The organism is Acetobacter sp. DmW_125128, assembly GCF_008704325.1.
GTDB classification, from domain to species: domain Bacteria; phylum Pseudomonadota; class Alphaproteobacteria; order Acetobacterales; family Acetobacteraceae; genus Acetobacter; species Acetobacter oryzifermentans.
The window spans coordinates 1-49,360 of sequence record NZ_VHOP01000041.1 but is presented as its reverse complement, the minus strand read 5'-3'; the positions used below and the strand labels follow the sequence as shown (position 1 = coordinate 49,360).

Annotated in this window: 50 protein-coding genes and 2 pseudogenes; 30 read left to right on the top strand and 22 right to left on the bottom strand. The window is 51.5% G+C overall.

Annotated elements, in window-relative coordinates; genetic code table 11:
- Positions 1-77: 77 nt before the first annotated feature.
- Positions 78-893: pseudogene (locus FKW19_RS12175) on the top strand (IS256 family transposase); the annotation flags it as partial.
- 159 nt (positions 894-1,052) lie between these two features.
- On the opposite strand, the gene FKW19_RS12170 reads toward FKW19_RS12175, so the two are convergent.
- Genes FKW19_RS12170 through FKW19_RS12160 form a run of 3 tightly spaced genes read right to left on the bottom strand, consistent with a single transcriptional unit; the run spans position 1,053 to position 2,216 of the window.
- Positions 1,053-1,559, bottom strand: a complete 507-nt coding sequence (locus FKW19_RS12170; protein ID WP_116100382.1) for a hypothetical protein — start codon at positions 1,557-1,559, stop codon at positions 1,053-1,055.
- A 25-nt stretch (positions 1,560-1,584) separates the two neighbouring features.
- Positions 1,585-1,965: a transcriptional regulator gene (locus FKW19_RS12165; protein WP_116100383.1), complete on the bottom strand. Its 381-nt coding sequence runs from the start codon at positions 1,963-1,965 to the stop codon at positions 1,585-1,587.
- On the bottom strand, positions 1,953-2,216 hold the full coding sequence (locus FKW19_RS12160; RefSeq protein WP_231862534.1) for a DUF6516 family protein: 264 nt from the start codon (positions 2,214-2,216) through the stop codon (positions 1,953-1,955). Before FKW19_RS12160 ends, FKW19_RS12165 begins: the two co-directional genes overlap by 13 nt.
- A gap of 677 nt (positions 2,217-2,893) precedes the next feature.
- On the opposite strand from FKW19_RS12160, the gene FKW19_RS12155 reads away from it, so the two are divergent.
- On the top strand, positions 2,894-3,136 hold the full coding sequence (locus tag FKW19_RS12155) for a type II toxin-antitoxin system Phd/YefM family antitoxin (RefSeq protein WP_063355034.1): 243 nt from the start codon (positions 2,894-2,896) through the stop codon (positions 3,134-3,136).
- Complete coding sequence (locus FKW19_RS12150) at positions 3,133-3,558, top strand: type II toxin-antitoxin system VapC family toxin (RefSeq protein ID WP_116100384.1); 426 nt, start codon at positions 3,133-3,135, stop codon at positions 3,556-3,558. Before FKW19_RS12155 ends, FKW19_RS12150 begins: the two co-directional genes overlap by 4 nt.
- A gap of 521 nt (positions 3,559-4,079) precedes the next feature.
- Here FKW19_RS12150 and FKW19_RS12145 read toward each other — a convergent pair.
- Both FKW19_RS12145 and FKW19_RS12140 read right to left on the bottom strand, forming a co-directional pair.
- Positions 4,080-5,159: an IS5 family transposase gene (locus tag FKW19_RS12145; protein WP_116100385.1), complete on the bottom strand. Its 1,080-nt coding sequence runs from the start codon at positions 5,157-5,159 to the stop codon at positions 4,080-4,082.
- A gap of 169 nt (positions 5,160-5,328) precedes the next feature.
- Positions 5,329-5,781, bottom strand: a complete 453-nt coding sequence (locus FKW19_RS12140) for an Rrf2 family transcriptional regulator (protein WP_099540562.1) — start codon at positions 5,779-5,781, stop codon at positions 5,329-5,331.
- 103 nt (positions 5,782-5,884) lie between these two features.
- Here FKW19_RS12140 and FKW19_RS12135 point away from each other — a divergent pair, with 103 nt between their 5' ends.
- A complete protein-coding gene (locus FKW19_RS12135) occupies positions 5,885-6,367 on the top strand; it encodes a DUF2938 family protein (RefSeq protein WP_003618947.1) in 483 nt (160 codons plus the stop codon).
- Positions 6,368-6,386: 19 nt separating this feature from the next.
- Here the strand turns inward: FKW19_RS12135 and FKW19_RS12130 are convergent, their stop codons facing one another.
- Complete coding sequence (locus FKW19_RS12130; RefSeq protein WP_116100386.1) at positions 6,387-7,301, bottom strand: helix-turn-helix domain-containing protein; 915 nt, start codon at positions 7,299-7,301, stop codon at positions 6,387-6,389.
- A gap of 149 nt (positions 7,302-7,450) precedes the next feature.
- On the opposite strand from FKW19_RS12130, the gene FKW19_RS12125 reads away from it, so the two are divergent.
- The gene (locus tag FKW19_RS12125; RefSeq protein WP_116100387.1) at positions 7,451-8,197 is read left to right on the top strand and encodes an SDR family oxidoreductase; all 747 of its coding nucleotides are present in this window, start codon (positions 7,451-7,453) and stop codon (positions 8,195-8,197) included.
- 40 nt (positions 8,198-8,237) lie between these two features.
- Here FKW19_RS12125 and FKW19_RS12120 read toward each other — a convergent pair whose 3' ends face one another.
- Positions 8,238-9,149 carry a LysR family transcriptional regulator gene (locus FKW19_RS12120; protein WP_116100388.1) on the bottom strand — a complete coding sequence of 304 codons (912 nt, stop codon included), beginning with the start codon at positions 9,147-9,149 and terminating at the stop codon, positions 8,238-8,240.
- Between the two features lie 115 nt (positions 9,150-9,264).
- On the opposite strand from FKW19_RS12120, the gene FKW19_RS12115 reads away from it, so the two are divergent.
- The 6 genes from FKW19_RS12115 to FKW19_RS12095 all read left to right on the top strand — a co-directional run bounded on the left by FKW19_RS12115 (position 9,265) and on the right by FKW19_RS12095 (position 12,444).
- Positions 9,265-9,597 carry a YciI family protein gene (locus FKW19_RS12115; RefSeq protein WP_003626994.1) on the top strand — a complete coding sequence of 111 codons (333 nt, stop codon included), beginning with the start codon at positions 9,265-9,267 and terminating at the stop codon, positions 9,595-9,597.
- 52 nt (positions 9,598-9,649) lie between these two features.
- A complete protein-coding gene (locus FKW19_RS15775; RefSeq protein ID WP_238331200.1) occupies positions 9,650-9,955 on the top strand; it encodes a hypothetical protein in 306 nt (101 codons plus the stop codon).
- The gene (locus FKW19_RS12110; RefSeq protein ID WP_238331201.1) at positions 9,955-10,536 is read left to right on the top strand and encodes an MBL fold metallo-hydrolase; all 582 of its coding nucleotides are present in this window, start codon (positions 9,955-9,957) and stop codon (positions 10,534-10,536) included. Before FKW19_RS15775 ends, FKW19_RS12110 begins: the two co-directional genes overlap by 1 nt.
- A 393-nt stretch (positions 10,537-10,929) precedes the next feature.
- Positions 10,930-11,175 (top strand): type II toxin-antitoxin system CcdA family antitoxin, encoded by a 246-nt coding sequence (locus FKW19_RS12105; RefSeq protein ID WP_099540567.1) that lies wholly within the window; start codon positions 10,930-10,932, stop codon positions 11,173-11,175.
- A complete protein-coding gene (locus tag FKW19_RS12100) occupies positions 11,176-11,481 on the top strand; it encodes a CcdB family protein (protein WP_099540568.1) in 306 nt (101 codons plus the stop codon).
- A gap of 177 nt (positions 11,482-11,658) precedes the next feature.
- Positions 11,659-12,444 (top strand): hypothetical protein, encoded by a 786-nt coding sequence (locus tag FKW19_RS12095; RefSeq protein ID WP_238331202.1) that lies wholly within the window; start codon positions 11,659-11,661, stop codon positions 12,442-12,444.
- A 210-nt stretch (positions 12,445-12,654) separates the two neighbouring features.
- Here FKW19_RS12095 and FKW19_RS12090 read toward each other — a convergent pair whose 3' ends face one another.
- From FKW19_RS12090 to frmR, 7 genes are all read right to left on the bottom strand, one after another.
- Positions 12,655-13,368, bottom strand: a complete 714-nt coding sequence (locus FKW19_RS12090) for an HNH endonuclease (RefSeq protein ID WP_099540569.1) — start codon at positions 13,366-13,368, stop codon at positions 12,655-12,657.
- A gap of 316 nt (positions 13,369-13,684) precedes the next feature.
- The gene (locus FKW19_RS12085; protein WP_035379786.1) at positions 13,685-13,981 is read right to left on the bottom strand and encodes a DNA-binding transcriptional regulator; all 297 of its coding nucleotides are present in this window, start codon (positions 13,979-13,981) and stop codon (positions 13,685-13,687) included.
- Positions 13,978-14,319, bottom strand: coding sequence for a type II toxin-antitoxin system RelE/ParE family toxin (locus tag FKW19_RS12080; RefSeq protein WP_086642061.1), 342 nt, complete (start codon positions 14,317-14,319; stop codon positions 13,978-13,980). Before FKW19_RS12080 ends, FKW19_RS12085 begins: the two co-directional genes overlap by 4 nt.
- A 496-nt stretch (positions 14,320-14,815) precedes the next feature.
- Positions 14,816-15,643 (bottom strand): S-formylglutathione hydrolase, encoded by an 828-nt coding sequence (fghA, locus tag FKW19_RS12075; RefSeq protein ID WP_116100389.1) that lies wholly within the window; start codon positions 15,641-15,643, stop codon positions 14,816-14,818.
- A 24-nt stretch (positions 15,644-15,667) separates the two neighbouring features.
- Positions 15,668-16,069: a VOC family protein gene (locus tag FKW19_RS12070; protein WP_075595236.1), complete on the bottom strand. Its 402-nt coding sequence runs from the start codon at positions 16,067-16,069 to the stop codon at positions 15,668-15,670.
- 59 nt (positions 16,070-16,128) lie between these two features.
- Positions 16,129-17,238 carry an S-(hydroxymethyl)glutathione dehydrogenase/class III alcohol dehydrogenase gene (locus FKW19_RS12065; protein ID WP_116100390.1) on the bottom strand — a complete coding sequence of 370 codons (1,110 nt, stop codon included), beginning with the start codon at positions 17,236-17,238 and terminating at the stop codon, positions 16,129-16,131.
- A gap of 40 nt (positions 17,239-17,278) precedes the next feature.
- The gene (frmR, locus tag FKW19_RS12060; RefSeq protein ID WP_116100391.1) at positions 17,279-17,554 is read right to left on the bottom strand and encodes a formaldehyde-responsive transcriptional repressor FrmR; all 276 of its coding nucleotides are present in this window, start codon (positions 17,552-17,554) and stop codon (positions 17,279-17,281) included.
- Between the two features lie 523 nt (positions 17,555-18,077).
- On the opposite strand from frmR, the gene FKW19_RS12055 reads away from it, so the two are divergent.
- Positions 18,078-18,335, top strand: a complete 258-nt coding sequence (locus tag FKW19_RS12055) for a hypothetical protein (RefSeq protein WP_143225527.1) — start codon at positions 18,078-18,080, stop codon at positions 18,333-18,335.
- Positions 18,336-18,420: 85 nt separating this feature from the next.
- Here the strand turns inward: FKW19_RS12055 and FKW19_RS12050 are convergent, their stop codons facing one another.
- Positions 18,421-18,999 carry a hypothetical protein gene (locus FKW19_RS12050; RefSeq protein WP_116100392.1) on the bottom strand — a complete coding sequence of 193 codons (579 nt, stop codon included), beginning with the start codon at positions 18,997-18,999 and terminating at the stop codon, positions 18,421-18,423.
- A 307-nt stretch (positions 19,000-19,306) separates the two neighbouring features.
- Here FKW19_RS12050 and FKW19_RS12045 point away from each other — a divergent pair.
- The 4 genes and pseudogenes from FKW19_RS12045 (at position 19,307) to FKW19_RS12030 (ending at position 23,944) form a co-directional block, all read left to right on the top strand.
- Positions 19,307-20,149: pseudogene (locus FKW19_RS12045) on the top strand (aminoglycoside phosphotransferase family protein).
- Between the two features lie 143 nt (positions 20,150-20,292).
- The gene (locus tag FKW19_RS12040) at positions 20,293-20,886 is read left to right on the top strand and encodes a hypothetical protein (RefSeq protein ID WP_116100393.1); all 594 of its coding nucleotides are present in this window, start codon (positions 20,293-20,295) and stop codon (positions 20,884-20,886) included.
- A gap of 285 nt (positions 20,887-21,171) precedes the next feature.
- Complete coding sequence (locus FKW19_RS12035) at positions 21,172-22,680, top strand: tyrosine-type recombinase/integrase (RefSeq protein WP_116100394.1); 1,509 nt, start codon at positions 21,172-21,174, stop codon at positions 22,678-22,680.
- Positions 22,681-23,023: 343 nt separating this feature from the next.
- The gene (locus FKW19_RS12030) at positions 23,024-23,944 is read left to right on the top strand and encodes a replication protein RepA (RefSeq protein ID WP_099540574.1); all 921 of its coding nucleotides are present in this window, start codon (positions 23,024-23,026) and stop codon (positions 23,942-23,944) included.
- A gap of 37 nt (positions 23,945-23,981) precedes the next feature.
- On the opposite strand, the gene FKW19_RS12025 is transcribed toward FKW19_RS12030, so the two are convergent.
- Positions 23,982-24,722 (bottom strand): hypothetical protein, encoded by a 741-nt coding sequence (locus tag FKW19_RS12025; protein ID WP_116100395.1) that lies wholly within the window; start codon positions 24,720-24,722, stop codon positions 23,982-23,984.
- Positions 24,719-25,366: a ParA family protein gene (locus FKW19_RS12020; RefSeq protein WP_162870759.1), complete on the bottom strand. Its 648-nt coding sequence runs from the start codon at positions 25,364-25,366 to the stop codon at positions 24,719-24,721. The genes FKW19_RS12025 and FKW19_RS12020 overlap by 4 nt, the downstream gene beginning before the upstream one ends.
- A 485-nt stretch (positions 25,367-25,851) precedes the next feature.
- Here FKW19_RS12020 and FKW19_RS12015 point away from each other — a divergent pair, with 485 nt between their 5' ends.
- Positions 25,852-30,978, top strand: coding sequence for a DEAD/DEAH box helicase family protein (locus FKW19_RS12015; RefSeq protein WP_116100396.1), 5,127 nt, complete (start codon positions 25,852-25,854; stop codon positions 30,976-30,978).
- Between the two features lie 187 nt (positions 30,979-31,165).
- Positions 31,166-33,070, top strand: a complete 1,905-nt coding sequence (locus tag FKW19_RS12010; protein WP_116100397.1) for a ParB N-terminal domain-containing protein — start codon at positions 31,166-31,168, stop codon at positions 33,068-33,070.
- Between the two features lie 64 nt (positions 33,071-33,134).
- Here the strand turns inward: FKW19_RS12010 and FKW19_RS12005 are convergent, their stop codons facing one another.
- Entirely contained in the window at positions 33,135-33,413 is a 279-nt protein-coding gene (locus tag FKW19_RS12005) for a DNA-binding transcriptional regulator (protein ID WP_116100398.1), read from the bottom strand.
- The gene (locus tag FKW19_RS12000; protein WP_003625670.1) at positions 33,382-33,654 is read right to left on the bottom strand and encodes a BrnT family toxin; all 273 of its coding nucleotides are present in this window, start codon (positions 33,652-33,654) and stop codon (positions 33,382-33,384) included. The genes FKW19_RS12005 and FKW19_RS12000 overlap by 32 nt, the downstream gene beginning before the upstream one ends.
- Before the next feature lie 416 nt (positions 33,655-34,070).
- On the opposite strand from FKW19_RS12000, the gene FKW19_RS11995 reads away from it, so the two are divergent.
- The 11 genes from FKW19_RS11995 (at position 34,071) to FKW19_RS11945 (ending at position 44,026) form a co-directional block, all read left to right on the top strand.
- Positions 34,071-34,472 (top strand): DUF6876 family protein, encoded by a 402-nt coding sequence (locus FKW19_RS11995; protein ID WP_035379820.1) that lies wholly within the window; start codon positions 34,071-34,073, stop codon positions 34,470-34,472.
- A gap of 104 nt (positions 34,473-34,576) precedes the next feature.
- Positions 34,577-34,915: a hypothetical protein gene (locus FKW19_RS15770; RefSeq protein ID WP_238331301.1), complete on the top strand. Its 339-nt coding sequence runs from the start codon at positions 34,577-34,579 to the stop codon at positions 34,913-34,915.
- A gap of 754 nt (positions 34,916-35,669) precedes the next feature.
- The gene (locus FKW19_RS15455; protein ID WP_156105411.1) at positions 35,670-35,831 is read left to right on the top strand and encodes a hypothetical protein; all 162 of its coding nucleotides are present in this window, start codon (positions 35,670-35,672) and stop codon (positions 35,829-35,831) included.
- Between the two features lie 22 nt (positions 35,832-35,853).
- Positions 35,854-36,759 carry an ArdC family protein gene (locus FKW19_RS11980; protein ID WP_116100400.1) on the top strand — a complete coding sequence of 302 codons (906 nt, stop codon included), beginning with the start codon at positions 35,854-35,856 and terminating at the stop codon, positions 36,757-36,759.
- A gap of 24 nt (positions 36,760-36,783) precedes the next feature.
- Positions 36,784-37,194: a hypothetical protein gene (locus FKW19_RS15765; RefSeq protein WP_238331300.1), complete on the top strand. Its 411-nt coding sequence runs from the start codon at positions 36,784-36,786 to the stop codon at positions 37,192-37,194.
- A gap of 651 nt (positions 37,195-37,845) precedes the next feature.
- Positions 37,846-38,013: a single-stranded DNA-binding protein gene (locus FKW19_RS16095; protein WP_116100402.1), complete on the top strand. Its 168-nt coding sequence runs from the start codon at positions 37,846-37,848 to the stop codon at positions 38,011-38,013.
- Positions 38,014-38,699: 686 nt separating this feature from the next.
- Complete coding sequence (locus FKW19_RS11965; protein ID WP_162870760.1) at positions 38,700-39,878, top strand: DUF3991 and TOPRIM domain-containing protein; 1,179 nt, start codon at positions 38,700-38,702, stop codon at positions 39,876-39,878.
- A 4-nt stretch (positions 39,879-39,882) separates the two neighbouring features.
- Positions 39,883-40,572, top strand: a complete 690-nt coding sequence (locus FKW19_RS11960) for a hypothetical protein (protein ID WP_150150560.1) — start codon at positions 39,883-39,885, stop codon at positions 40,570-40,572.
- On the top strand, positions 40,569-42,626 hold the full coding sequence (locus tag FKW19_RS11955; RefSeq protein WP_116100404.1) for an ATP-dependent helicase: 2,058 nt from the start codon (positions 40,569-40,571) through the stop codon (positions 42,624-42,626). Before FKW19_RS11960 ends, FKW19_RS11955 begins: the two co-directional genes overlap by 4 nt.
- 208 nt (positions 42,627-42,834) lie before the next feature.
- On the top strand, positions 42,835-43,482 hold the full coding sequence (locus FKW19_RS11950) for a DNA/RNA non-specific endonuclease (protein WP_116100405.1): 648 nt from the start codon (positions 42,835-42,837) through the stop codon (positions 43,480-43,482).
- 310 nt (positions 43,483-43,792) lie between these two features.
- Complete coding sequence (locus tag FKW19_RS11945) at positions 43,793-44,026, top strand: hypothetical protein (RefSeq protein WP_116100406.1); 234 nt, start codon at positions 43,793-43,795, stop codon at positions 44,024-44,026.
- A gap of 307 nt (positions 44,027-44,333) precedes the next feature.
- Here the strand turns inward: FKW19_RS11945 and FKW19_RS11935 are convergent, their stop codons facing one another.
- The gene (locus FKW19_RS11935) at positions 44,334-44,747 is read right to left on the bottom strand and encodes a PIN domain-containing protein (protein WP_116100408.1); all 414 of its coding nucleotides are present in this window, start codon (positions 44,745-44,747) and stop codon (positions 44,334-44,336) included.
- The gene (locus FKW19_RS11930; protein WP_061498081.1) at positions 44,747-44,944 is read right to left on the bottom strand and encodes an AbrB/MazE/SpoVT family DNA-binding domain-containing protein; all 198 of its coding nucleotides are present in this window, start codon (positions 44,942-44,944) and stop codon (positions 44,747-44,749) included. Before FKW19_RS11930 ends, FKW19_RS11935 begins: the two co-directional genes overlap by 1 nt.
- Positions 44,945-45,141: 197 nt before the next feature.
- On the opposite strand from FKW19_RS11930, the gene FKW19_RS11925 reads away from it, so the two are divergent.
- On the top strand, positions 45,142-45,915 hold the full coding sequence (locus tag FKW19_RS11925) for a hypothetical protein (RefSeq protein ID WP_150150613.1): 774 nt from the start codon (positions 45,142-45,144) through the stop codon (positions 45,913-45,915).
- A 49-nt stretch (positions 45,916-45,964) separates the two neighbouring features.
- Here the strand turns inward: FKW19_RS11925 and FKW19_RS11920 are convergent, their stop codons facing one another.
- Positions 45,965-49,150 carry a type I restriction endonuclease subunit R gene (locus FKW19_RS11920; RefSeq protein ID WP_116100410.1) on the bottom strand — a complete coding sequence of 1,062 codons (3,186 nt, stop codon included), beginning with the start codon at positions 49,148-49,150 and terminating at the stop codon, positions 45,965-45,967.
- Positions 49,151-49,360: the final 210 nt, after the last annotated feature.

Genomic DNA, 49,360 nt, shown 5'->3' with positions numbered 1-49,360 from the left:
AGGCGGAAAACGCTTCGATTTGTTGCTCATGAATTCTTCTTACCTCTCGGGTCGTTCTGTCTCCACAAAACCCGGGGCAATTCACTCCCGACCTGATCAGCCGCGTCACTGATGCCGTTCTGGACGAGGTCCGGGAATGGCAAGGCCGGGCGTTGGATCGGATGTACCCCATCGTGATCTTCGACGCCCTTCGGGTCAAAATCCGCGATGCGGACAGCCGGACCGTTAAAAACAAGGCCGTTTACGTTGCCCTCGGTATCACCCGCGAGGGGGTGCGCGAGGTTCTGGGGCTCTGGATCGCCGAGAATGAAGGCGCCAAATTCTGGCTTTCCGTGATGAACGAGTTGAAGAACCGGGGTGTCCATGATCTCCTGATCGCGGTCGTGGACGGGTTGAAAGGCTTCCCCGAGGCCATTACCGCCGCCTTTCCCGAAGCGATGGTTCAGACCTGCATTGTCCACCTGGTCCGCCACAGCCTGAACTTCTGCTCATGGAAGGATCGCAAGGCCGTGGCTGCTGACCTGCGCCGGATCTACGGGGCCGCGACCGCTGACATGGCAGCCGCAGAACTCGATGGGTTCGAGGAGAAATGGGTCGGGAAATACGCGTCAATCACCCCGGCATGGCGCCGGGCATGGACCGAGGTGATCCCGTTTTTTGCCTTCGATCCGGCGATCCGCAAGATCATATACACTACCAACGCCATCGAGAGCCTGAACCGGGTGATCCGCAAATCGATCAAGACGCGCGGTTCGTTCCCGACTGACGATGCCGCAACAAAGCGGATCTACCTGGCGATCCGCAGCTTCGAGAAAGACGGCCGGAATGTGCGGGAATGGTTTACGGCCCGCAACCAGTTCGCCATAATGTTCGGCGAGCGTTTCGCCGCTTGAGTATCTGAAAACCCATGGACCAGGTCAGATACACAGAATTTCAGACACTCCCCATCTGTTTGTGCCTTTCCGTTTGTAAAGGCAAATTAATAAAGGCTGCGTCCCTGTCGTTCCCATGGAAAACGACAGGGACCGTCCTGATCAGAGACCATTGTGAGACTATCTCTGATAATTATACAGCCTATAGCCCACATGTAGCGCCAAAATCCCGAAAACTGCGTAAATAGGGGATTTCATGAAGGCATCAGACGCCCACCAGCTCAGATCGCCCCATACTGGGTCATGCAGAAATTTTGAATCCAGACTGGTGATCTGGCCGATGACCGGCGGGGTAAACGTGGTTTGGATCTTCCAGAAAGCAAAGCCTTGCGCAAACACATTCCACAACCATGCGAATGAAATGCTTCCAAAAAAGGGAGCATAAATGCGGTGAGTACAGACCAACCTCAATCGGTCGAGGATTGGTGTGTCACCATCCAAATCGACCATAAACAGCATCATGCTGATGCTCATGACGCACATCGCAACCTGCAGCGGCCATTCCCACACCAAAGACCATTCCAGATCGCTGGTAAATACACACCATGCTGCAATCAGAGCACTGATAACGGCAGGAATATTCCATACGAGAAGTCTTTTTTCGCTCCATGACAAGTCATAAGACATCCTAAACCTCATCAATCCTTATAATTTAAGCTACGGCTTTCAATTCATAGTCCACATGGAATCCATCGTAAGGGAATACGACTTTATCTCCGATTTTTTCAAGCAGACCTGCTGCCAACAAGACTTGAATATCACCATGAGTAGCTTTCACGTCCCGTCCAATGAGCTTACTCAGACCTCTTATCGACATGGGCTTTCGGCCTGACATCACCTGCAACAACTCCTGACGACGTGGTGTCAGTGTTCTCCACATGAGATCAAGCGTTATGAATGTATGACGGGGCTCCTGTTTTTTACCTTCAAACGCTGCAGCCAGTCGTTTGCCCACTTCATCCAAATCATCGAAACCAATCAGAAGAATTTCTTTCTTCTTCTGGCTACGCAGAACGTCTTTCATTTCAACCATTCTCTCACATCCTCCAAAAAATCATCTTTTAAGGTCTGCAAATCTTGAAATGTGTAAGAAACTTCTACGGCTCCTATGTGCTTATGGTCTCCTTTTCCTGACTCATTGTCATATCGCAGAACGCATTTGCCATCCGATATCAGAGCCAGACGATACTTGTAGTGGTGCAAACTGCCTCTCAAGGGAGAAGGAACCTCCCAGACCACCAATTCGATAAACACCCGTTCTGAAAGGGTGATTTTCTCTTTCATGATGGAACGGGCTTTCGTCATGGAAAGGATTATAATTTAGGATGTTGTCGTTGTCCACAACAACAACGATTCGCTTGGAGCGAGGGCACCACTGATATAACACCAACCATAAGATCGATTTACTCTATATAACCTATAGCTTCAAACTACGTATTTTTATGAAAAACAGCCCCCTTCCCCATACCTACTTGCGTTAATACCATTTATCGCAAGTAGGTGGGCTCCCGGAAAAAGGGAGGTTTGTCGAAAGCCAGAAGATAATGATAATCCGTCGCTGACTGCCGTTTTTGTCGCCGAAAAAACCACTTAATCGCGATAAAAATGCAGAAGATAATGATAAAAATCCACTGATTGATGATAAATAGACACAAGAGGCTACAAGCCAAACGGTGCGGTGACGATCCGTCGCCCCGTATTCTCACCTTGGGGTGCAAGCCAGACCATATAATTGTCTGCCGTGAGTGGTTCATTCGCCTCAAACAGAGGCTCAAATTAGATTGACTGCAATTAAGGGCCCAAATGGCGCCAGATTCTCCTCACAGTAAACGACTTTTTTCAACAGAATTCTTTGTAAGAGGACATTCACTCGGTAAGTCGGCTGATCTCGGCTGAATTTTGATACACTGAAAAGAATGTTCATGCTATAAAGTGACCAGTTTAGTAGTCAGGAGTGTGATATGCAGACTGTGAATTTGGTAGATGCAAAAGCCCACCTCAGTCGCCTGATTGATCAGGCAATGCAGGGCGAGCCTGTTCGCATTATGCGTCGAGGAAAGGTTATTGCACAGATCAACAAGATTACACGCGAGCGTAGACCTATAAACTTGAATGCTTTACGCGCTCTAACGGCAAACATGACACCCCAGACAGTACCAGCAAGAGATATGATGCGGGATATGCGCGACGAGGCACGATATTGAACGTCTATATCGACACATCCGTGCTGGTTGCGGCGCTGACCAACGAAGCCGAGACAGAGCGGATGCAGTCGTGGCTTGCCAGACAAGCTCCACAAGATTTGTTTATCAGTGACTGGGTTGCTACTGAATTCTCTTCAGCACTTTCAATCAAGCTACGGACAGCACAGATCACAGTGACCGATCGTGCAAATGCTTTAGCCCTATTCACCCGCCTTTCCGCTGAAAGCTTCGAACTTCTGCCTGTAACCACCCAGCAGTTCAAAACGGCAGCTCGTTTCTCAGATCAATATACTTTGGGGCTGCGAGCAGGTGATGCTTTACATCTCGCAGTCTGCGCAGATCATGGAGCGACGTTATGCACTCTGGATCGACGCCTCGCTGAGGCAGGACCTCATGTCGGTCTTAGGACAGAATTACTGTAATTTGTTTGTTATTGGAGAAGTCTGTTGGAAAAGTCAGGTCGAGGTGCCCGGTTAGAATTTCATATGCAATCAGGAATGAAAATTCTCCACGATTACAGCATTCTAAATGTTGCAATATCGGACCTGATTGCTGCATAGAAGCTCTGTCGCGATCTTTTTAACAGAATTAAAGCAGGCATGCCACTCCCCGCCCCATCGCCGACATAAACGCTATAAAATAAGAGCTCAAATTTCACTTGCTGTTTTTATCACTAATCAGTGGTTTTTTCTCGGCCAAATAGAATATTATCCATATTAAATGGATTCATAACTCACTGATAAAACAGCATTCGAATTAACATTATCTTCTCGTTTTCGACAAGGTTTGTCGAAATTCCTTAATTAGGTGGAGGGATCGAAGAACCGTTGGTTGATGCGCCTGGCTCTTGATTTTGAGCTTTTGGCGATTTGATTTACGGTTCTTGAAGTAACATTCGCTCTGCGTTTTGAGCAGATCGGGAACTGCCTTCCCTGCTGGATAACTACGCGCTCGCGTTCAACCTTTCGAGGAAGAGGAAGCGGCGCATGTTGTAGACGATATTGGCCAGCCCGATCCTCATTGTGGCCCGGGTGATACCGACAGTTCGGATGAATAGTCCGGTCTGTGACTTCTGGTCAGCAAAGACATGCTCGACGCGGGATCGGATCACGGACTTTCCTGCATTCGATCTCTGGATATGTCGTGGCATGGGCTTGAAATGAGGCTTTTTCCTGTGAACCTTCGAGACAAAGCCATGCTTTTCCATGGAATCCTCATTGGCTTTTGAGCGATAGGCCGTGTCAGCCCAAACGCTTGAGGCCGTATTGGTTTTATCCAGCAGCCCCTCTCTCAATCGCGCACCATCACTGGCGGCGGCATCCGTCGTCTTCCATTTCCGGATGAACCGAAACTTCCGGTCGATGGAGACGTGGGATTTGTAGCCAAAGAACGGGATGGCGAGATCCGTTGCGGGGATCGTCCCATCGTCCTGCCGCTTCGCCTTCGTGAACTTTAATGTCCAGCGTGCATGGCGGTCCTTGTGGGACAGCTTTGCGGGTTTGTCCTGCCAGTCTTCGGGGATACGCCCTGCCCGGAGATCCGTTTTCTCAGCGTTGGTATTGCGCTGCTTTGGAGCGGCCACAAGTGTGGCATCCAGGATCTGGCCCGACATCGGGAGATAGCCGGCGTTGCGCAGGGTCGCATCAAATCGGTCAAACAGTCTTTCAATGGCACACGCCTGTGTCAGACGCTCGCGAAACAGCCACACCGTTTTGGCATCAGGCACACGGTCCGACAGCCCCAATCCCAGAAAGCGCATGAAGGAGAGACGGTCGTTGATCAGGTATTCCGTCCGTTCATCAGACAAATTGTTCAACGTCTGGATCACCAGGATCTTGAACATCAGCACCGCATCAAATGGAGGACGACCCCCTTTACTTCCATCCGAATACGCCACAGCCTTCTCCAGATCAGGGCGGAACACCTCAAAATCCACAGTCTGGGAAAAGGCTTCGAGCTGATCCCCCAGCCCGCTCAGACGCGCCAGCCGCTCTTCAACATCAAAGAAACCGGTCTGCTTCATCTTCCACCATCCCCAATCAACGCCGAAGAAATGGAATCACACAAAATAGCTCAGAGCCAAGAGGTTTTTCGAACCCTCCACGTCATGTAGCTTAAACCACTCACTGTTTGCGACATCTGAATTCCGGGAGGCACAAGGTCAGCATCAATCCTGGCCATCAGTCCTTGGTCTACTTGCAGAGCGTGGCCGGAGCATGGCGCGCTGCTAGCCTCTGATGGAAGTCGGCATGAAGCGCTGCAAGTGTAATCTGGCCAAAACGCGCGAGAAGTTGGGCCGTAGCATCCGCAAGGACGCCACTCATTGCATCGTTAACGGCTTCCTCAACAAGGCATTCAGTCTTTTCACTCCGGTTCCCTATGGCGAATAATCTTGGGGCATCAAGAGCCTCGTAAATATCTCGCAGCGTTACCCGATCCAACTGGCATGAAAGCGTCCACCCCCCGCCATGTCCTTTCTCGGAGTGCACATATCCATGCTCACGCAGACCGCCCATAAGACGTCGCACAACCACGGGGTTGGTGTTAAGGGCGCGAGCTAGGGCTTCTGACGTCATGGGACCACCTGCTTCTGCCATATGCAGGAGTACGTGGAGCACACAGGATAATCTGTTATCTTGTCTCATGTAACTTCATGTGTTGCTAGAGTGCGATTTCGTCAGTATATCATGAAACTCGAAAAGTGACATGAAAGTGTGCGCGAACACTCTTACTTCGAGGACATGCTGTATGAATTTGCTCGAAATTCTGACAGTCGGCGTCGTGGCGACTGCTGCATCCGATATCTGGCAACAAGCCCAGAAACCATTGACTGGAATTCCTGCAGCCAACTGGTCTGTCACCGGCCGCTGGGTCATAGGGTGGCGTGACGGCAGGATCTATGACCCAATGATTGGAAAAAGACCCTCCCTGAAAGGAGAGGCCACTGTTGGCTGGGCATTTCATTATCTGATTGGTGCTGTTTATGCCGCACTGTACCTCAGTTTTGTGGTGGTTATAGCAAAGACAGTCCCCACACTGCTAAATGGTCTACTCTTCGGACTTGTTACCCTTTTAGCCCCTTTTCTGTTTATGAAACCTGCTCTGGGCGGCGGTTTTTTCGGGCTTAGGGCTCCCAATCCTGGAAAAGGACTATTTCTCAGTATAAGCGCTCATGCTGTCTTTGGAATGGGACTGTATTTAGGTGAACTTTTTTACCAAGGTTTTTTCTGAAACCTTATTCAGAGAGTGATTACAGTTTTCTATAGTGACGAGGACTGACACCTGTCACTCTGCGGAAGACCTGAGCAAAGTGACTTGGACTGTCGTATCCGATCCCCAAGGCAATCTCGATAATGGAAAGATTGGTCTTACGAAGCATTTCTGATGCTTTCTGGACGCGGTGCTGCATGAACCAACCAGAGGGGGTTTGTCCCGTGGTTGTACGGAATGAGCGACTGAAGTGAAAACGGCTCATGCCGCACAAAGCAGCAAGACAATCCAAATCAAATGGCTCAGCCAGATGTGCTTCCATATGATCAAGAACTCTACGCAGTTTCCATGTGGGCAAGAGAGTGGATCGTAGCTTTATCTTAGCTCTGGCATCAGCATACTGTCTTAAAAGATGAACTGTCAGACTTTCCAGAAGGCCATTTACAAATAAGGAATTTGTAATAACGGAAGATTGCATTTCAGCTATCAGACCACTCAAAATGCCTGATATGAAAGCATCCTCCCCGCCCGAAACATCCCGCATTCGAATACGGGATGAAGTCAGATTTAATGACTTGGCAGCTCGATCGACAAGCTCAAGTCCAAGATAGAGATGCAACACTTCAAAACAAGTGTTTCCCTTGCCCTGCCACCGCATCAGATAGGGTGTGTCCGTCTGCGTGAGGTAAAATGTTCCTGCTCTTGCCTTGCTCTGTTCCCAAGGCCCTGTCAGTTCACGCTCTTCAATATTTGCTTCTCCGCGGATAACCCAAACAAGCAGGGGTTCTGCGACGGCAGGTACAAGAATTTCGTCTTCTTGTACCGGGCGAGTGAATATCTGGACGTCAACATCCTTCCAGACATCCCCTTCACTTTGCGCGACTTTCTTCCCGGGGAGAAGTTGCTCCAGTGTCAAACTGGCAGCACGCCGAGAAGGAAGGCAGGACAAAACCATCTGCTACACTCTCTCATTTCCATGCGCGACTATCTATAGCGCAAAATCGCGATAGTTTCAGCAAGAAGCCAAGAGAGATATCTTCTGGCATAAATTACACCTCCTTCGACAAACAAGGGCGATTGAAGGCTCGTTGTGTGGAGAAGGTTATGAACATTGCAGGAAAAATTGCTCTGGTGACCGGAGCATCCAGTGGCATTGGTGCGGCAACAGCGCGCAAACTTGCAGCAGAAGGAATGACAGTCGGCCTGGCGGCACGTCGTCATGATCGCCTGAATGCACTTGTCAGTGAGATTACCAAGGCTGGCGGTCGAGCTATTCCTCTGGTGACGGACGTTACTGACCTTGTCTCGTGTCAAGAAGCGACAAAGAGCTTGATTGCCCAATTTGGAAGGATTGATGTTCTGGTCAACAATGCGGGCCTAATGCCCCTATCTAGCGTTGACAGCCTGAAAGTGGACGAATGGCAGCAGATGGTGGATGTAAATATATCGGGTGTTCTTAATGCAACGGCAGCCGTTCTTCCGCAGATGATCGCACAGCATTCGGGCCATATTTTTAACATGTCCTCGATTGCAGGCCGGAAGGTCTTTACGGGTCTCGCCGTTTATTGTGCCACCAAGGCTGCGGTGACAGCGTTTTCAGACGGCCTAAGAATGGAGATCGGACCAAAGCATAATATCCGCGTTACCTGCATTCAGCCGGGAGCCGTAAAATCGGAGCTTTACGACCACATTACAGATGCTGATTACCGCAAACAGATGGATGATCTTGCAGCGTCCATGACCTTTCTCGAGGGCGAGGACATAGCAGACAGTATCCTTTTTGCTCTGAAATCACCTGCACGTATGGATGTTGCAGAACTGTTTGTTCTTCCGACTGAACAGGGATGGTGAACAGGAACTGATTACCAACTGAGCTTAGGAGTCAGGCACCCTACCGTCGAAAAGAGGCTTCAGGCTGGAAAGCCTCTTGAAGCTCGGTCACAAAGACCCGCAGCTTTGGCGTCATAACTGGACCTGCGTTATAAAGCAGGTGCATGGGCCTGGCCGGAACTGTCCACCTCGGCATAAGCTGGACAAGCCGTTTGCTTTTAATATCTGGAAGCAGGGCCTGCTCATATCCCAGCAGAATGCCGTCGCCAGCAAGTGCTGCAGAATGCAGAACACTTGAATCATTACTGATTATCCGCCCGGAGACGGTGACAGGCCGCGTAACGCTTCCTTGAGAAAAGTGCCAGGTTGTTACAGGGCCGCCGGAATTTTCATACACGAGACACTCGTGGCGCATCAGATCATCGGGCTGCCCTGGAAAACCATGTTTTTCTAGATAGTTTTGAGCCGCGCAGATGACCCGACGATAGGCCGTCAGAGGACGACTGACCGCTGCAAGGTCAGTCTCCAGTTCACCAATTCGGATCACAGCCTCATGACCATCCATTGTGGGATGAACCAGTTGGTCTGACAGGGACAAATGGACTTGAATTTCTGGATATCTTTTCTGAAAGTTGTGAACAAATGGCAGCAATACTGTTCGCCCGAAGGTGACGGGAACACTAACAGATAATGTGCCGCGCGGTGTGCCAAGCGTATTGGCTGCCAGACTGTCAGCTCGTTCAGCAGCCTGCAGAACAAGCCGACATTGCTCGCAATAGAGCCGGCCTGTTTCGGTCAGACTTTGCCGACGTGTCGTTCGATGCAACAGGCGAGCACCAAGGTGATGCTCCAGAGCCTCTATATGCTTGGCGACCATCTGCGGCGACAAAGTCAGATGCTGGGAGGCCGCAGCAAAGGACCCCAATTCCACGACCTTGATAAAAATCTTCATGCTGGTTAACCGGTCAAGCATTCATCCTCCTCAGTTGTGACTGATGTCTCGTATCGACAATTTATCCAGCGGAAAAGAAGAATATGCTGAAGGCTTCGAGTGATTGGCAAGTCCAGTTCTGGTGGAGACTTTCGAAATGCCTGTTTATCTTGTGCGCATGGACCACCCTGACGGCGAGGGATGGGGACAGCATGTCGCAGCACACGTGTTGTATCTCAGGCGCCTTATTCAGGAAGGCAGCCTGCTGGCGTCCGGTCCGTTGAAAGGGACCCCATTGCGCTCCGGCTTTCTGATTATGAAAGGCGCCAATCGGCAAGAGATCGACGCGATGATTGCCGGTGATCCCTTTGCATCCGAAGGTTTGATTTGTGATCTGCGGATTGAAGAATGGGACCCACTATTCGGGTGCCTGTCAAATCATGCAACAGGCAAACTCCCGCAAGAATTGAAGTCTCTTTTCCCTTCATGACGACAGCGCTGTGTTTTTTGAGAAATAAAAACGAAAAGAGAGCCTTGGGATTATGAACGATCTTCAGTGGTATGCTGTAGGGGATGCCCGCATACTAAAAATGCAGGATCTTACGCTGGCAGCACTCACTCCAGAACAGTTGCTTCCTGGCTGGGATGATGCAACGGCACTTCAGGCCTATTCTGATCTACCTGAAACGCTGGATGCTTCAGAAACGAAAGTCCTTTTGAGCGTTCATAGCTGGCTCATCAAGGATCGCGGTCGGAACATTCTTGTGGATACGGGGCCGGGAATAGCAAGGCTCGACCTGCTGCTCTGTTTTTCGATCACTTGCAGACCGTGTGGCTTGAAAATCTGATGCGCGCTGGCGTCCGACCAGAAGATATCGATTTTGTTCTTCTCACCCATCTGCATGTTGATCACGTGGGGTGGAACACACGCCTGCAAAATGGCATCTGGGTTCCGACCTTCCCGAATGCCCGATATGTCTTTTCTAGAGCCGAATATGATTTTTTCAGCAATCCGGCTCATGATAGCGTCCGCAATAAAACCAGTTTCATGACACGCATTGATAGCGTTGATCCGATTATCTCGGCGGGTCTTGCAGATCAGATTGACGTGGACGGATCGGATGTTCTCGAAGGAATTTCCTTTCATCCCACACCGGGGCATACACCACATCACGCATTTATTGTGCTGAAATCAGGTATGGAGCGTGCGCTCTTCACGGGTGATGTCATGCATCACCCCATTCAGGTATGTATTCCGGAGTGGAGTGCCGTTTTTGATGCAGATCCTCAGATAGCCATCATATCGCGCAAATGGGCTTTGAATTATGCTGCCGAACACACCGCAGCAGTATTCACATCGCATTTTCCGATGACATCCGCTGGAAAAGTGATGACATACGACCATGGAAGGGGTTGGTCTTTCCTCTAGGGCTGCCATTATGTCCGCTGTTCACCTCGTTCAATTCCATTGCGGACATTCCGCTTTCCCCTCCATTGTCGACATAAACGCTAAAGAGATAAACTCTCAAATTTCACTTGCTGTTTTTATCACTAATCAGTGAATTTTTCTCGGCTAAATAGAATATTATCCGTATTAAATGGATTTATAACTCACTGATAAAAAAATATTCTAATTATCATGCCGCATGGAAACTCCATCAACTAAGCGGACAGCCCCAGACATTCCGGTGTCGCTCAGGTCAGACGTCAAAAGAATTGCTTGAGCTCTTGGAAAGTGTCCATATGTCGGGATAAGAGTATGCATATGGAGATGCGCATAAATATGTGCTAAACTTCGGTTTCCAGGACATGGAGTAAAGCTATGGTTCGCCCGCATTCCGCCAGCCCAACACGTCGTCCGACTAATGTGACGTTGCCGTCTCAGTTACTCGAAGAAGCCAAATCGCTTGATCTCAACATATCGCAGGCCTGCGAGCAGGGGGTGAAGTCAGCGATCGCTTCAATCCGTGCTCAACAATGGCTCGCAGAGAATCGCTCATCCCTTGAAGCATCCAGACAATATGTCGAAGAGAATGGTCTTCCACTCGCAGATTATAAGAACTTCTGAATGGCCCGTTTTGATGTGTATCGTTTGGCCAGACGAGGTGAAGCGCGTTTTGTTGTAGATGTACAGGCAGATCTACTTGATGAATTGGGCACCCGCATCGTGGTGCCACTTTTAGCACAGAAAGTGGCACCCAAGCCAGCAAAGAGACTGAATCCTGTTTTCACAATAGATGACCAATCGTTCGTTATGATGACGCAGTTTATGGCTGCTGTACCTGAACGTGATCTGAAGAAAGGCGTGACTTCATTGTCTCTTTATCAGGATGAAATAACCCAGGCTATCGATCTGCTTTTAACTGGTTTCTGAGAGACAGCTTCAGTCGATTTCCGCCTTCTTCTAAGACATAAGAACTCCCCGCCATGCTCCCGTAAGCAGACTTCGATCGATTTGAAATCTACAGGCCTTTTGGAGCGCGCCGCCTAACAGTCAGTTCTGCTCGACATAGATGACCACTTTTTTTTGTTGACGGGTTAGATTTTCATCGTGGATCATAGCCCGCGTCAGATAAGAGAACTTGCGAATGCTTTTATTGTGCCATTAACCGATCGCTTAATAGCCTCGATATCGCTGGTGTTCGCTATGATTGCCGCGATTGCAGGTGGGTTCAGTGCCTTCTATGCATGGCGTGCGGTAGGCGAGGCTCACACCCAAGCAGTGGCATCTGTGGAACAAACTGCTATCGCGAGGGAGGCATTATTTTCTCAAAATCGACCATGGCTGAAGATAGTATCAATCACCGATACTTCCATATCCAAATACTCGGATGAAATAGCTTCTGTTGTTAAATTCAACGCTCACCCAGTATACAAGAACCTAGGGTCCGGATTGGCTCAGGACGTACAATTCATTGCAGGGATATACGTGATAGGAGCTGGTCCAAACCCAAAAGAACTCTGCCGAAACTACGCAAAACATCTTCATTCAGATGGAGATATAGTGTTTCCTCAAGAAACCAGTAATGACGGAGGATATAATACTTTTCAATTTACGTTTGAAGATCTTGAAAAAGAAGCAAATAAAGTGTTGACGATAGAACCGAGATCGGAATTATACCTCGGCGTAACAGGCTGCCTACTGTATCGCGGCCATGGAAACAGCTCTGTTCTCATTTCTGGCTTCAACGGCACAATTGATCTGGATAAGGACGCTAGCTCTAAACTCAATATTCCCGAATCAAAATACTTATCTCCTTATTCGGCTCTATTCCAAGGTCCCCGAAACCCTGAGCTGAAAGTGCATGTGCATCACATGAACTACTGGGCCGAATGATCATCTTCGTGTTTGTATTTTGAGACCGAGCCTGATCTGCCGGAGATGTCTGCTTCGGCTGGCTCCTGGCGAAAACCCGACACTCCGCTTTCCCCCCAGATCTACTCAGTGGTACAGAAGCAGACAGGCAGCAATGCCTGCATTTCGGCTATTCAAAGCCCCTCAGTTATTTTTCCAAACCGGTTGTTCAAATGGCCAGCGTATTAAGCATCAAACAAATCCATGTAATCGGCGGTGATTGTCCAGAAACGGATGATGTGCTGGACTTACATGACTGAGTCTCATCCCTGAGGTAATTCCTATCAAAGCCGCTTGTTCACGAGGAAGGCGATACTCGTCTATTAAGATGCTTCCGTCGTTCGCAAAGCTGATCAGGCCCTGGTCAAATGCGGCATCCAGATGCGCGGCCAACAACAAACCATTGTACGGGTTGAGCCGGTTAATATTGCTCGAATCTCGCCATGGCTGGATATGCGAGGCACGCAACAACGCACGCGTGGCGCAGCCAGTGACCGCACAGCACTTCCAATGCTCATCCAATGATGCCCTGAACATACCTTGGCCGCGCCGTGCAGCGATTACCGCCTGCCGTTCGGTCTCCTGTTCTGGCAGATCGGTGGCTTCAGCAATGTCCTGCTCGGCATTATTTTGATTTTGCGGATGCCGCCAGCCCATTAGAACAAGTAGCTCTTTCAGAGCATAAACGTCCTCGACATTGACAGCGATGCCCATAGCCTTGGAGCTCGCCCCAATGCGGAATGCACTCATGTTGTCGTTCTTGTACTCTCGATTGGGTTCTGACTTACCCACACGAGTTTCATCAAAACCAAGAATTTGGCCGACATCAAGATGAACGACAAGCGGCTGCTTCTTTACTGGCTTGGGCTCGTCTGCAAGACGCTTGCGGTCAACTTTTAGATACACCCTTTAGTTTCTTAACGTTGAATGACTGAAACCAAAGGCATGCGTTTTTTCTTCGTTAAACTCGAAGCCGAAGTATATCAGAAGGTCTTTTATTTCAAACGTATTCAGCATGATTTATTATAGTCTCTGGGGCTATAGTTCGGTGGGCGGAACTGACAATAAATTTTTCGGTTTCTCTGATCGATTTTAGTAGAAGATTTCAAAAGGTTATAGTCTCAATCAGAGGTTATCTTTGCGATTTATTCACCCGAAACCGGACCTCCCGCCCCCCCCCCCGAAGCAGCTGCTTCAATCAGCGTCTAGGGTCCCAGTTTTATCAGCGAGCGGCAGAGAGCAGTTCGCTGACCAACGATGGACGCTTATCTAACATCGCCAGCAAGACCTGAGCTGGTCCGGTTGGCTGACGACGACCATGTTCCCAGTTCAGAAGGGTTCCCTTGGCGACACCGATGCTCCTGGCGAACTGCGCCTGGGACAGTCCCGTTCGGGTTCTGATGGCAGCAACGTCCACAGACGGCACACGCACCTTATGGGTAATGCTGTTTTGTGCTTGAGCTTCCGAATATGCGAGAGCCTCATTCAGCCCCTGCAGAATGCTGTCATAAGTGCTCATGATGGTTCTCCATATTTCGCAATCAGTGTCTTACTCAAGTCTACTAGAGCGGCCTGTTCGGATCGGGTTAGATTGTCTTTTTCGTTTTTGGCAAAAACAGTCAGCAGGAACAGAGGCATATGTCTTCCGCCAAAGACATAAAGAGTTCTGTAACCTCCCCTCTTCCCGCTACCTTCACGTGCAAAACGAATCTTTCGCAGGCCGCCGCCCAGAGAAACCCCAGACTCTGGCATTGCCGCGAGCATGTTAATCAGAGCCATACGATCGTCGTCTGACATCAGGGCTTTTGCCCGTTTTATGAATTCAGGCAGTTCGACAACGGTCTGCAGCTTTGACATTATCGGCAAATTATACGTCAACAGCACATACGTCAATGACGTATAAATCAGAATGTTGAGGCTTATAGCGGTTGTTCAGACAAACAGCAGCCCAGGAATTTTGCTGTATATCCAAAGTCAACGGTTTTCTGCCACAAAATCTACGTCCGTTTCTCCCCTTTATTGCAAGTAGGTGGGCGCACGGAAAAAGGAAGGTTTGTCGAAATTCCTCAATTAGGAGAATCCTCGTTTTCGCGCCGTTCAACCCCGCGAAAATGCCCTTATTCGGGTTAAAACGAGTCCTCTAATTAGGTTAAAATAAGCCCGTTCTTAGTCGGGCTTATTTCACGCCGAGGACTCACTCCATGTCGGCTCTGAGGGGCAAACGGAATGTCTGCTTCCGGACAAAAGATGCAGAAAGCCGCCAGTTAATTCCACAGTTTCCAAGACGCCCCTAACAGATTTCGTCTCCACCCGAAGCCAGAAAAGCGCGGATCCAAAAAATCTGACAATCTGTTCATCCTAGTTTACTCACGAAATGTCTGAGATGATCTGCAATGAAACTGGCTATAAAATAATAACTGTGATCGTAATCAGGACGAAGATTCAGAATGAGTTCCTGCCCTGCGTTCTGTGCGGCTGCCTGGAACAGTTGTGGCCTGAGTTGTTCTTTCAGAAATTGATCTGCCAAACCCTGATCTATCAGGACAGGCAGTCTTTCCGTCGCTGTCCGCACAAGTTCAAGCGGATCATAGGCCGCCCAACTGGCACGATCCGGACCAAGATAAGCGCTGAACGCTTTTTCACCCCATGGTACCTGCGTTGGCGCCACAATGGGTGAAAAGGCTGACACAGAACGATAGCGACCAGGATTACGCAGCGCGATCATGATGGCGCCAAATCCACCCATCGAATGTCCCGCAATACCTCGCTGCTGCGTAACCGGAAAATTCGCTTCAATCAGCGCAGGAAGTTCCGTGACGACGTAATCATACATTCGATAATGTGCCGCCCACGGTTCCTGCGTCGCATTGATGTAAAATCCAGCGCCCTGTCCAAGATCGTAAGCATCGTCATCAGCCACCTCCACACCCCGTGGACTGGTATCTGGCGCGACAATGGCGATGCCCAGTTCCGCAGCCACGCGTTGCGCGCCAGCCTTGCCAATGAAATTCTGCTCCGTGCATGTCAGGCCAGAGAGCCAGTAAAGAACAGGAACCTTTTCAGTTTTTGCCTGCGGAGGCAGGTAAATCGCGAAGTTTGCTTCCACACCCAACGACACGGCATTGTGTCGCCAGACTTCCTGCACGCCCCCGAAAGAGGCGTGCGTTTCTTTGCGTTCCATGGCTTTCACGGCCTTTTGCGCACGTCAATTGCCGTCCGTGAAGGTATAACTGCATATCTTGTTACCTGCCGGATCCCGGAGATAGGCGGCATAAGCGCCCGGTAGATGGCTTCGCGGGCCGGGTGCGCCTTCATCGGTTCCTCCATTGGCGAGACCTGCGGCATGAAAAGCATCCACTTCGGCGGGTGTCGCTGCCGCAAAACCGATGGTGACACCGTTGCTTGAGGGCACTTCACCGTTGCCAGGACGCGCAATGATGAACGCTGGTTTCTCGCGGCCATACAGAATCCACCCATGCCCGAACGGCCCCAGGTTTTTTATGCCCAGAGCCGCAAGCGCGGCATCATAGAATTTCGCAGATACCGCAGTATCCACCGCCCCGAGAAAAACGTGAGAGAAAACACCGTCACCTGAAATAACTGCCATGATTGTTCTCCTTTAATTTCCAACCGTTGGAAATGATGTTGCGCCGCGAGACACAGACCTTAGAAATGAATGACGGAACGGATGGATTTTCCTTCATGCATCAGATCGAAGGCCGTATTGATATCTTCGAGCGGCATGGTGTGCGTTACGAAAGGCGCAAGCTCGATATCGCCGCGCATGGCGTCTTCGACCATTCCGGGAAGTTGGCTGCGTCCCTTGACACCACCAAAAGCCGAGCCGCGCCACGAACGACCCGTGACAAGCTGGAAGGGACGGGTTGATATCTCCTGACCAGCCCCAGCCACACCGATGACGATCGACTGCCCCCACCCACGATGGGCGGCTTCCAGCGCCGCGCGCATGACATTGACGTTGCCGATACATTCAAAGGTATGATCAATGCCCCAGCCGGTCATTTCCACCAGAACCTGTTGGATCGGTTTGTCATAGTCCTTCGGATTAAGGAACTCCGTGGCGCCGAACGCCCTGGCAAGTTCAAATTTTTCCGGATTGGTATCAATAGCGAAAATCCGGCCAGCCTTTGCTTGTCGCGCTCCCTGAATCACCGCTAGACCGATCCCGCCCAGTCCGAAGACGGCAACCGTATCTCCCGGCTGTACCTTGGCCGTGTTGTGTACCGCACCGATCCCGGTGGTAACACCACACCCCAGCAGGCAGACATGTCCTGGATTGGATGCTGGATTGATTTTTGCCAGAGAAACCTCGGCAACAACCGTGTATTCGCTGAACGTCGAACACCCCATGTAATGATGGATCGACTGACCTTTGTAGGAGAAGCGCGTCGTACCATCCGGCATAACGCCTTTACCCTGTGTAGCGCGCACTGAAATGCAGAGATTGGTTTTTCCCGACTTACAGAACAGACATTCACCGCATTCAGCCGTATAAAGCGGAATGACATGGTCGCCGGGGGCAACGCTGGTGACCCCTTCTCCGACCTCGATTACAATTCCCGCGCCTTCGTGACCCAAAACGGCTGGGAACAGTCCCTCGGGGTCATCCCCTGACAGGGTAAACGCATCAGTGTGGCACACACCCGTATGCGTGATCTGCACGAGTACTTCACCCGCACGAGGAGGCGCTACGTCGATCTCGACAATCTCAAGGGGCTTACCCGCCTCGAAAGCAACTGCGGCTCGTGATTTCATGATTTTTCTCCAAATGATTTGTCAGCCAGCATCGAACGCATCACCGTAGATAGGATCGAACGAGTGACACCACATTCTCGATCGAACTACTCGCAGCATCACGATCACCGGCACACTCAACAAATTCTTCTCGCAGGTGGCTTTCGAGAACACCGGCCATTAATCCGTTGATCGCTCCCCGGATAGCCGCCACCTGTTGCAGCACTGGACCGCAATCAGTTCCCTTCTCCAAAGCCTGTTCCAGCGCATCAAGTTGCCCGCGAACACGGCGCACGCGGGTCAGAACGCGCTTTTTCTCAGCTGGTGTGTGCGGCACGAAACGTTTACTCCGAATATACTGCCCTTGAGTATCCTTTCATACTATGGGGCAGTATGACAAGGATATAAGGATGTGCTTGTCATATGATCCGATCAAAAGTCCGTATCGCCGAAATTTTCACCGTAACGTCCATGGGGGGACTGCCTGTGTCTTGGAATCATTCAATAGGTGTAATCAGTGAAATCCAGACAAGCTCTACAACGAGGCTTTGAAGCGCTGATGTCCGCTATTTGACAAATAATCTTGTGGTCCAAACGACCGAGATGTAGGCGGAAGCAGACCCGTGCGTTGATAAACATGCGGTCGCGTTTTGTCTCCTAATTATGGGCTTTTTTCGCATCAATAAGGGACCTTCCCATAATTAAGGGTATCACTAACATGCTGAAATATAAGAATATTGACTAACATAATTAAGGTATTTCGACATTTGTCGAAAACCAGAAGATAATGATAATCCGCAGCTGACTGCCTTTTTTGTCGACGCAAAAACCACTTAATCGCGATAAAAATGCAGAAATTAATGATAGAGTTGCCGGCCCGTGCAGACACGCCGGAAACCATGCAAACAGACCCAGAACTTCCGCTTACGCCTCATGCCGGACGCTCAAGCTCTTTGGAGCCCGTCTCAAAAGTGGACTTTCGTTTACGACCGGCCACGCAGCCCCGTTACGACCATCATAAAGTAGCTGGGGATATTGGCGAGCAACACCCGCATTACTTCTTCCTGCCGAGAGGTGGCTCACACCCCGCTGTGATCTATTACATTTCCTCACGCTAGGCTTAGGATTTTGGTAACGTATTGGCCTTGTGCCCGATTAATTAGTGATCTTAGTCCGTAGGCGAATACATAGTACCTTTGACTCCTAGCCCTCTTCTGCGCCGGAACTTACAATCAAAGTATGATCACGAACGAAGCGTATCTCCGACATGCTTTGCACTTGTTCAAATAGACGTTTGCTAGTCGCCGACATAAGGGTGCCAAACCACGCAACCAACGCCTCCCGCTCAGCAAAAAATTCCAGCGCATCGTCGAAGTCCCAACGTGGCATCATTACCAGCTTGTTTTCCAAACTGAAGCATTCGGTTGTGAAGCTAATGCGCTGCCGATCAGCATCGGAGTGAGCTATGACCTTGTTGCGCCGCTCTAACAGTCGCTCATGCAGAGCACGTTCGTCAGAGCTGGGGCTAATCTTGATCTGTTTAAAACTAAGCAAAGGCAAATTATTAGCATTTGTGAAGGCGCGCCCATAGGCAATTACAGCGGTGTCTTCAAAACATCGATAGCGCCGTCGCTCGACGCGAGTAACGAGGCGATCTTCGTCAAGTTCACATATAAATTCCATGGCACTGCATGCCATCTGGAAATCAGCGAGGGACTGAACCAACCTGATCTGCCGCGGCAGTAGTTGTTCTGCGTCACCATCTTTTATGTTTTTTTCCAATTACATCCTCCATCTAGCACCGACAAACTAAATCTCTTTGTGGGAGGTAAGAAATACGACCCGAAAGCCAATAGGAAAATTCCGGAATATGCGGATAACTCGCCGGACACCGGGCTTTCCAGCCCCTCGGAATCCCTTGCCGAACGCAAGGCAAAAAATTCCGTCCTCGCAGGCTAAAAAGCAATTAAATCGTAACAGACTACCCAGATCGTTGGGGGATGGCTCCTTCCGCCCGCATGCCAGTCGTAGCGCGTGGTTCAAGCGTTTCCCAATAGCGGACACCGAATGAGAGTTATATGCTCCTAGCATGCCCGGTACCAAGCACCATACTGCCCTTGCTTCGGCGGCTACCGTTTATATGTCACGCTGGCATCTAGTTGCCGATGGCGCGCCTGTTCGGACAGCAAGTTCCTACTTGGTGCCGGTCACCCGCGATGGCTCCCCGGCTATGTTGAAAGTAACTTCTGACCCCGATGAACTTCGCGGCAATCATCTCATGACACTGTGGAATGGGCAGGGTGTTGCCGCAGTTATGGAACATGATTGAGGCGCTCTTCTTCTGGAAAGAGCAATTAGCGGTCGCACTTTCGCCGACCTCGTTTACGCAGGCTTAGACAATGAAGCAACGCGAAATCTTTGTGAGACAGCGGAACTTCTGCACTCATCTTCACGATTACAGCATGAAGAAATGCGGTCTTTGAAAAGCTGGTTCGCTGACTTGCTCGGTTTCTCCTCGAACAACGCAGAATGGTTGAAAGACTGCGACCGTCAGGCCCACACGCTATTAAGTGATCCACAGGAGCAACTCGTCTTGCACGGAGACCTCCATCACGGCAACGTTCTGGATTTTGGGGCGCGAGGTTGGCGCGCGATCGACCCGAAGGGCCTTTATGGGGAAAGGGCCGCTGATTTTGCGGCTCTATTTCTGAATCCCGATCTTGCGGATTCACAGCGCCCCTACGCTATTTCTCCACAAAGGTTCGAGCAAAGGATCAGGCTTGTCAGCTCACATACGGGTGTTGAGCCTGTCAGACTGTTGCGATGGATTCATGCTTGGAGCGGCCTGTCCGCAGTCTGGTTTATCGAAGATGGGATTGCTCCGGAAACTCAGCGGGCAGTTGCGCATCTGGCGTCTGAGGCGCTCGGTTAAGAAGGCAGCAGAAGCTGCCGCTTTCGACTCTCATATCGGCCGTAAACCTGTTACACTGACGTTTCCGAAACAGACTCGGCCTCACTGGCCACTGAAACACGAAATTTTATCTACTCTAAAACCAAAATAGTAAGCTTGGAATTATGAATTTAGAAAACAATGATGAACTCGAAAAATTTAAAAGTTATATGCACGAGCGATTTAATGAACTTGAACGAGACAGTCGCGGCACTGCATGGGATTTTGTAGGGCTGTCGGTATCCTTGGATTATCTTGCTTCCCTTACCAAGATTAAAGTCAAAGTCAAAAGAAAAGAAGAATTAAAATGGCAATCAGGCCGTGAATATTTCACGATTTTCATTAATAAATTTTTCCCAGAAGCATATTCCCAGTTCACCTATAGAAATGGCTCCAATGACTTGCCAGAGCAGATGTATCGCACTCTCAGATGTGGTTTGGCACATGCCTTCAGCTTGTATGGCGAACCCGGTGGGCACGGTCGGACTGGATCAATTATGATTGGGCATGGGGAGGGTAATCTAATCCCCGCTCAAAAGGCACCGCCTCGTGATGATACTGTAATCCTGAATTTTATTCCCTTTATTAATGACGTGCGGAATGACGTGCGGACGGCACTTAACAACCTCATAGAGGCCGCCCGCTCTGATCCACGGTTAAAAGAGCGCCTGTTAGAACGTATTCGAGCGCAACCCCCACTCCAACTAATCCTCGAATAGTATCGCTGTTTAGCCGTGTGTAGAGATGAAAACTTGCTGGAGATCAGTTAGGCGTCAGTCTGACGGCTTTCTCTCTTCATCGCCGATGACCGGACCGTCCACTTGCCCCCCATTGTTACCGTTCAGTTGAGGTTGCTATTATCTTAGGGCACCGTGGTCTTATAGGCTCAGGCATACGATGGACCTCGTGATGCGGCAGACGCGCTCGTCGCGGTGCAGCGACTGCGTCAGGATATTGCTGAGGGGGCTTACTATGCTGGTTTTTCGGGAAAAGGATAACGAGCAATGCTTGATGCTCTACACCTGACCGGATCATGGCCTGTTCTACGCTCGCGTGTTCTAGAACAGGTAGACCGCCTCACCAGGCAGCGTTTGGCTCAATCCGACATTACGATCGACGTCCTGCGTCCCATTCTCTCGACAGCACGCTTCTCCCCGCCCCTTCCTGTCTTTATCGCCGGCAGCATTCTTCCGGATGGCTCTGCTCTCTCCGACACTGAATTGCCCGACGGCGCCGAACACACAGCCAGTGCGCGTAAACTTCTTGAGGGCGCCCTTTCCTCTCTCCCCAGCGGCTACCATCTCGAAGTAGCTCTTGAGATCGATCGACAACGCTTAGCGTTTGTCGCGTCGCTTGTTTCGTCGGACCAGAACGAAAGACCATCTTTCCTTCCGAGCAAGGACAAGGTCAATTCTATCCCGACACCTGCACCTATCGGACAAGCTCCTGCCAATGTTGTCCGCTGGTTCTCGGCTTTGGCTGAAGCTGAGGTTCCCAAACATGACGGCCAACTGGAGACATCACAGGCAGCCGTAGGCACATTCGTTCAGATCGGTAAGGCCGCTAACACCCGCCGAGCCTACCGCTCGGCCATCCGTGGCTGGTGTGCATTTGCTGAACGTCATGACCTCCCTGCCCTGCCTGCGCGAAGCGAAGATGTTGCAACCTATCTAGCTGATCTGGCTTTGCGCGGACGCAAGCCAGCAACTATTGAACTCTATAGGGCTGCGTTGCGCTATCTTCATCATGTGGCACATCTACCCATACCTACGACACATGCTCTCGTCTCTGAGATGCTGGCCGGAATTCATCGCTCACCAAGCAAGACGCCACAACGCCGGGTAAAAGGTTTGACTTGGGAAATGCTCTGCGAGGTCGTTGATAAGATCCCTATGACATCGCTGGTGGATACACGTGACCGCGCCATTTTGCTGGTTGGCTATGGTGGAGCGCTTCGTCGCTCTGAACTGGCAGGGATCCAGCTCGAACACGTCATGCTTGATGAAGACTGCATGCGGATCACCCTACCCTACTCTAAGGGGGATAAGAAGCATCAGGGCACCACAATCGTTATTCCCCGTGGGATAACCAGACATTGTCCTGTTCGTGCGTGGGAGACGTGGCTACGGGAGTCAAAACTGACACCACGAAAAAACAAGTCAAACGATTCAAAGACAGAGAGCACAAACGAGACGACTGCTGCCTTCCCAAGAATTTGGCTGCCTGCAACAGCGAAAAAAAATGGGACTGCTCCTGATCCTAAAATCGGCACGCAAAGTCTTTCGGACTTTTCGATAGCCACAATCATCAAACGCCGCTGTCAGGCTGCGGGGATTGAGGGCGATTTTAGCGGGCACAGTCTACGTCGGGGTGCCATCACGACAGGCGCTCAGGATGGCATTGACCTGATGTCGCTCAAACGATTTTCCCGTCATCGCGATTACCGAGTTCTGGAAGCATATGTTGAAGAGGATCAGGCTTTTAAACGACATCCTGGTAAAAGTCGGTTTTGAAGAGAAACTTCATTACCGCCCTAAAAGTTCACACCCACTTACTTTTTCCTAAGTCATCATAGAAAGCTGAATCGTCTTGCTTGTTAAGACTCGACGTATGTGAACTTTTAGGGCGTTGTCCGTAGCTATTTTACATAGGTTAAATGTGAACTTTTAGGGCCGAAGTATGAACTTTTAGGGCACCTTAAGATTATCGAACCCCTTTCTTTTCAATGACATACAGATTTCATCCTAGGGACTTTTGGGGCGCAAACTAATATAAATATACAAATATCTTTGCGAATAGTTTTGCGCCCCAAAAGTCCTCGAAGACTTTGAAGCAAGAAGTACGTATCTAAGACACATGGCAAGAATTCACCGCCTTCTTGAAGAACACGGCCGCCAAGGTGCATTGGCTTTCACAGATGATAGGAAAGAGCTGGAAGTTGCTTTTGACTTCATGTCTGACGAACAGACAGGTGTAGGCTTTCTCTTCAGTGGTTGGTGTCAGGCAGCATTACCTCACAGGAGGCAGCCAGATGATCAGATATGGCTTATAGAAACTGAACATTTAAAGTTAATGGTAGAGCCTGGGTCAGTTGCCACAGAAGATGGTGTAATTAGAATTGGCGTACCCTACGGGTCGAGGGCGCGCCTGATACTACTTTATCTCCAGACAGAAGCTATTAAAACAAATAGTCGAGAAATTGAGCTTGGGCGTAGTCTACGTGAGTGGCTACAAAAATTAGGCGTATCGATTGGTGGAAAAAGTATGAAAGATGTTCGTGAGCAGGCATTAAGGCTCTCACGCTGTCGGATGACTTTCCAAATTACTAAAGGTAACCAAATTGGCTTTGTTAATCAAAATATCTTGGATACAGCTCTCTTTACTCACCATGTAAATGGTGGATTATTAGAGACAGTTAAATTATCTGAAGGTTTTTTTGAACAATTAAAAAAACACCCAGTCCCATTACAAGAAGCCGCAATCCGTGCGATAGCAAATAATAGTCAAGCATTAGATATATACTGCTGGCTCGCTTATCGATTACACGTTCTTCCAGCTGATTGCCAAATTACATGGAAAGCACTGTATGCTCAATTTGGGCGGAGTTACGCGCGCCTGAGAAAATTCAGAGAAAACTTTCTGGAAAGTTTGAAAATAGCACTGGCTGTTTATCCCGATGCAAAAGTCACTACGACTGAGATAGGAGTGATTTTACATTCATCCAAACCTCCAGTGCCCCAAAAGGCCACACATCTGGTCAATCCTACAACGAAATAGGTTTAACGACATGAATGGCCCTTAAAGCGCTGCCAACCTAACGGCCTTTGATAGCTTTGATGACTTTATTGATTTCACGGAATTCACGGCTCAATGTAAAATATTCCAATGCAAGCTTCTTCCTTCTATTCAAAATTTTATCCCTTTTGTTTTCCAGTTTTTCTAGGTCTATTATATTCTTTTTTTCGCCATTTTTTTCTATGCGCTGGCGATAATCTTTCCGAAAATTCAATAGCTTTCTACGACCCACTTCAGGACGAATAAGTCCCTCTTCCTTTGCCGCATCAAGTTCCGGATCTGTCATGTTTGTTAAGACGTAAGCTGCTGAATAGCTTGCCGGGAGATCGTTTTCTGGGACCTTGCCCGTTTTTACAAAACGAGCAACACTTTTCAACATCGAAGCTACAGTATCACCGAATGGCAGTATCTTTTCTGTGCTCTGCTTTAGTCTTTCTCGTTCGCCGATAGTTAAAGAAGCTTCAATATCTAGAAGCGCATTTCCCATTGCCAACGCGGCGTGGCCAGCTCTTACAAAATTGCGATAAATGATCTTACGTTGGGTAACGATCGTCTGAAGACGTTTCTGATCTTTCAGAAGATCCGTGTCACCGAATACTTCGTTAAGTGTATGTAATAAATCTTCATCAATCTCAATTAATTCGTTCTGCGCAGAACTTCTAGCATCCGCAGTCATAAGTTCTATTTCACGCTCTTGAGTTAGTGGCTCATCACGTAAAGCAATTTTTTTGGCCAATGATTTTGAAATCTTTACGGTCATAGTTCTATCTCGTGTTTAATTAAATCCCAAAGTAGCTCAACGTCTTTAGAACCTCTGGCATCTTTAATATCGACAGAGGTCAATCCACCATGATTGTGAACATGCATATCCTCAGCAATTGGTATCTCAACTGGCAAAACTCGGGCGTATTTAGCAACCCTTTGTCGGGCTTCTCTAAAACTTTTAGTCTGACGATTTACCCGCGAGAACACTACAAAAGCTCTGACACCTGCTTTTTTTAACGATAGTAAGTAAGGCGTATTACTAGATATGTCATTGTGAGTAGCACTAGTAGGCACAAGAACTACATCAGCAAGTTGTGACAAACCCAAAAAAGCATCAGCATCGTTTTCTAATGCAGGAGGTGTATCAATAACTACCAAATCATTATCATCTGTGTAATCTTCAACAGTTTTCCATTTTGATAACGTTAAAGACTTTACAGGAATACGTGTAAGAGAAGGAATAGATTTCTGCGTTTCTTCTCTTGCATCTCCCCAGTTACGAAATGTAGCTTGAGGATCGAAGTCGATTCCAGAAACTCTCATTCCATCCCTTGCGGCACAGACTGAGATACATTCAGAAAGTGTGGATTTGGACGTCCCACCTTTCACGCTAGCAAACAAAATAGTTTTTCCAAGCACCTTGAGGCTCCCAAAATCTTTCTGATACAGACCTATATTATTTACATCACCTAGCGCAACATTTTTACACGTGTAAAAAACATTTTTTTCAGGATTCAGTCTTCCTGAATGATCAAAAACCCCCGTTGCCCAATGAAAGGTTAATGGTTTTTACACGTGTAAAAAAAGAAATTTACCGCGTTTAATATAGATAAATAATATCAATAGAAAATATTCACCAGCCCTGAGCGTGCGCCGCAAGTGGTAGGTGCTCGCCATGCTCGCCCGCTGCGCGGCCTGTGCGTGGCTCCGCTCCCGGCGCTTCGCACCGCACTTGCGCCCCCCACTCCGGCCCGGTTGTCCGGAAGGCATAAGGGACAAGGAATGAAGAGAGAGTAGACGCTCCCCTTCCCGCTCCTTGCCACTAATCCTCACAAACCTATGCAATCAGGCCCCCGACCCTTTCTGAGGCGTCGGGCGATGCCGATTGAACGGAGTGCGCCATCATGTCCATGTCAGCCTCGCAACTCAATCTGTTCGATACCACTGTACTGTCCGGTGAGCTCGCATCCCTCTGGTCTCTAGACGATGACCAGCCCCTTCCCGAAGTCAGCCTCCCCTCCCCTCACTCTTTCCGTATTCCACAGCGCGATTTCCGGCTGAAGGGACTGCGTGGTCTTGCAAGCGGATGGAAAGCCCGTGCTGAGGGTAATCTGGCAGCGATTGCCCTTCTCGGGGAACTGGAGCGCGAGGATCGTAACGCCACCGAGGCAGAGCAGGAGGTGCTCGCCCGTTTTACTGGTTTTGGTGCGGGTGAACTTGCCAACAACCTCTTCCCGCCCACTGGTAAAGAGGTGCGCAAGGGATGGGAAAGTCTTGCTTCAGAACTTGAACAGCTTACGACGGAGACTGAAAGGGCTGGCCTGCAGCGCGCCACACAATATGCCCATTACACCCCGGAACTGATTGTTCACTCGCTGTGGGATATGGCTCAGCGTATGGGGTTTCGTGGCGGTTCGGTGCTTGAACCGGGTTGCGGCACCGGGGTCTTTATAGCCGCACGACCTGAAAAACTGGAAGGCAAGATCGCCTTTACAGGCATTGAAAACGATCCAATCTCTGCCCGCATTGCCCGCAAGCTCTATCCAAACCAATGGATCCGCAGTGAGGATTTCACGCGAGCCCAGCTTTCGCATGGCTATGATCTGGTAATTGGTAATCCACCCTTTAGCAATCGCACGGTGCACGGTCGGGACGGCTTGGAGAAGCTGGGACTAAGTCTTCATGACTTCTTCATTGCCCGCTCACTCGAAGCTTTACGACCAGGCGGTATCGCCCTGTTCGTGACCTCCCGATACACACTGGACAAAACGGATCCTAAGGCACGACAGATTATCGGCGAGAGCGCAGACCTGCTTGGTGCTGTGCGTTTGCCTGAAGGCGCAATGCGTGACGATGCCGGGACAGATGTGGTGGTCGATATCCTGGCATTCCGCAAACGAGAAGTTGGAGAAGTGCCGTCAAATGAGAGCTGGGTTGAAACTGCAGACATCCCAAACTCAGACGAGGGAAATGGTCCGCTCGTCATAAACCGGTATTTCCTTGACCATCCCGAACAGGTGCTCGGCAGTCATATCTGGACGACAACGCAGTTTGGTCCCGGCTACACATGCTCTGCCACCGCCGGCGCAGAACTAGATCTTCTTCTTCCGCAAGCCCTGAGCCGGATTGCGCCCAACGTTCATTTTCTACAGCCGCTGGAGGCACGCATTGTCCGGCCAGCAGGTGAGGGCGTTACGGTTGGAACCGCGGCAAGTGGTGCAGACCTCAAGGAAGGAAGCTACTTTGTAGACCGGGGTGTTCTGCACCAGATTAGCGAGGGACAGACTCAGATCGTCCCGATCCGCAAGGCAGGTCAGGCAGAGGGGATTTTTGCCAAACATGCTCGGATCATCCGCGGGTTGGTGCCCATCCGTGATGCCGCACGAAGTGTGTTGCGGGCTCAGATGCAGAACCTGCCTTACGGGTCGCAGCAGCGCACTCTGAAAACAGCGTACCAGAGTTTCGTGCGTGAATTTGGCCCCATTAATCATACCCGCACCACGCTGCGCGAAAATCCTGAAACTGGGAAAACACGGGAAACCCAGCGGCGCCCGAACTTGCAGCCCTTTATGGATGATCCTGACGTTTGGCTGGTGGCATCGATTGAGGAGTATGACGAACGCACGGATACGGGCCGCATGGGGCCGATATTCTCTGAGCGTGTCATTCATGCACCGACAGAGCCTGAAATACACGGAGCCCATGACGCGCTGGCTGTGTCCTTGCATGAAACGGGACGTGTGGATCTGCCTCTCATTGCCGAACTGCTGGGACGGAGTGAAGCCGATACGTTGATTGAACTGGGCGAGAGTGTTTACCTTGATCCAGAACGCAGCGCGCAGGGCAGGGACGTCTGGGTTACGGCCGATGAGATGCTTTCAGGCGCCGTGCGGACCAAGCTGGGTTTGGCACGTGACGCCGCACAACTTGACCAACGGTTTGCACGCAATGTCAGCGCCCTTGAAGGCGTGCAGCCCCCGGATCTGCGCCCCTCTGAAATTACAGCCCGTCTGGGAGCGCCCTGGTTGCCCGTCACGGACATTCAGGACTTCGTACAAGAGGTCATGGGGATTGAAACAACCGTTCGTCATACCCCGGAAGTGGCATGCTGGAGTATCAACAGAACGCCGTTTCTGTCTCGCGCAGAGGCTACATCCGTCTGGGGCACGGAACGACGCAATGCAGCGGAATTGCTGGAAGACGCGCTCTCCCAGTCCATTCCCAAAATCTGGGATCATTGGCGCGATGAAAATGGCAACGAGCGACGCGAACTCAATACGCAGGAAACGGAAGCGGCCAAAGAAAAACTGGCTGCTATTAAAAGCGCGTTCGAAAAGTGGGTGTGGCAGGATCCCGATCGCTCTGACCGTCTCGTAAAGCTCTATAACGAGACTTACAACAATCTGGTGCCACGGGCCTTTGATGGCAGTCATCTGCGTCTGCCTGGCGCAAGCAGTGCGATTACCCTTCGTGCGCACCAGAAGCGCGTGGTCTGGCGGATTATTGCCTCAGGGCGCACCTACATGGCCCATGCTGTGGGGGCAGGAAAAACCTTCTCCATGGCGGCTGCCGTCATGGAGCAGAAACGCCTTGGACTGATCAGTAAGGCCGTTATCGTGGTTCCCGGTCACTGCCTTGCACAGATGGCGCGTGAATTTCTCATGCTCTACCCTACGGCGAGAATTCTCGTGGCGGACGAGACAAATTTCGTCAAAGCGAAACGCCAGCGTTTTATTGCCCGCGCAGCAACTGAAAACTGGGATGCGATCATCATAACCCATGACGCTTTCAAGTTTATTCCGGTGGAGGCGGGTTTTGAACGGGAGATGATTGAAGACCAGATTGCGTCATACGAGGCCATTCTGTCTGGCCTGGATGGCGATGACCGTATCTCCCGCAAGCGTATTGAACGCATGAAAGAGGGGATGGAGGCTAAACTGGAAGGATTAGCCGCCCAGAAGGACGATCTCCTTCACATGGGTGAAATGGGCATCGACCAGATCCTTGTGGATGAAGCCCAGCTCTTTCGGAAACTGTCTTACGCGACCAATCAGTCCGATCTGCGAGGTGTCGATCCTAACGGCTCACAGCGCGCATGGGATCTTTTCGTAAAAACACGTTACCTCGCGAAGACTGATCCAACACGTCCACTGATCATGGCTTCAGGTTCGCCGATTACGAATACGATTGCCGAATTGTGGAATGTCGGACGGTATATGGATCTGGATGCTCTTGTCGCACGCAATCTCCACGAATTTGATGCTTGGGCGGCCAACTTTGGGGAAACACGCACCGAACTAGAGCTTCAGCCCAACGGCCTCTATAAACCGGTCACGCGCTTTACCGAATTCGTCAATGTGGCCGATCTGATGGCCATGTATCGTGACTTCGCGGACGTCGTTCAGTCAGACGAGTTGGCCCGTTATGTCAAGCTGCCCTCAGTTAAGGGGGGTAACAGACAGATTGTGGTGGCCGAAAGCACAGAAGACTTTCGGGCATTCCAGCAGACACTAGCAGAACGGATGCGCGCGATTGAAGCCCGTTCAGGTCGTCCACAGAAGGGGGACGACATCATTCTGAGTGTGATGAATGATGCCCGGCATGGTGCGATCGATCTGCGCTTTATCGCACCATGGGCGGATAGTGACCCACATTCCAAGCTGAATGTGATGATTCGGAAGGTGTTTGAAATCTGGCATGAGACATCTGCCAATCGTTACACCAATCCCGAGACGGACAGGGCTTACGATTTACCGGGGGCGGTGCAGATGATCTTCTCCGATCTCGGCACCCAGGCCTCCCAGACCAAGCGCGGGTTCTCGGCTTATAACTGGATCAGGTCAGAGCTGATCCGCATGGGTGTCCCAGCCGAGCAGATTGCCTTCATGCAGGATTACGACAAAGCGGCAGCCAAGCTGCGTCTGTTTGGTGATCTCAATGCAGGCCGCAAGCGTATCCTGATCGGTTCAACAGCCACAATGGGAACAGGGGTCAATGCCCAGCAGCGCCTGAAAGCCCTGCATCATCTCGACGTGCCTTGGCTTGTTGCCGATATCATGCAACGTGAAGGTCGGATTGTGCGTCAGGGCAATCAGCATGACGAAGTGGAGGTTTACGCATACGCCCAGCAGGGATCCGTGGACGCCACCAACTGGCAGCTCCTTGAACGGAAGATGCGATTTATCGGCCTTGCAATGTCGGGAGACCGGACAATCCGTCGTATTGAGGATGTGGGCGGTGAAGGCAACCAGTTTGCAATGGCCAAGGCGCTGGCATCAGGCGACATGCGTCTGATTCAAAAAGCGGGCCTAGAAGCCGATATCGCGCGTCTTGAGCGTTTGCAGGCCGCACATTTCGATGATCAGTTCAATGTGCGGCGCCAGATCCAGAGAGCTGAACGCGACATCAAGACAGCTCAGGCACGCATTCCGAAAATTGAGGCGGCACTCACACAGCGTATCACCACGAAAGGCGAGGCGTTTGCGCTGCACCGTGACACCAAGGTGGTTGAGAGCCGTGAAAAAGCTGGGGCATGGATACTGTCGCAGGCGCGGCTTGCTGAACGGGAAGGCCGGACCGGGCAGTGGAGCATGGGTCGGATCGCCGGATTTGAAGTGATGTGCGAAGCTCATGAACAGCAGTTCAGAACGTCCGACAAGAGAAAACCAGAAGTCGTCTCCTCCATCTATCTGGATACACCTGCAGGAGAAATCGAGGTCGAGACCGATCGTGAGACCAAGCCTCTGGGACTGATTTCACGGATTGAGCACGCAGCCTTACGTCTGGACAGCGATCTGGCTGAAGCACGTCGCAGTCTGGATGAGGCACAGCGCCGACTGCCAGCTTATCGCGCACGGGAAGGACTTCCTTTTGCGGAAGCCGACGATCTCACGGCGAAATGTGCCGAGCTATCCGCATTGGATGCTGAGCTGGAAGCGGAAGGCAAGGAAAAGGAAGCTACGTTGAAATCGGCGACAGCAAATGATGATACTGCTTCTGCTGTTGCAGAGAAAATTGAGCAGGTGGCCTAAGAAAATAAGAAGAGCACAAAGCCGAAAAGGGAAGGGCGGGCCACAGGCCGCCCACACGCCGCAAGGGTACGCCCCGTTCCGGGGCCTCGCTGACGCTCGCCCTTGCCCCGTGTAGGCGTCTGTGACCGTGCCGAAGGTATGAGGTCAGAAAATGACACCTCATGACCCTGAAAGTGAGGAGAGTATCATGACGGAACTTCGCCGCGTCGATCCCAAAACACTCGTACCAAACCCGAATAATCCACGTAAGACCCAGCCAGATCCTCGTGCGGAACATCAGCTTGCGCTGAATATCAAGACAGTGGGCCTGATACATGCGCCCTGCGTGCGGGAACTTGAGGACGGTCGGTTGATGATTGTCGCTGGTCACAGGCGGGTGCGGGCCTGTATTGCGGCGAAATTGACTGAAATTGACGTGCATGTCCGTTCTGGTGATGAAAAAAGCGATACGATGGCCGCTGTCGCCGAGAACGTCGTGCGTGCCGATATGACGGAATCCGAACAATGGCGTGGTGTGCTGGATATGCGCGAGAAGGGCGCTACGGATACAGAAATCTGTCGGGCTTTTATGGTCACACCAGCCTATCTTCGTGGCCTGATGCTGTTGTCCCAAATTCATCCGCCCATTATTGCGGCAATCGATAGTGGGATTGGGCCTTCCTATACTGACCGGAACGCAATTGCGCGCACTCCGCTGGAGCGCCAACGCGGTGTATGGGCCGAGATCTGGGCGGAAAGCGCTGACGAAGGAGCAGATCCGGCCGACTATGAGATGAGTAGGGAAGACGCCACACATTTCGACTGGTCGGAATTTGTAAGATATCTTGATCAGGTCGAATTATATGCTCGCAACTACGAGTTTGACGACGAGACTGCAAAAGAAGCTGGTGTCGTCTGGGAAGAAGATCTCTTCGGGCAGGGTGGAGAAGATAATCGATACTGCACCCAATATGCCGCTATGTTTAAGGCGCAGCAGATCTGGGCTGAGAAAACTAAGCCTGAAGGAACCATTTACCTCCAGAGCAACGAATATGGGGAAGGAATTGCACCAGACGGATACCGGAAGGTGGGTTCCTGGGAAATGGAATGGGACGAAGATATCCCGGCGATCTGGGTTAACCCACGCACACTGCAGATTCAAAAAGGACGGGTACGCGAACTGGGAGAACAGTCCACCCGCAGGACAGAAAATGGCTCCCTTTCTTTACCGTCAGCCCAAAAACCCGAAAAACCTAAAGAGCGCGCTGATATTTCAGGCACAGGGCTTAAAATTATCGGGGATGTTCGGACACAGGCTTTGCGTCAGGCGCTGGATGCAGCACGAGAAAATGCTGATCCTTGGGATCTGGTTGGTGCTTTCATTCTGGCCCTTAGTGCCAATAATGTAAAAGTCCACGGTGATGATACATATGAGCCTTATGGGAGTGTTACTGAGCGTGACCTGGCTGTCGCCCGTATCTTCCCCGAAGGTGTGTTAGTACGTGATCCGGATCTTCTCAGAAACGCAGCTTTGGGTGTTCTCAGCACTTTCATGAATTGCGGCCTTAGTCAGCATAGCGGTAGCGGTTTGCCCGCCCAGATCCTTGGGGTGTTGTTTGGTGCGGACGAGTATATGCCCACAATGGCCTTTGAAGAATTTCTTAAAAGTTACAGTAAACCGGGAATTACCAAAGCTGTTCAGGCTGAAGGTCTGGAAGAAAAACCCACTGGTAAAGCGATGCGCGAAGCGCTGATGGCCCACTTAGGCGAAAAACGATGGGTGCCGGAACCTGCTACATTTGCAGCAGTACTGCCTGAATGGAAATCCAGGTTAGAGAACCAGGCTGCGCGGCTGGAAGCTCGGGCACGTTTTGCGGCGGAGATGGAGGAAGAAGAAGGTGATGCCGATACTGACGTCACAACTGACAGTAAAGAGGATGAGAACTGTGAGGAGGGTGGGGAGCTTGACGAAGGCCAGACTGATCAGGAGAGCCTGTCTAATGGTGATGAAAGTGCACATCACGCCACTATTCCCGACGATCCACGCATCCCCAGCGAACTGACAGAGCTGGCCCGTGCGATGCCTGAACGTCTTGAAGTAATTATGGTCTGAGTAATAAGGTCTATCCGGCATTTGGGGTTGATGGGCTGAATCCCCGGTTCGTTGGGAAGGTAGCTCAGGCCACCGCCTGAGCTACCATATCGGGGTGTTGTCCGATGACCCGAACGTAGGCTACCGCGAAGTCGGGGGCCATCGCCCGTGCCTGCTCCCAGTCCCGTAACGTGCCGACAGGAACGCGGAAACGGCTGGCAAACTCGACCTGAGACAGACCGAGATCGTTACGGGTTTTACGGATCAACCGTGCCCTTTGCCCACGTTCCATGCCTTCGATGGATACTGCGCGGTCTTCGGAATCCGCCGGATCAGCAGGCAGAATGATATGCTCTCTCTTCACCTTTGTTACTCCTTCTCACGGAAATAAAGCGGGGCAGATCGTCCCGCCAGACAAACACACCGGTGAACAGCTTCTCGCCCACGACGCCAACCACTTTGTAGCGATCCTCCTCATCCTCAATGCGGATGGTGGGCAAGATCAGGTGATTATCGTCCTCGAAAATACGATCGCCAAAGGCCAGAGACAGTTTGTGCTTTTTTTTGTTGGCGAGGTCTTTTGCGGGGTCAAACCTGTTATCCATGAGACGATAATACGGGATTACCGTAGTTACTGTAAAGTGAAAACTACGGGCATCCCGCAACTTTTAGCCATTTCGACAGGTTGCCATCAACCTCGTATGCTCGATAGCAGTAATAAGGCGATCCGTCTCTATGGATCGCTTTTTTGTAACACCCTTTGATCATTCAAAAGAACATTCACACAGTTGAGAAAATAAAAGGAAATATTTGAAAGAGAAGGGCCATAGTCTGGAGGCTGAAGCAAACGGTGGGTTCTCTCCATGCTCGACCGCGGAGCGGTCTGCGCGTGGCTCCGATCCCGGTGCTTCGCACCGCGTTTGCCTCAGCCTCCAGACTATGACGGCCGCTCTGGTATCAGAAAGTGTAATCTTAAAAAGGATGCATTTTCTGGAAATAAACCCAGATTACGGAGAGTTTAATGTCCGATATATTAGAACCGACACACGCTCTTACATCCCAGGCCCTCGCTGGATTTACAGGAACAGTGAAGTATTACCGCTGGCATAGCGGGCTCATTCTGACTGATGGCGCGCGTTACATCGCAGCAAATGGTGCCGCGTGGCTGATTGATATACTGGCAAGTGTTCAGCATTTGCCGACTATGCGCGAGGAAGATCGACAGTTCTGGACCTTGAAGGTTGATCTCGAAAAACACACAGCCGTTATTATTTGCACCGATGGAGATAAGACAGGGGATGGGGAAGTCGAACTTTATCGTCAAGACATCCCTTATACGGATTTCCCCCTAAAAGAAGCCAAGTTATACGCTTTCAGTGAACCCGGCATAGGGCGAATTGTCCTGCTTCCCAGCGAATACTGAAAACGCTGACGCTCTCTACTGTAAGGCCGCCCTGAAGGGCGGCTTTTTTTATATCTGCCATCCAACTGCACCACAAAATACCGTGGTGATAGGGACGTTTTGAAATGTGCAAGACACTCGATGTGACACGACAGACATGTGGTCGATATGTTGTGGAAACGTGCATTCGGCCTGATGGAGCCGTTTTTTTACGCACCCCGGAAATATTCCCGGTCAATGCCCGCAACTGGCATGGTCCATATGAAAATATGAATGCTGCAATCACTGATTTTTTGGACCGGACGGCAATACCGAAGATCACACGTAAGAAACTCTCCTCTCTGCGCGATCACGGCTATGCCGGGGATGTTGGTGGGAAGGAGATGATCCTTCATCTCGATCGCTGGACCGGTGCCACAACGCTCAGTGATTTCGAATTGATCGAGGAGAGCATCCAGACCTGATTTCCTTTCATCCGCATCTCTCAAAATTTGTCAGGAGAATGATCTCATGTTGAAACACACGATCGTTTCTGGAAACCACCTGCTGCGTCCTGCAAAGCCGACCCGATGGATCTGTACAGATGAACCGGTCACGTGCCGGCGGTGCCACATCGAGTGGCTGGATGGTGACCCGGCATTATCCATTGAGTGTCCTGGCTGTGGTGCGGAAGCTGGCTATCCTTGTCAGCGGCCCCAGGGAGGCAATGAACGTGTCTGTTTCCAGCGTGACCGTCAGGCTATTCGCAATGGTCTGCTGATGCCATGCGAAGGTTTATCGTGGGATGGACGGCACGATAAGCGTCTGATGATGACGTCACATCCTCACCCTCACGCCATTCCAATTCTGAGTGGCGCACCAGTAAGTCGATTTACTGCGTAAGGGATCATCTCACGTGATTCAGGTGTGTCCAATATGGCCACACTTTCAGATTTTCCATGATGAGGAAGAAGTCTTTCCTAACATGAAGGATGAAGCACGTCACGTCCTGTTTGAGATGTGAAGACGAAAATCAAATCAAAAACAAAGAAAGAGAAAAACAAGAACAACAAAGAATGTGCACCAGAGCGCCGCGGCGGGGGCAAGAGGTGGGTTCTCGCCATGCTCGACCGCAAGCGGTCTGTGCGTGGCTCCGATCCCGGTGCTGACGCACCGCTCTTGCCCCCGCCACGGCGCTCCGGTCGCGCGAAGGTATCCAAAAGGAAAAGGACACCGACGATGCGCGATACGAAACTCCCTCTCCCCACAACAGCACGCGATTATCTGGAACTCGCAGGTTTCCTGCTGGGGACAATTCTTCTGGGGCTGACACTCATGATCCTGATCTGCGGACCCGCATTCGTACTGCCCCACAGCCTGACCTTTGCCGGTTTGGGTTAACTCCTGAGAAGAGGAATGGATTATGACCAAACATGAACGTGTTGATCTCTATCAGGATGTGACCAACCGCATCGTGGAGCAGTTAGAAAACGGAGTGGCCCCATGGGTGCAGCCCTGGTCTAATACCGCTTCAGGCCCGTCACTTCCACTCAACGTCACCACAGGTCGCCGATATAGCGGTATCAACGTGCTCCTGTTGTGGGGAACCGTGCAGATGTGCGGTTTTACCTCTCAGAGATGGCTGACGTTTAATCAGGCACGAAAAGTTGGTGGCAGTGTGAGGAAAGGTGAAAAGGGCACGACCGTTTTCTATGCGGACAGATTTGTGCCCGGTGGTCAGGAGGCTGACGAAGAGGCGCGGGCCATTCCCTTTCTGAAGCGCTTTACGGTTTTCAATATTGACCAGTGCGAACACCTGCCCGAAGACATGACGGGATCAGTCGCATCGCTACCGGAGCGCGAGATTGTCCCTCATGCAGACGCTCTGCTGCAGGCCACAGGTGCGGACATCCGAATTGGTGGTGACAAGGCATTTTATGCCCCAGATCCAGACTACATTCGGCTTCCCCCACAGAATGCCTATTATGAGCAGATCAACTGGTATCGCACGGCTTTTCACGAAACCGCGCATTGGAGTGGCCATAAAAGCCGTCTGGACCGTGACCTGTCTGGTCGGTTCGGTTCTCATAAATACATGGCAGAAGAGATCGTGGCTGAGCTTACGGCGGCCTTCGTTCTTGCCGAGTTGAACATCACGCCGACAGTGCGACACGCTGATTACATTGGGAGTTGGATTGCCCTGTTGAAAGAAGACAAGCGGGCAGTTTTTGCAGCAGCGCGTCTCGCGTCACAGGCAGCGGAATACATACTTGCTTTTCAGAGTAAGGCTCCCCGGTTACCCGCAGAACTTTCACGGATGGCGGCCTGAATGGGGCGAGGGATGCGGGCACTCGTGTCCGTATTCTGGGCTAACCCGAATACGATGCCCCCTCCAACAAGTGACACATTGCCGGACGGCAAGAGTTTATGGCTCTGCACCATACTGGACCGGAGTGTAGAGCGTGAGATCATCTCTCACTATGCACCGCGTATCCGCCCTGGTTCAGGGTGGTCACATGGTTGGTCTCCATTGCTCGACCCACCCAAACGCTGGAGTGGCACACGCAAAGCGGCAGCACGTCGTCGCAACCTGCGCCGACGGCTGGAAAAGGCAGTTCCACTCTTTGCCGATCAGTTCGAGGAGCAGGAACTCCAACGCAGGCCTGATTACTTCGATCCAGACAGTATTGAGCGCGAACAGTGCAAAAAAAAACTGATAACTGATCGCTCAAAATACCTACGCGCGGGAAAACACGTATCATGAATAGACAGTATTACACGTCACCTTTTCAGGGTGGGGACAATCCGTTGCGCGTGGGAACCATAGCGCTTGGTGCAATCTATCACATGCCACTTGGCGATTATATTGGTCCTCGCGAGCCATGGATCGTCGAAGCATTTTTGAACGGCCAGTATCATGCAGCCCGTCGAGATCCTCTGACTGGGAAATGGCAGAGTGTGTTTGTTAGCGGCCGGTCTGACAGGGCTCAACTTCGTAACCTTGCTACAGGAAAACGCATGATATTGGCCACTCACTGGTTGGTCAGTAGCGCGCGGCAATTTGGTGATGAGAACTCTTATCCCAAGCTTCCCGATATCGGAAAATTCTACAGAATATCCGAGAGAAAAGGGAAAGAGATACGAAGTTAAAATAAAGAGAAAGAAGGAAGAAAGAAAAGACAACACACTGCCGCACATCTTTCCGGGTCTGTGCGGTGTGAAGCGGCCGTCGTCGTGGTCAAGCCCCAAGCCTTCGGTCGTGACGGCACCGTGAAGCCACATGCGGCTTCCGCACCACTGCCGTCCCGAGGGCCTGACCCCGCCGCCTATGGCCGCTTCTTAAGGACCGCACCCGGAAAGATGATGCGGCAGCGGGCCGTCTCAAGATCCGGGAAGAACAGAAAGAAAATCTGTCATGCGCGGAACAGTCAATCGCGTCATCCTGGTGGGAAACCTCGGCAAGGATCCCTTGCGAGAAGATCTGGAAAACGGGGCAAGTCGGGTTTCATTCCCCTTGGCGACCTCAGAGAGCTGGTCAGATCAGTTTCAGGGCAAGCGGAAACAAATGCGAGAATGGCATTAGATTGTCTGTCTCGATCAACGTCTTGCTGATCTGACAATGCGCAAATGCCGAAAGGGTACCCAGGTTCTGGTTGAAGGACGCCTGCGCGCCACACTCGTGAGTGAAGGGCCGGCGCAGTGGGTGCGCACCGAGATCGTCATTGATGGATCTGGTTGCGACATCACAATTCTCGAACTGAGCAAACCGATCAGGCGGAAAGCCAGAAAACCACGGGCTCGCAAAAGCTGAAATCCTAAAATTCAAACGCAAAGGACAAACGTCATGACGACGCAGATGACACCCTTATCTTCCGTACGCCCGAATGCTCGTTCGTGCTGGCGCCAACTGTCGTCAGAAGCTTCCTTCTTGGATTATAGCATCGGCTGCCACGCCCTTCCGTCTCGTCTTGAAGCGGCTCTACGGCGTAAAGCGATGCGGGCACGGCGTAAAGCCTGGGAACATATGCTCGATAGCAGCCACCCGGGGCGTCGGTCATGAACACATCACAAATCGTCATTGGCCATAATTTTTCAAACTCGTCGCATCATGCTCTCGCAGGATGGATCTCCGAGAGAGGAGATCCGACATGCACCCAACTGCTTGCAGGCCGACTGCCAACAGTCAAACGCGCCTACAAAACACAGGGCTTGCGGAAAGAAAACATAGCTCTCTCGCCATCTGTTACGTCAATTCGGGGAGTGCGGGTCATGTCGGATAACCGAACCATCGACGCACAACGGGATGAGCTTGCAACACTACGTGAGCGCGTTCGGTGCGAACTTGTCCTAGAACGCGAAGGCTATCGTCTTGACAGAGAAGCCACAGCGCAACGGTCGGCCAAAAACCTGAAGTTCCGCCGTGGTGAGGGCGAAATCATCATTGTAAACCACGGTGGCAAAGGCTGGTGGGATCCGACAAATCCTGATCGTAGCGCGCGTGGTGATGTTATCAAACTGGTCCAACACCTCAAACCTGGCCTTAATCTTGGCCATGTGCGGCGCGAGTTACGCAACCTGATCGGTCTGGAGCCGAGCTACGAAGTCAGAGAACGGACCAAACCGACTTCGACTGACACGAACCAGAAACGTGATCCAGCATGGATGTGGGAACATCGTCATCCACCCCAGCAGGGCTCAGCTGCATGGCGCTATCTTTCAGAAGAGAGAGGACTGCCTGATCGCATACTGGACGCTGCGGCTAAACAAAACCTGTTACGAGAAGGTCCCAACGGCACAGCCTGGTTTGCGCATCGTGACAATCAGGGAGCGTTGAGCGGCATGGAAATGCGTGGGCCTGAGTACCGTGGCTTTTCAACCGGGGGCATTGGCAAGCGGTTATTCCGGTTTGAGTCTGATCCCGGCGTGCCACCCTCACGTGTCGTCGTGGCCGAAGCAGCAATAGATGCCCTGTCTTTCGCCTCCATGGACCGTTTTTCCCGCAACACGCTTTACTTGTCCACGGGTGGAGGCATGAGCCCGGAAAGTGTCGCTGAGCTGAAGCAGGTGCTGACGGATGTGGCCCAACGGCCAGAAGGCCGTCTGGTTATCGCGGTCGATAATGACCAGCAGGGTGATCACTATGCTGCAATGTTTTCAAAAATGGCACAGGAGGTCGGGTTGTGGAATGGCCGGGCCTCACCAAAAACACCCGGATCTGACTGGAATCAGGTTTTAAGGGCACGCGGCAACAAGGAAAGTTCAGCCCCGCGCCCTTTTGGCGAACTGGCGGGATCAGCGACAACCACCACACCACACCCTCAAGTCGCAGCAGGATGGGTCGATGACCTCAAATTACGTAAACGCCAGCAATCCCAGCCCGTTCCGCAGGCAGAGCAGGCTGCGCCATCTGTAAGGCGTTCTGGCTCACCCTCATTGGGAGGTCGATAACGTCATGTTCGACCAGAATTATCATGAACAGAAAAGCGAAATCCACGATCCGAAGTGGAGACGCGCAATACTGACAGTTTTTCACAGCACTGAACGCGCAAGGAATGTGTGGGAAAAACGATGTTCCAATCCTGCTCAGACACCTTGCCAGTTTGTCAGCTGCACCGATGGAACACGTGATCTGATTGGCGTGGTGATCGGTGGAACGATGCCAGAGGCTGCAGACTCAAGGCTGTGGGACTTGGAGTGTGCATTCACCATGCTCACTGAAGATGCCGAAATCCTGATTGTTAAAGGCTGGTACGCCACAGCAGTCGAGCAGGTCGTTGAGGATATCACAGAAGGAATTGAAGCCATGAAATCAAACGAACAAACATATCGCGATGACGTTCTTGACCTTCTGGTTATCAAGGCGGGTCTTGCGCAGCAGCTTGATCAGTCACCAGCGGCAAAAGCGTTCTGGGATATCCATCTTGAACGCCTTGGGGCAGCAAAATGGCCTGAGGGGCCTTTGCCACAATGTCTTGTGCGTTTTGATGAGCGAACCGGTGCCAAACTCGGTCTCGTTATCAGTGGCGTCTGGGTCGAGCGTTTGGGAGACTGGGATCTGAATGAGCCATTTCTTGTGCTCTCAACGGATGGAGAAATCCAGCGCTGTGAGGGGCGCGTTGTGGAACAGGTCAGTGTGTTATGAGCGCCTCGCTGAGCATCCCGCCGCGTCTTGCTCCTGTGCTGGACGACCTCACTCCAGCGCAGCGTGCTGCAGCTTTGGCGCTAGGCCGCGTTCTGGTGCTTGCTGGTGCTGGCACAGGGAAGACCAAGACCCTGACGGCTGGTGTCGCCACGCGGATCGAACTGTATGGTATGGAGCCATCACGTATTCTCTGCGTGACGTTTACCAACAAGGCGGCCCGCGAAATGCGGGAACGGATTACACGGGCTTGCGGAGAGGGGATGGCACCTTCATGGCTCGGCACATTCCACGCGCTGTGCGCGCGCCAGTTGCGGGCAGAACCCGATATTGCTTATCTGCGAGCGGGATTTGATATTCGTGACGCTGATGACACGCTTGCCATTGTTCGTCGCCTGATTAAGGCGACCCCCGTTGAGCAGTTGCCCCGCCCAGAAGAGGGAGAACCTGGAGATGCGCGTCAGATCGCCAAGATGGCCGAACGGATTTCTCGTTTGAAGGAAGATCTGGTGACACCAGATATGGCGGGGCATCATGTTGAAGCCATGATAGCGCGAGCACACGCTCAAAAACGTTTTGTGGACGATGTGGGCTGGCGTTTTGTCGTTGGGTTATATGGCCGCTATCAGAGTTTGCTGCGCGAACAGAACGCTGCGGATTTTGGCGATCTGCTGATGTGGCCTACCTTGGCCATGCTCAAAAATGAGACCTATCGCTATCGGTGGTCTCGTCGTTTTACATCTGTCATGGCCGACGAATTTCAGGATGTAAACCGCGCCCAGTTTCTCTGGCTCAAAATGATCTCTGAGGTGTCAGGAGAACTGTTTGCTGTGGGGGACGATTCACAGAGCATCTATTCCTGGCGTGGAGCAAAAGTTGGTTTCATACGAGGGTTTTCCCAGGAGTTTCCCGAAGCCAAGACATTCAAACTTGAAGAGAACTTTCGCTCGACCGCTCATATTCTTGACGCATCCAATGCAATTATTGCTCAGGATCCTTCACGTATTCCAAAGACCTTGTATACACGAAAAGGTGCAGGCAAGCCCATCGAAGTGTTGCAGTTTTCCTATATCAGCGAGGAGGCTGACGCTATTGCCGCCGAAATTGGCAGGCGGGCCGCCGCAGGATGCCCGTGGCATGATATCGCCGTGATCTATCGTCAGAACCGTCTCAGCCGCTCGATAGAGGAAGCACTGATACAGGCGCGGGTGCCTTATGAAATTGTTGGCGACGTCGGGTTTTATCAACGTGTTGCCGTCAAGGATGCCCTTGCTCTGGTCTCTCTTGCTGCACGTCCGGATGACCGACAATCCGATGAAGCCTTTCGCCGGGTAGCAAATAAACCATCCCGCGGTCTTGGAGCAAAGGGACTGGGAGCTATTGAACTCACTGCGCGCGAGCAGGACATATCCTTACTCTGCGCTGTCCATGGGGCACGTCTCTCCCAGAAAGCAGCGACCGCCCTTACAGAGTTTGAGCGCGTGGTGAGGGAAGTTGGGGCACAGGAGAACCTGAGCGTCGGGGATCGGATGCGTCTCTTACTTGAAGATACTGGCTATTTCGACATGCTTCGTGCTGATGACAGTGATGAAGCTGCGACACAGATGGAGAACCTTGCTGAGCTGGCCGATGTAGCTGACCGTTATCGCAAGGTTGACCATCTGATGGAACACGCTGCCCTGGCCTCAGGCGCACCTGGAGAAAAAGGGAAGGAGCGTGTGCAGCTGCTGACGATGCATCGTGCAAAGGGGCTTGAGTTTCGACATGTGTTTCTTCCTGCGTGGGAAGATAGTCTATTCCCAGGAAGTAATGCACGGAATCTGGATGAAGAGCGCCGACTGGCCTATGTGGCCCTGACACGAGCCATGGAACAGGCAACCATCACCTGCTGCGATTATCGACAGGGAACATCGTCCATCCCGTCCCGGTTTTTGGATGATATCCCCTCCAATAACCGGATACGACACTGGAACTGGCAGGACGGTCGTGGATCACTGTCCAGTAATCGGCCGACATGGGAACAGACCCAACGTGAACTGAATGCGTTGGGGATCTGATCGTGGATATTCTTACCAATAAGCAAACGCGATTGCCCGCCCAGATGCCCGCTCGGCGCTGGGCCCATTATTGCTGCGTTGGCAAGGCGGGAGCGGTATTCGGTGCGAACACGCATCCAGGCGAGATAATGTGGTACTGCGCAAAACATCGGTCTCTGATGCGCCCTGTGCCACCAGGCCCCATGCCGCGAACATCGGGAAGAAGCTGATGGGCGCTGGACGTTGGAAGGGGGTAATGTTGGCGCTTACCCTGATGGTATTCGGTTTTCATGAAACACGGGTCTACGGAAAGGAAGGCTGCCCAGACCTGTTCTATAAAGGACAAATGCCAGTTTTGGGCGGCGAGTTCGGTCACGGGACAGTCCTGTGCAACACGGCGTATGCCGCTATGGACTCTTCGCTTTCAAAAGGCCCGATCTGGTCGGCAGAGTATATTGTTGAAGAAAATCTTGAAGTTGCGGCCCGTACCAAGCGAGGAGGCTATTTCTATCCGGACGCCCGGCTTCCCGCAGGCTACCGTGGAGAGTTGGCCGACTGGAAGCATAGTGGCTGGGATCGAGGACATTTGTCTCCGTCGGGTGATTTCGCTGGCCTCACGGCTCAACAGGAATCCTATGCATTGTCTAATGTTGTCCCACAGGCTCCGGGTTTGAACCGCGGAGCATGGGAGGGAATTGAGGCCGCTGTTCGGGGGCTCGCGAATGCTGAGGGAGAACTCTATGTCGTGACAGGAGTGCTGTTTTCTCATCACAGAGTCAGTGTCGGCCCTGATAGAGTCATGATCCCATTGCAGATGGTGCCGCCGTGTATGTCTGTGCAAACACAAATCAGCCTGATTGTAAGATCGTTTCTTTAGAAGTTTTGTCACGTTGGGCCGGTATCGATGTATTTCCATCTCTGTCGGTCTCTATCAAACAACACATCATGCCGATGCCCGCCATAGAAGAAAGCCCATATGCAGCAAGCGTTCGAACTGAGCAGTCCAGAGCGAATGGATTTAACTGGAATGATCGACGGGTCAAAGAAGTATTGCGTTTGCTGCAGAAAGCACTCGGTCGATAGGTTGTAAATATTTGTTATTCCCAGATAAAACGACATAAAATTTCTAATTTCTAATTTCTAATTGATATTAAAGTATTGTCTCAGGAAATACAGAGGGCGTGACAATGGAAAAAACACTTATCGCACAGGCTATTAGTCATGAAGAATCACAGCGCCGTAGGCGAGTTGTCGAAGAAGCGCGGTCAGCTAATTTCCGGCAGGGCTATCGTCACGATGCCGTTCTGGAAGAAGCTAATGAGCGCTTTATTCTTGGTTTGATTTCGCTTGATGATTTAAAAAAAGAAATGCGGCAGGCTGTTCTGAATAACCGTTGTGCGTTCCAGCATGTCAGAGCATGATTTGGAGCACGGTTACACTTACCCCAATGTGTCAGACGACCCGGATCAGCGCGATGTATTAAGGAACAGGCTGGGTATTCGCAGTCATACGATACTGAGCCAAGGCGAGTATCGTACTACCAGTGATCGATGGATAGAAACTCAGCTTGCTATGCGAACTGCAGGACTCGAACCCGAGCCAACCCGCAGTGACACGATTCTAACCCTTTGAAACAGCTAAAAGAATGCGACGTGCTGTCTTCCGGTTAGCATTTTGGTTCCCGGAACTGGTTAAACAGTCTGGGAACTTGGTATGGTGAATTTAACCTCACTCTGCTGGTTTCCGGAAGGGGTTTATGATGGTTATCATGTCAAAAATCCGCTGACCGTTCTGCATATCTTCGGACAAGAGGGTTTCAATGCCATTTTCCATGGCGCAGGCCAGAATCATGGCGTCATAGGTCTGGAGCCCATACCGTTCGATAATGGCCCAGCCACGGCTGTAAACAGCTTCCGTGATGGGATGAATCGTGACCAGCCCCCGGAAGTCGGTAATCAATGTTTTGATGTCGTCTAGTGGAAGTCTGGTTTTACGCCTGAGCGTATTTGTGGCTTCGTTAAGTGTCTGAACCGAGATATGGCAGTCCTGATGCAGAAGGAGACTGTCAGCAATGCCGGCCTTTTCTGTTCCTTCTTCCATCATGGCATAGAGAAGGATGTTCGTATCCAGAAAGAGAGACATTAGTCTTCGGGACGTTCAAAACGGAACCCGGAAGGTAGTTTTTTCCCGATTTCTTTCAGGGAGCGGAGTGCTTCTTCGCGGGATTTCAGGCGTGTGAAAACAGCATCCACATTGTCGCCTTCCTGCAAACCAAGCTGTTTGACAATGTGGGAGGGAATACGCACAGCAAGGCTGTTACCCCATTTGGAAACCTGCATGAGAACCTCCTATGTTGGATATACGTAAATACAGAATGTTTATCTTACCTGCAAGGAATATTACGATATAATCTATTGGGGTTGCTGGCTGGGACACCACAAATTATCAGTCGAGATGGTCTGGAATCGCTTTTGACGATAGCATGCATTTTTTTGATATATGTTATAATGCACTTAAAGAGAACAAGAGTGATGCAATGACCGAAAGTAATTCAGTGGAGTGTGTACCGAAGAGTATCGTGCGCTACATTAAAGAGAATCCGCATATGGCTGTTTCCGTTGCTCTGTTCTGCGGCGGTGGGTTGGCTCTTCAGCGCGACGTTACATCACTTGCAGGCTCCTTGTTCGGTGCCGGTGGAGCGCTCCTTGGGGCTTGGATCACTGAATTGAACAAGCGTCGTTCTGAGGCTGAAGAGAAGGAAAAAAAAGAAGCTGGTGCCGTTGCAGCACTTGCGCCAGAACTACAACATACCATTGAACGAGTTCAGTATATTCTGGATAGATCAACAGTTAATTTTAGTTGTGAATCCGCTGTTGAGAGCGTGAAAACTAACGACCAGCAGGCGGATTTCCGACCTTATTTCCCGACGCTCTATCCGAGCGCGTCCCAAGTGCGTGATCTGCCTGATAAGAAAGTCATTGCCCTTATCCGTTACTATGATTCGTTGAATGAGATATCCCATTATGTTGACGATTGGTGGGAGCGGGAAGGACAGCTTGCCGTTAACATTTTCAATATGCTCATGCATGCCGCAGAAAAAAGTCTTCGGTTGGGTTTGATATGCGTCCGTGAGTTCGACCTTGAGGCACGTTTTCCACCACCACACGAATCTTATGGTACATTGACGTCACGTATCGAACGTTCGCTTTCCCATGCGTCCCAAGCTCGTAAGCGTCACTTGGATCGTGCTGAAGCACTTGATCTGAAATCTGGAAAATCCAAGGAGCCAATGCCCTTTCGAAAATACTAGATATGTGGCCTACAATTACTCTCTTGGTCTCTCCGCATAACGACGATATCTAAAGCTCTTTCTGGTTTGCCCAGATCGGAGCAAACTGCTCTGCCTGACGTAGTATATGCTGCACGGCTTCGTCCTGCATATCCGGCGGGTATCCATAGTGACGCAGCAGGCGTTTGACGGAAGTGCGCATCTTGGCGCGGGCCTGCGCCATGACGGTCCAGTCCACTGTGGCATTTTCCCGAATAGTATTCACCAGTGCTGTGGCGATAACCCGCAGGCTGGGGTCGCCCATGGCGTCCTTGGCGCTCTGGTTCTGAGCCAGTGCGTCATAAAATGCGATTTCTTCCTGTGTCAAACCCAGTTCCTCGCCCCGGTCACGGGCAGAGGCCATGTCTCGGGCCATGCGGATGAGTTCATCCAGTATCTGGGCGGATGTCAGGGCGTTGGCATGGTAGCGGGCAACGGCCTGTTCCAGCCTTTGTGAGAAGGCTTCGGCTTCCGTGATGTTGGTGCGCGTTCGGCTGCGTATCTGGCCTTCCAGAAGCTTCTTGAGCGCCTCAATGGCCAGATTACGCTGGGGCATTTCCCGCACTTCCTGCAAGAAGGCGTCCGAGAGGATGGAAATATCAGGCTTTCCAATGCCAGCGGCTTCCATGATGTCGATGATATCAGTGGAAATGACGGCCTTGCTGACCAGTTGCTTGATGGCCAGTTCGCGTTCCTGCGCGCTCCGGCCATCGCTGCCGGTGCTTATGCTCTTGACCAGAGCCGCCCTGACAGCTTCAAAAAACCCGATTTCATCGCGTAGTCTGGCGGCTTCATCACTGGCAGAAGCCAGCGCAAAGGCAACCGAAAGCGCCTTGACGGCATCCGGGTAGCGTTTCTGGGCTGCTTTGCGCTCTTCATCACTTTTGGCCGATGCCATGACCCGTTGCTGCTGGCCCAGAATATGGTCAAGCGCTCCCGCCATGATGGACAGCTTGGCCTTCGGGGTTGCGCCGTCCTGCAAGGCAGGGCGGTAGTCAAAGCCACCCGCCTGACCGGGATTGAACATGGCCCGCACGACTTCGTAGCGTTCCTGCAAGGCGCGGATGGCCTCTCCTTCATCAATGCCGACCTGTTCGCGGTCTCCAGCGGAGTATTCGCCCAGAGCTGCCTTGAGGTTCTGGGCGAGACCGATATAGTCCACCACCAGACCGCCGGGTTTGCCCTTGAACACGCGGTTGACGCGGGCAATGGCCTGCATCAGCCCATGCCCGCGCATGGGCTTGTCCACATACATGGTGTGCATGGAGGGTACGTCAAAACCTGTCAGCCACATGTCGCGCACAATAACCAGCCGGAGCGGGTCGTTATTGTCTTTCATGCGCTTTGCCAGCAATTCACGTCGGGCTTTGGACTTCTTGCCAATATGGGGCTGGAACCCGGCAGGGTCGGATGAACTGCCAGTCATCACCACCTTGATGGCTCCTTCATTATCATCATCACTGTGCCATGCGGGGCGTAAGCGGATGATCTCGTTATAGAGCGCCACACAAATGGCACGGCTCATGCCCACGATCATGCCTTTGCCTTCAAGGGCAGTCAGGCGGTTTTCAAAATGGGTCACAAGGTCTTCGGCTATCCGGCGCAGGCGGGGTTCCGAGCCGACCAGTGCTTCTACGCGAGAGTATTTCTGGCTGAGTTTATGTTCCTCGTTCTCGGAAAGCCCTTCGACAATATCGGCCAGTTCGTCGTCCAGCTCTTCCTTGAGGTCTTCATCCAGTTCGATGCGCACAAGGCGGCTTTCGTAATAGATGGGCACGGTTGCTCCATCCTCGACAGCCTGCGCGATGTCGTAAATGTCAATGTACTCGCCAAAAATACCGCGTGTGTTCACATCGGCATTTTCAATGGGGGTGCCGGTAAAGCCGATAAAGGAGGCATTGGGCAGGGCATCGCGCAGGTATTTGGCAAACCCGTAGGTCATTTTGCCGGTCTTGGGGTTGAATTTGGCTTCCAGCCCATACTGGCTGCGGTGCGCTTCATCCGCCATGACCACCACATTGCGCCGGTCGGTCAAAGTGGGCAGGCTGGTTTCCCCGTCTTCGGGCTGGAACTTCTGCAAGGTGGTAAAGATGACACCGCCCGAGGTGCGCCGGAGGAGTTTCTGCAAGTCCTCCCGGCTGTCTGCCTGTTCCGGTGTCTGGCGCAGCAAAGTCTGTGCGCCGGAGAAGGTGGCGAAGAGCTGGTCGTCCAGATCATTGCGGTCTGTCAGCACAATGATGGTGGGGTTTTCCATCTCCGGGTGACGAGCGATCACGCCTGCATAGAAGGTCATGAGCAGGCTCTTGCCGGATCCCTGCGTGTGCCAGACTACCCCGACCTTGCGGTCTCCATCCGGAGCAGAGGCCCGCACAGTCTGAGCCACGGCCTTTCGGCAGGCATGGAACTGGTGATAGCCCGCGAGAATCTTGATCGGGCTACCGCTCTTCTCGCCAAACAGCACAAAGTCACGGATCAGGCCCAGAAACCAGCGTGGGGTGAACACGCCCCGCAGAACGGTTTCCATTTCCTCATGGTTTTTGGCGATCAGGTCTTCGCCGTTGATCGTGCGCCATGGCATGAAGCGGTCACGGTCGGCTGTGAGGGAGCCAACGCGGGCCTGTGTGCCATCCGAAATCATCAATGCTTCATTGAAGCGGAAGAGCGAGGGAATCAGGCTGCGATAGGTCTGGAATTGGTTCCAGGCTGAATCCAGCGTGGCGTTCTCGGAACTGGGGCTTTTGAGTTCAACCACCCCAAGCGGCATACCGTTGACGAAAAGAACAAGGTCTGGCCTGCGGTTGGCCTCGTCTTTTTCAATGACGAACTGGCGTACGACCAGAAAGTCATTGCTCTCCGGGTTCTCAAAATCCAGCAGGCGCACCCGGTCGCCAGACTGGGTACCATCTTCGCGCACCATATCCACCGGCACGCCATTGACCAGATAGTCATGCAGACGACGATTTTCGTCCACATGGTCGGGTGTGTCTTCGCGGATCAGGGCCAGCAGGGCTTCATCGCGCGAGGCTTGGGGAAGGTGTGGATTTAGACGATCTATGGCCGCCCGAAGGCGTTTTTCCAGAATGACGTCCGATAACGAGGCGCGTTCGGGCTTTTTGCCACCGGGGGCAATATCTGGCCCCCAGACAATAGTGTAGCCACATTCGCGTAGAATATCGCAGGCCCAGTCTTCGATCTCGTTTTCGGACAGAAAACTCATGCTACGTCTTCCACCATCTTTTCGGCATCCCGGATGCTGATTTCGCCTGACATTAGCTTGGGGAGCAGGAGGTCTCGGAGTTGGGTTAAAGTATCAATTTCCGACAGATTTTCATCAATTTTTTCTAGGGCGTGTCGTCAGTTAAGCCCTGAGAGTGGCACGTGAGGGTTGTACTTTGTGTCTGCGTGTGCTGACTGTTTTTCCCGTTTT

What these genes read in the sequence shown, in the direction of transcription:
- FKW19_RS12080 (WP_086642061.1), bottom strand. Translation starts at nt 14,319, where the DNA reads ATGTCAAAGCTGCAGACCGTTGTCGAACTGCCTGAATTCATAAAACGG.
- FKW19_RS11920 (WP_116100410.1), bottom strand. Translation starts at nt 49,150, where the DNA reads ATGAGTTTTCTGTCCGAAAACGAGATCGAAGACTGGGCCTGCGATATT.
- FKW19_RS12160 (WP_231862534.1), bottom strand. Translation starts at nt 2,216, where the DNA reads ATGAAAGAGAAAATCACCCTTTCAGAACGGGTGTTTATCGAATTGGTG.
- FKW19_RS12105 (WP_099540567.1), top strand. Translation starts at nt 10,930, where the DNA reads ATGGTTCGCCCGCATTCCGCCAGCCCAACACGTCGTCCGACTAATGTG.
- FKW19_RS12165 (WP_116100383.1), bottom strand. Translation starts at nt 1,965, where the DNA reads ATGGTTGAAATGAAAGACGTTCTGCGTAGCCAGAAGAAGAAAGAAATT.
- FKW19_RS11980 (WP_116100400.1), top strand. Translation starts at nt 35,854, where the DNA reads ATGACCAAACATGAACGTGTTGATCTCTATCAGGATGTGACCAACCGC.
- FKW19_RS12120 (WP_116100388.1), bottom strand. Translation starts at nt 9,149, where the DNA reads ATGCTTGACCGGTTAACCAGCATGAAGATTTTTATCAAGGTCGTGGAA.
- FKW19_RS11960 (WP_150150560.1), top strand. Translation starts at nt 39,883, where the DNA reads ATGTTCGACCAGAATTATCATGAACAGAAAAGCGAAATCCACGATCCG.
- FKW19_RS12015 (WP_116100396.1), top strand. Translation starts at nt 25,852, where the DNA reads ATGTCCATGTCAGCCTCGCAACTCAATCTGTTCGATACCACTGTACTG.
- FKW19_RS15770 (WP_238331301.1), top strand. Translation starts at nt 34,577, where the DNA reads ATGTGCAAGACACTCGATGTGACACGACAGACATGTGGTCGATATGTT.
- FKW19_RS12070 (WP_075595236.1), bottom strand. Translation starts at nt 16,069, where the DNA reads ATGGCAGTTATTTCAGGTGACGGTGTTTTCTCTCACGTTTTTCTCGGG.
- FKW19_RS11935 (WP_116100408.1), bottom strand. Translation starts at nt 44,747, where the DNA reads ATGTCTCTCTTTCTGGATACGAACATCCTTCTCTATGCCATGATGGAA.
- FKW19_RS12000 (WP_003625670.1), bottom strand. Translation starts at nt 33,654, where the DNA reads ATGGATAACAGGTTTGACCCCGCAAAAGACCTCGCCAACAAAAAAAAG.
- FKW19_RS12130 (WP_116100386.1), bottom strand. Translation starts at nt 7,301, where the DNA reads ATGGTTTTGTCCTGCCTTCCTTCTCGGCGTGCTGCCAGTTTGACACTG.
- FKW19_RS12170 (WP_116100382.1), bottom strand. Translation starts at nt 1,559, where the DNA reads ATGTCTTATGACTTGTCATGGAGCGAAAAAAGACTTCTCGTATGGAAT.
- FKW19_RS11950 (WP_116100405.1), top strand. Translation starts at nt 42,835, where the DNA reads ATGGGCGCTGGACGTTGGAAGGGGGTAATGTTGGCGCTTACCCTGATG.
- FKW19_RS16095 (WP_116100402.1), top strand. Translation starts at nt 37,846, where the DNA reads ATGCGCGGAACAGTCAATCGCGTCATCCTGGTGGGAAACCTCGGCAAG.
- FKW19_RS11995 (WP_035379820.1), top strand. Translation starts at nt 34,071, where the DNA reads ATGTCCGATATATTAGAACCGACACACGCTCTTACATCCCAGGCCCTC.
- FKW19_RS12035 (WP_116100394.1), top strand. Translation starts at nt 21,172, where the DNA reads ATGCTTGATGCTCTACACCTGACCGGATCATGGCCTGTTCTACGCTCG.
- FKW19_RS12085 (WP_035379786.1), bottom strand. Translation starts at nt 13,981, where the DNA reads ATGAGCACTTATGACAGCATTCTGCAGGGGCTGAATGAGGCTCTCGCA.
- FKW19_RS11945 (WP_116100406.1), top strand. Translation starts at nt 43,793, where the DNA reads ATGGAAAAAACACTTATCGCACAGGCTATTAGTCATGAAGAATCACAG.
- FKW19_RS12115 (WP_003626994.1), top strand. Translation starts at nt 9,265, where the DNA reads ATGCCTGTTTATCTTGTGCGCATGGACCACCCTGACGGCGAGGGATGG.
- FKW19_RS11965 (WP_162870760.1), top strand. Translation starts at nt 38,700, where the DNA reads ATGTCGGATAACCGAACCATCGACGCACAACGGGATGAGCTTGCAACA.
- FKW19_RS12025 (WP_116100395.1), bottom strand. Translation starts at nt 24,722, where the DNA reads ATGACCGTAAAGATTTCAAAATCATTGGCCAAAAAAATTGCTTTACGT.
- FKW19_RS12110 (WP_238331201.1), top strand. Translation starts at nt 9,955, where the DNA reads ATGCGCGCTGGCGTCCGACCAGAAGATATCGATTTTGTTCTTCTCACC.
- FKW19_RS12125 (WP_116100387.1), top strand. Translation starts at nt 7,451, where the DNA reads ATGAACATTGCAGGAAAAATTGCTCTGGTGACCGGAGCATCCAGTGGC.
- FKW19_RS12135 (WP_003618947.1), top strand. Translation starts at nt 5,885, where the DNA reads ATGAATTTGCTCGAAATTCTGACAGTCGGCGTCGTGGCGACTGCTGCA.
- FKW19_RS11955 (WP_116100404.1), top strand. Translation starts at nt 40,569, where the DNA reads ATGAGCGCCTCGCTGAGCATCCCGCCGCGTCTTGCTCCTGTGCTGGAC.
- FKW19_RS12010 (WP_116100397.1), top strand. Translation starts at nt 31,166, where the DNA reads ATGACGGAACTTCGCCGCGTCGATCCCAAAACACTCGTACCAAACCCG.
- FKW19_RS12055 (WP_143225527.1), top strand. Translation starts at nt 18,078, where the DNA reads ATGATAGAGTTGCCGGCCCGTGCAGACACGCCGGAAACCATGCAAACA.
- FKW19_RS15775 (WP_238331200.1), top strand. Translation starts at nt 9,650, where the DNA reads ATGAACGATCTTCAGTGGTATGCTGTAGGGGATGCCCGCATACTAAAA.
- FKW19_RS12145 (WP_116100385.1), bottom strand. Translation starts at nt 5,159, where the DNA reads ATGAAGCAGACCGGTTTCTTTGATGTTGAAGAGCGGCTGGCGCGTCTG.
- FKW19_RS11930 (WP_061498081.1), bottom strand. Translation starts at nt 44,944, where the DNA reads ATGCAGGTTTCCAAATGGGGTAACAGCCTTGCTGTGCGTATTCCCTCC.
- FKW19_RS11925 (WP_150150613.1), top strand. Translation starts at nt 45,142, where the DNA reads ATGACCGAAAGTAATTCAGTGGAGTGTGTACCGAAGAGTATCGTGCGC.
- fghA (WP_116100389.1), bottom strand. Translation starts at nt 15,643, where the DNA reads ATGGAACGCAAAGAAACGCACGCCTCTTTCGGGGGCGTGCAGGAAGTC.
- FKW19_RS12155 (WP_063355034.1), top strand. Translation starts at nt 2,894, where the DNA reads ATGCAGACTGTGAATTTGGTAGATGCAAAAGCCCACCTCAGTCGCCTG.
- FKW19_RS15455 (WP_156105411.1), top strand. Translation starts at nt 35,670, where the DNA reads ATGCGCGATACGAAACTCCCTCTCCCCACAACAGCACGCGATTATCTG.
- FKW19_RS12140 (WP_099540562.1), bottom strand. Translation starts at nt 5,781, where the DNA reads ATGAGACAAGATAACAGATTATCCTGTGTGCTCCACGTACTCCTGCAT.
- FKW19_RS12030 (WP_099540574.1), top strand. Translation starts at nt 23,024, where the DNA reads ATGGCAAGAATTCACCGCCTTCTTGAAGAACACGGCCGCCAAGGTGCA.
- FKW19_RS12065 (WP_116100390.1), bottom strand. Translation starts at nt 17,238, where the DNA reads ATGAAATCACGAGCCGCAGTTGCTTTCGAGGCGGGTAAGCCCCTTGAG.
- FKW19_RS12040 (WP_116100393.1), top strand. Translation starts at nt 20,293, where the DNA reads ATGAATTTAGAAAACAATGATGAACTCGAAAAATTTAAAAGTTATATG.
- FKW19_RS12100 (WP_099540568.1), top strand. Translation starts at nt 11,176, where the DNA reads ATGGCCCGTTTTGATGTGTATCGTTTGGCCAGACGAGGTGAAGCGCGT.